This window comes from Streptomyces sp. NPDC093097 (genome assembly GCF_044754325.1).
GTDB lineage: Bacteria > Actinomycetota > Actinomycetes > Streptomycetales > Streptomycetaceae > Streptomyces.
Map to the genome: position 1 here is coordinate 1 of NZ_JBIVOW010000024.1, position 57,671 is coordinate 57,671.

A 57,671-nucleotide genomic window follows, 5' to 3' on the forward strand; every position below is an offset into this window, starting at 1 on the left:
AGCGAGTACTTTCTGGGGGCGGCCATGGTCAAAGGTCCTCTCATGAGTCCCATCTGACCCTCTGTCAACATCCTCCGCATCTCGGGGGAACCTCAATTCGACGGCCTTACGTGTGCCAGCAAAGGTGATCCGAGAGAAGGCAGCCCTGTACTTCAGCCGCGGAAAACCCGCGCACCGGCCCCTACTCCTCAACGACGACGACTACACCATCGTCAACGTCTACGGGGCCGAATACCGGGGCATCGTCCAGTACTACCTCCTGGCCGGCAACGTATGTCGATTGCATCGGCTGCGTTGGGCCATGGAAACCTCGTTGCTCAAGACACTGGCAGCGAAGCATCGCTCGACGGTGTCCAAGATGGCGGCCCGCTACAAGGCCAAGATCGAGACACCGTATGGGCTCCGCACATGCTTCGAAGCCAGCGTCCCCCGCAGCGCAGGCAGGAAGCCACTGGTCGCACGATTCGGCGGAATCTCATTGACGCGACAGAAGGCAGCGGTCCTCACGGACCGTCAAGTGGCCAACCCCCACCCCAGAAGAGAGCTGATTACCCGGCTTTTGAAGGGGAAGTGCGAGCTATGCGGGATTTCGGAAGACGTGCGAGTGCACCACATCCGAAAACTCGCTGACCTCGATAGGGGAGAGCCACCTACTGAATGGCGTCAGGTCATGGCGAAGAAACGGCGCAAGACTCTTGTTGTCTGCGACCCTTGTCATGACACGATCCACTCAGGACAGCCAACCAGCAGTGTCACGAAATAGGTCACTGGAGAGCCCGTTACGGGGAAACTCGTACGGCGGGTTCGGAGGGGGGCCGTGCGGAAAAGGGCCTGCACATGGCAGGCACCTCGTCGCACGGCCTACCCAACCAACAGGATGAAGGCATGGCGAGGCATCGCCACACGCTATGACAAGACCCCGAAAAGCTACCTCGCCGGACTCCACCTCCGCGCCATGATGATCTGGCTCAAGGACCTCACACGAACCGCCAATTGATCACAACCAAATACGCGCCCTAGCCATCGAGCGCCGACGCGAGCACTATTCGCGGCATCTGCTGCGGCCATTCCACATTCTGCCACTGAGCTGCACCGTGGCTTCGGCTATTTCCCGTCTACACCGGCAGGAACGGGCTTGCGGTCCCATGCCACGAGACCCGCAACGCGTCGCGGGCACGTGTAGCCGCGACGAATAGCTGGTTGCGGCACTTCTTGAGTTCGCGTTCATAGCGCTTCGGGTCGGTCGTCGCGTACTTCTCGATCAGTCCCGTGCGCGGCAGGATTCCGTCGCTCGCGCCCACGACAGCGAGCTTCTGATACTCAAGGCCCTTGAAACGGTGCATGGTGCCGACGTGGACCTCCCCACCACCCTGCGGACCCTCCTTGGCGAGGATGGCGGTGGTGATCCCGTGCTTGATCTGCAGGTCTGCGGCGACGCGACCGGCCATCTCGCCGTCGGCGACACACACGGCCATGGTGCCGCTGGGATCGCGCACGGTGCCTTCGTCGGTCGGTCGGGTGATCTCGGCACGCCACTGCTTCAGAGCCGAGGCGAGCTGACTGATCTCGTCCTCCCAATCCATGCAGGCGACAAACTCGGGCGTCGGGCCGCGCAGCAGAGAGTGGTAGCCCTTGAGGTTCTCGGTGCCATCGTCGAGGTCGTCGTACGACTCCGCACGGACGACCTTGGCAGCCTGGTCGAGGATCTCCTGGGTGGTGCGGTAACTCAGCGTCAACTTTGACGACCGGCCACGGATGTTGATACCGACAGTGGACAGGGTCACTTGCCGGTCGTAGATCCGCTGATGGGTGTCTCCGGCAATGAACATGTCGTTGTCACCGGCCGCGACCATCGCCCGCAGCATCCTCCAGTGCGCGGAGCTGAGGTCCTGCGCTTCGTCGACGACGACGTGCTGATAGCGGTGGCGGAGGTAGCGTACGGCGGAGCTGTGGTCGTCGAGGTGGATCAGGTCGCCGCCTCCGACTTTGTCCTTGCGCTCGGCTCGCAGATGGATCTTGCGGTCGCGTTCCATCTCGTAGCGGGCGGCGCGCTCGGCGGCCTGGGCCCAGGTCTCACGGCCAATGCCGTTCAGGCGCAGGGTGAACTGGTCAAGCAGTTTCCACACGGCGGCGCGTTCGGGGCGACTCAGCGGCCGGCCCATACCGGCGCGGCGGGCCTTGAAATAGTCCTGACGGGAGGTGACGGACTGGCCGAGGACGATCTGTTCCCACTCGTCGAAGAGAAACTCGGCGTCCCAGCGCTGCTCGTCGTGTTCGAAGAGGACTTCGCGCAGCGTATCCAGGGCTTGGTCGTCGTTGATCAGGCTGCGCTGTGCGCCGGCGGCCTTGTTCTCGTTGAGGATGTTCTGGGCGAGCTGGTCGATGTGCTTGATGTCGACCCGGGCGATCAGCTCCGGTGGGATGAGCGAGCTGAGCCGGGACCTCAGGTCGGCCGTGAGGTTCTTGGTGTACGTGGTCAGCAGGATCGGCTTGTTGTGGCCGTGCGGGAGTTCAGCGGCGAGACGCGCGGCGCGGTGCAGGGCGACGATGGTTTTGCCGGTGCCGGGGCCGCCGCTGACGCGGGCGGGCCCCTTGTAGCCACGCTCGACGATCTTGCGCTGAGCGGGATGGAGGTAGACCTTCCAGGCACGGAAGTCGCCTTCGGCGAGGACATGACGGACGTCGTCATCGACCGTCGTGACTGCGGTGCGGGTCAGCGCCGCGGCCATGTCGTCCTCGAAGCCGGGTTCGAGTTCGGCGGCAGCAGGTCGGGTGATCTCGCGTTCGACTTCCTCGACGCTCATACCGGCCCCGAGCCCGGTGAGGATCTCGGCTGTCAACGGTGGTGCGCCCGCGATGAGTTGGTCAAGTTCCTCGTCGGTGGTCACTTGGAGGGCGAGGTCGATAAGGGCCTCGACGACTCCGAGGTTGCGCAGGTTCTCCGCAGTGCAGGAGGCGAGCAGCGGCCCTGGTGCCGGTTCCAGCATCGGTTCGGGTGCTGCCGAGGGCTCTGGCTTGGACTGTGCGTGCGCATCCTGCTCCGCGGGATCGAGCGTGAGAGCAATCCCGGCCCGCTTCAGGACGCTCTGGCCGACGACGCCCAGGTCGACGAACTCGATTTCACCGGTGATCCGGTTGATGGCGACGCTGAGCTCTTCGTAGACATGCTTGCGGTGCCGGACCGCGACGATCAGCCATTGCTGTACGCCGTCCGGGCCGACACCGGCGCGTGCGAGGAGCGCCCGGTACGAGGGGTCGATCTTGGCGCGGAAGATCCGGCCGTCGCCCTTGAGTGGCTTGAGGTCGAGCTTGGGGTGGTCCGGGTCGTTCCGGAAGAGATGGCAGAAGTCGTAGAACTTCGTCTTGACCGACGAGTCCATCTTGTAGACCTCGTTCTCGGCCTTCTGATACAGGCTCAGGCGTGCGGTCATTGTGCGGCACTCTGTTCGTCGGAGTCGGAGTCGGAGTGGGGGCGGGAGCGGGTTGAGGCCAGAGAGTCAGCATCGGGCAGGACCGCGAGGAGACCATCGAGGCCAGCGAGCCATTCGTCGGCCGAACGCACGGTGAAACCGGCATCGCGGTAGGCACGCCAGGTCTTCTCGTTCTCCTCGTCGTCGGGCTCATACTGCTCGGCCATGACGGCGATTCGCTGGTCAGCGGAACGCCAGACGAAGTCGGCGATCCAGCGGCGTTCACCGAGCTCGTACCCGTAGGTGGGGGCCTTCTTGCCGCCGTCGGCCAGCGCGTGGCCGAGGCAGGTGAGAGGGGCATCGGGTTCGTCCTCGTCCAGGAATTCGAGGATCTCCCGGTCCCACAGCATGTCCCGAAGCGCTGCCTCCACAGGGCTGTCGACCAGGGCCCCGCTTCTCGCTGACTGCGGCGCGGGGGCTGTTTCGCCGTACCGCACCACGAGGGATTCGAGTTCGCCAATGCCGCCGAACGCCTTGAGCACGGCCAGGTCGAAGCGGCCGGCGGCTGAGGTGGTGAGCTGGACACCGTCGCCGCCGGCGGCGGCGAGGAACTGCAGGAGGTTGGACCACTGGAGCCAGGAGCGCCACCGCGCCTTGTGCTCAGGGGTACCGAGTTGGTCCATGTCGGTGTCGTCGAGGCAGGCCAGTGCCGACCATCGACCACTTGCACCGTCGACGAGGAACGCGAGCGGAAGGCCCGACTGGTCGCACGTCTGGAACAGGTTGAGCGTGCCGTGCCCCTGAACCGGTGTCGGGTCGATGCCGTCGCTGCGCCCCCACGCATCGAGAAGTCCGCCGAGCGTCCGGCGGGCCTGCTCGGCGGTGCCGTTCCCGACCAGAACATCCCGGTCGGTCCCCAGCAGCCCGCCCACCAGAGCCGATGCCCGTTTTCCCCAGGCGACGTCATTGGGGTTGCGCAAGTAGGCCAGGAGCATGCTCATCGGGTCGAGGAAGACGGTGTCGGTCAGGTCGTCCCCACCGGATTCCGCGTACAGCTGCTTCGCAAAGTCCTGAGCGCTGTGCGCGTACGGCGGCCACACCGGATCGGCTTCACCGCGTTCTGCGGAAACGGTCGTCACACCCGTCTTCTTCTCAAAGGCGTCGAGGTCATCCCAGGTCAGCTGGAAGACCACTCGCCCCTCCGCACGGAGTCGGTCACGCTTGTCCGCGTCGCCTGCGAGCCGGTTGTGGCGGCGGGTGGCGTGGTAGCGATGTCCGTCGAGGTAGACGGTGACTTTTTGCTTGGGTCCGTCGGTGCGCTCGAAGGTGAAGTCGGTGCGGGTGAAGCCCTCGTTGCGCTGGGCGGTCAGGCGCCAGCCGTGGACGGTGCCGGCCTCGTCCAGACGGAGATAGCCGCTGTTGTCCCCGCTCTCGTCCAAGGCCGTGTCGGCACGCCCCTCGGACCAGGCACGCAAGGCCTTGAGGAAACGCGCTTCGAGATCGGATTCCACCTGCCCATCGAGACCGATCTTGTCGGTGTTCCCGATCTGCCGGGTCTCCCAGGCGTCGGTGTCGGTACCCAGGAGTTCGTCGAGGATCTCCAGGGCCGTCTGCCGTGAGACGTCCTCGATGTGCCGTTCGTCGGTGTAGCGGTACAGGCAGCGATGGCAGGCCGCCCGGCCCTCTTCGTTGCAGGGGCACTCGACGAGTATCGTGCGTGCGTCCTCAAGGACTTTCCGGAACGCGGCGGGCGCAGTGAGCCGGTCGAGATAGCCGGTGCCGTGGGGGAGACGGTCGTACAGGACGAGGAAGTGCCGGGTCTCCGCCGTGTCACGGTCGGGCATGGTGGCAAGGGTGGTGTCGAGGTGCTGCGGGTCGCCGCCGAAGGCCCCGTCGACACCGAGGCGCAGCGCGGCCTGGAAGGAGTAGGCCTTCTCCTCGACGAGGACGGTCGCCGCGGGCAGCAGAATCCGCAGGGCCTCGGTCTCCAACTCGTGGGCGAGTAGCACCGGCTCCTGCGGAACATCGTTGCGGCCACGCCGCAGCGGGCACCACGGGGTGTGGTGCTTGAGCTCGCGCTGCCGGTTGGCCGAGTTGTCGACGGCATCGCGGTCGTCGTCGAAGACGGGGCGGCCGTCGGCGCTCGCCGCCCCGCACGCGGTGCAGACATGGAACGGCGCGATACGCACTGCCTGTCCGGCAAGCTCGTCGTTCTCCTGTGCACCGATGCTGAGCGGGCCCGTGTTGATGCGCCGAATCATTGCGCGGCGCGTGTAGTCGACGCCGAAGATCTGGCTGGTGTGCCGCCACGACTTGCCGACGGCGAAGTGGTCGGGGTTGATGTCGACCATGTCGATGACGGTGTAGAAGCGGCGGTCGCGGTCGTCGCTCTCGTCGCCGATGCGGGCGTCCTCGCGTTTGGCGCGGGCGGTGACGGTGGTGGGCTGGACGATCTGCCACAGGCTGCCGGAGTCGGCGATCCCGACGTCGCCGCAGCGCGGGCACGGTGCGATGTCGGACTGGGCGTTCTCGGTGCGGACGTAGCCGCAGGAGGGACAGAATCTCCAGTGCCGCCAGTCCTGCTCCTTGCCACTGACGATGTCGATCCCGGTGACGCGGTGCTTGTATCCCTCGGCGTAGAAGGTGTTGCCCGGGGCGAGTTCGGAGAGTGCGAAGCTGCGCGGACGCTCGTAGGGGTACTGCTTCGACTTGTACGTGTCTCGTCCCTCCGGCGTCTTGCCCTCAGGCCAGTAGAGGGTGGCGTTGAGGATGGTCGTCGAGTCGATCAGCGCATAGTTGGGCAGCAGACCGAGGTCGCACAGAACGGCCTGGGCGGGCTGGCGCTGCCGGGCCGCGCCCTGTTTGGAGACGGCACGCAGCTCGGCCTCCAACTCGGCTTTGGTGCGGGCCTGTTCATCGTCGCCCTCCTTGAGCTCGTCGATCGCGGCCCTGATGGTACGGACACGGGTGCGCAGCTTCTGGTTCTCGCGCTCCCATTCGCGTTCGGCCCTCTCGACGGCGCTGCGAATGCCGCGTACCGCGTATTTCTCCAGCTCCTTCCGGGCGGTCTCGCTGACCCCGGTCGGGAAGAGGGCGAGGAAGGCGGCGACGAGCTCTTCGCCATGCGTGAGGGCAGCCTCAGTGAAGTCGGCGAGGCGGCCGGAGGGGCCGAACAGCTCGTCCACCCGCCGCGGCAGCGCGGCCAGGGGCTTGCCGTCTTCGCGCAGCAGCCGACCGCGCGCGGCAAGGTCGAGGAGGTGGGCGGTGTACTGGCGGCGCAGGATCTCGATGGCCGACAAGTACGAACCGGGCGGCACGATGCGCCCGTCGATCATGTCCCTCGGCCGGTCGAGGAAGTACAGGTCCCGGCGTGAGCGGTCCGGGATGGTCAGCAGGAAGGCGTTTCCGGTGCGCCGCCCTGCCCGGCCGGCCTGCTGCGCGTAGTTGGCGGGGCGGCGCGGCAGGGCACCGAGGACCACGGCCGACAGGTCGCCGATGTCGATGCCCATCTCAAGGGTGGGGGTGCAGGACAGCACGTTGGGGTCGTTGAAGCCTGCTCCACTGCGGAAGGCCTCCTCGACGCGTTCGCGCTTGGCGCGCGAGAGCAGACCGGTGTGTTCGGCCGTGATCACCTGGTACGTGCCCGCACGTCGGTAGAGGCTGCGGTAGTAGTCGTCGCGGTAGTCGCGGTCGCGGTCATGCCGGTCGATGGTCTCCAGCCAGCGATCCCCGGCCACAAGCCGTCCTGACGTGCAGCGGTACGCGGGGCAGGGCTGCCCGTGGTACTGCGCGAGCAGTGAAGGGTGCACGGTCTGCTCCCAGAAGCACTTCGGGCAGCGTACGTACGCCTCGTTGACCTCCGCGTCTGACAGCAACTGAAGACGCACGGCTCCAGGCTGCAGGCCGTAGACGCGGGCCGCCGTGTCGTTCGGGGTGCGCGCGGCGAGAATCCCGGCGTCGGTGAGACGGGGCAGGAGCCGCACCCAGAACTCGTCGGCCTGTTCGCGGGTCATGCCAAGGCAGCGCTGTGCCCATGACTCGTACCAGGAGAGCCGGCCTGCGGCGAAGTCGAACTCGCTGCTCGCCTTGGGCTTTGCCAGAAGGAATGACGGCGCAGAGATCCCCTTGGGGAAGGCTTTCATGCCGCGTGGGCGGCCACCCCAGATGTAGAAACGGCTGGTGCCTGCCTCGTCGAGAAACTTCTCAAGCCAGCGGTGCCCCACCGCGCCGCGTGTACGCAGTCGCTCCAACAAGCCGCGCAGGAAGGCGAGATAGCGGACATCGTCGTGTTCGGTGAGGGGCAGTCCGCGGTGCGTGGCCTCTTCGTGGGCTGCGCGGACGAGCGAGACGGCGGTCTGCTCGTCCGGAATGGACACGTACGCGGCGGCGGTGCGGGTCAGTTCGAGGGTTCGACCGTTGCGGGAGCGGTGGCCGAACTCCATCACGGCCTGGAACGCGAATCGTTCGCCGATCAGGTCCCAGGTCTTCTTGTCTCCGCCCCGCCCCTTGCCCGACAGGAGACGCGCGACGCCGGTGTCGTCGTGCAAGTCGGGCGGCACCACGGCGGCGAGGGTCTCACGGTCGGTGGTGGCCTCGACGACGTTGGCGACCAGATCGTTGAGAGCGGTGGGCTGCTGCTCGCTGAGGTGTTTGGTGAAAAGCGCACGCAGGGAGAACGTGTACGAGCGGGAGGCCACGAAGCCGGCCCGGTGCGCAGCGTCCTGCACCGAGTCGTTGAACATCAGCGTCTTCGTCTCGCGCTGCTCCTCGTCCATCTCCCCGCCGGTGAACAGCTGGGTGACAGAGGCTGCGGCGAGCGCAGCGGCGCCGGTGCCGAGGAAGCGGATCGCGTTGTGCGTACCGCAGGCAGGGCACCAGTCGTCCTGGGCAGCGCGCTCGGCACGCTCGCCGAGCTGGACGAGGACGAACGCCGAGTCGGGGCCGCCGGGTTGGGGGGTACCCTCGTTGTTGTAGTCGCCGACGGGATCGGGTAGCCGGAGGCGGCGGGCAGGTCCGTCGAGGACCATGAGGACGCCCGCACCACCCGTGGCCAGCGACTTCTGCGCTGCACGGTCCATGGCACTGCGACCGTTGCCCTCACGGGCCTCGCTGTCGGTGGCCGCGATCAGCGTTCTGGTCTTGGCCTTGTCGGCGGTGACGGAGGCCCGTCGGATCTTGTGGGACTCGAAGCCGAGTTCCTCCACGTCCGACTCGGGGGAGAGGACGGACCAGCCGGAGCGCCCGCACTCGCGGCAGTACACGGCGGGCAGGAACAGCTTGGTGTCGCGGGAGCTGGTGGTGTTCGGTGTCGTGCGCGGCTGTGCTTGCGGTCCGGCCGCGTCCCAGGCGAACTCGGCCTGCGGCCAGGCCAGTACACCGCGCCGCATCCGCGTGACGGAACGTGCCCACTGGTGCACCTCGACCTGTACCAGAGGCCGGCTGATCCCGGCGGGCCCATCCGGGTCACCGGCCACGGACAGCAGAGCGACGAACCGGGCGAGCGCCAGCGCCGCCACCTCGGGCCGGGTGGTGATCGCCTCGTCCCAGCTCCGCGCGCCATTGCGGCGCATCACGTCCAGAACCTCGTCGTACGTGCGCACTGTGCCGTCGAACGCCGTCAGAACGGCGTACGTGAGCCGGTTGCGCTTGAGCGCGGCACCGAGCGCGAATCGGTCAGCCGCACAGCCACGGTCGCCGGTGACGGCCTCGGCGAGATCGGCAAGCGCGGCAGCCCCCGAAGCCGGGTCTGGCAGAACGGTGATGGCCTCGGGCGGCGGAACCTGGCCGGGCAGAAATTTGGCGTCGGGTATGAACTCGTCGACGGAGAGCCGGTCCTCGCCGACGACGGCGTCCTCGGCGAACTCGGTGCCGAAGACATGCGTGGCCACATCGAGAAGCTGGCGTACGCCGTCCGCATCGGTGCCGGAGGCGAGGGTCGCGGACGTGGCGACGGGCGTGATCGTGCCCAACGGCCGTCCGGGCTCGGTGGCGCCGACCGCCGCGGCGAGGCGGCGCAGCAGCATGGCGACGTCGGTGCCCTGAGCCCCGTCGTAGGTGTGGAACTCGTCCACCACGACGTACCGGATGTCGCTGCCCTCCCACAGCGGTGCGTCGGCGGCACGCTGGAGCAGCAGGTCGAGCATCTTGTAGTTGGTGATCAGGATGTCCGGCGGGGACAGCTGCATGTCCTGACGCCGGGTGTAAACCCGGTCGTAGTGGGTCGCCGCCTTGTCTCCGATGTACAGGCCGGCGCGCACGCCGCGCAGCTCGTCGTACGCGGTGAGCAGGTCGTTGATGCGTCCCGCCTGGTCGGTGGCGAGCGCGTTCATCGGGTAGAGGAAGATCGCCTTGACACCGTTGTTCCCGGCCGCGCGCTCACGGGCGCAGTGATCGAGCACGGGATAGAGGAACGACTCGGTCTTACCGGACCCGGTGCCGGTGGTGACGAGCGTTGGCTGGGGAGTACGACCGTCCTTCGTGCTGAGCCTCGCAAAGGCGCGAGCCTGATGCGCGTACGGCGACCAGCCGTCGCTGCGCCGCCAGTCCAAGTGCTCCTGCCAGCCTTCCTCGGCACGTGTGAACGGGGTACGCAGGCGTAAGTACGGCCCGCGGAACATGCCCGTCGTCTCGTTCCCGAGGAAGGCGTGGAGCGCCTTGCGGGCCCCTTCGTCGGCCAGGCCGTAGGTGGTGGACAGGTACTGGAGCAGACTCTCTTTCAGCCCCTGTGCTTCGAGCGTCGGCCTCACGGCTTGGGGACCTCCATCGTCTCGGGGTCCCACAGACCCTTGGCAATGGCCTCGTTGAGGCGCTTGGTGAAGTAGGCGTGAGCTTCGCGCATTTCGCGTTCGCGGTCGGCCTTGTAGAAGGGGGCGGTGTAGCCGTCGGGGACGGGGGCGGTCTCGGGGTCCTTCTGGTAGGCCTCGAACTGGGACCAGTGTTCCTTGGTCTGGTCGAAACCGTACGTGTGGTGTTTCCCTGCGATCTTCCGCTCGCTGGCGTCGAACCAGATGACACGGTCGAAGTCCTGCATAATCGAGAATCGCGCCCGGTACATGGCGACAAGTGTGTCCGCATCAATGCCCAACCAGACGGCGGCAAGCGCGTCGATCTCGACGAGCGCGGCACGACGGGCGTACTCAGTGCGCAAGGGGGTGTCGCGCTGCCATGTGGGGGTGACCTGGTGCAACTCCGTCTTCATCTGGGGCCAGTGAACTGCCCAGGGCTCGTACCCAGACCACTTGGGGTCGTAGAGCTGCGCCCAGAGGTCAGCGTAGGCCGTGGTCAGGGCGTTTAGCCGCAGAGTACGAAGTAGGAGTGCGGCGGCGAGGGGGTGATCCTCATGAGGGGCTGGCATGCCCGCTGCATGCGCTGCATTCAGGTGGTCGACTCCGCTGGTACGCAGGAGATAGTCGCAGGGGATCCCCGACCACAGGCCCGAAGTGAGCACATCCAAACGTGTATCGCCAAACGAGGCAGAACGGATGACCAAGGTGTGCGCCACACCTCGGGGCAGGATTGCCGTATACAGACTCCTCTCTGTGTCGGGGGCAATCATTTCACGCCAAGCCAGGCGATAGAACTCCGTATAGGGTTCGCTCACCTTGCTACGCAGGCACTTGCGGATCATCGCATCTGTAACTTCACCAGGTTCCATTCCCCTTGCCACTGAAAGCTCGGACCGCACCGCAGCTGCTTCTCCCTCCAAAGACAACAGCTCGGCGAACTTTTGACGATCTGGCCACCTTTCCTGCGCCCCCACGAAGACCGGGCGAGGCACCACACGTCGATATTCAGTTTCCGGCACAGCATCATCAGCCATGGCCATGGGATCGAGACCACGCACCTCACCGCTCCCCTGGCTCGGCTGCTTGAATAGAGGATTAGCAAGCCCCATCTGTGGACCCTTGAGAACTACCTCCTCCCATGACTCAGCGAAATAGTCGCTCTGATCATCCACTCCAGTGTTGTACTCGATCAGAGCAATATTTCTACCTGGCCCGAAATTCTCCTTTTTTGACGCACTTTCATCGTATCCCAAAGCGATGTCAGGGTCGTAGTGTCCCAGACGTAGCGAGTATGTTCCAAGGGAGTTGATTGCAGCATCTTCCGCCGTGCTCACAGGAGTCAGTAGCCGTGTGAATTCCAGTGGCCCTGACTCACCGACGAAGCGCTGCCAGCGAGCGAGGGTCTCTGGTGTCACACGAATTACCCGCTTGGGGTGTGGACGTTCATCCCAGTCGCCCTGAAACTTCACCCCGGGGGCCTCGTCATCGTCGATCGCAGTGAAGGACGAGTGGAGGGTGTCCGGCGAGTACAGCGCCGACAGACTCACAAAGTCGATGTCCCCTGGTTCCCCGTAGATATGGACTCCGAACTCAGCAGAGTGACCGACCGGCTCGGGGAACAGCCGACGCTGATTGACGAATCCGCCGTGCACGTACAGTCGCTGGTAGGCCGCTGCCCGCAGCCGAGCCTCTTTCTCGCCCGCAAAGTGGGTGCCAGGGTGCACCATTCCAGCAGTTGCACTCCGGCCAATGTGATCCCAAACCACACACATGAAAGCTCGGTACAGATCCGGCTTCGTGCCCGCGATAAGCGGGTAGGTAGCCGGCACTGACAAGTAGCTAGCCATCGACACCATACTCGTCAATTCGTCCAGCAGGTACTCCCGCACCTCCGCACGCCCGAGTTCCGCCTCCCGCCGACGGTTCTTCTCCTCCGCCTTCGGCTTCTCCGCAAGTACGAACCATGGCTCGTACTCCGCGAGAACGGGGTCTTCCTTCCAATGCGGCCGCACCCACGGCGGGTTACCGACCTGGAGGTCGAACCCCCCAGCCTCACCCGCGAAGACACCCGCGAAATCCAACTCCCAGTGCAGAAAGCCCTGTTGTTGGGCGATGTCCCGCACGACGCGCATCCACGGGTAGCGTGTCTCGACCGCGTGCCGGGCGTCGTCCATGAACATCTCGCGCTCGATGAGCCCTTCGAGCTTCTTGAGATCCGGCAGTGAGTCGACGGACGCGGCCAGAGTGCCCTCCTCCGGGACCGGTCCGGTACCCAGTATGGACTCCAGGAACGCCAGCCAGTCGTCCAGGTTGGCGGGCGGGATGACGTCGCGGCGGCCTGCGGGACCGGCGGGCTTCTTCGGGGCCGTCGTCGTGCCGGCCTTCTTGATCTCCTGCTTCTCGACAAGATCGCTCTCGTCCGCTTCCTCACCGAACGTCATCTGGTCGCCGTCCAGCGCGAACAGCAGCCCGTTCTCCACGAACCGCGGTTCCGGCGCGCTCGTGGCAGGCTCGGGACTCGCCATCTGGGCGACGCCAGACGACAGCAACGCGTCGACCGTCACGACGGGCGCGGTCGCGTACTCGGGGTCCGAGCCGTCGAGGAGACCCACCTTCTCCAGCGGCCAGAACCACAGCGCGCACCACGCGTCCATGACCTGCTTCAGCCGCCAGTACGGGGACCCCTCCGCCTCGAAGAGGTCCCTAAAGACCTGCTCCTTGCTCAGCGGCAGCGACCGGTCGGCGTTCTCCTTGTCGTGGCGCAGGAACGCAAACTCCTCGACGTCCTCGCCCGCCGCCCGATCGACACCCCAGACATCGATCGTGCGGGCGATCTCCTGCTCGCTCAGCTCCATCCGCTTGGCGACCAGCTGCCACAGGAACTCGACCCGGCGGGCCGCGGCCTGGAGCCGGTTGAGCTGGCTGCCCTTTCCGCCGGTGGTCTTCGGCTTCGTACCGACGGCGCCTTTCCACGCCTTCAGGGCGTTGACCTGCTCCTTGGCGAGCTGCTCAACCAGCTTCTTCGCGTCCCCGCCGGCGCCCGCGACCGCGCCCCACCCCGGCGACGGCAGCAGGAACTGGTGTACCGCCCCCTCCGGTAGCGGCTGCTCCGTACCGTCCTCCGGCGACCGGAACGGCAGCTTGGTCGGCGTCTGCGCGCCGATCTTCCGCTCCTTCTTGAGGCGCTCGGCCTCGTACACCCACCGCCGCGCCCCGATCAGCGAGTTGCCGCGCCGCAAGTGCAGTCCGAACCAGGGGGCGCGCATGCCGGGGTGCATGGTGTTGAGCCACAGCGACACCTCCGCGAGTTCGACACCGGTGGCGTTGAGGTCGACGCCGTACGCGTTGTGCAGGGCGATGTACGCCTTGACCTTCTGCTTGGCGTCCAGCGTGCGCGACGTGTCCAGGCTGACGCCCAGCTCCTCCTGACGGCGTTTGAGGTACTCGTCGGCGACCTCGCTGATCGCCTCGTTGAGGAACGCGCCCGAGCCGAGCGCCGGCTCGCAGATCGTGTACTTCAGCAGCTCGCTCGCCCGGGTGCGGACCGGGTTACCGTCGGCGTCCTTCCCCTGGTCGAGGCGGTGCTTGAGGGCCAGTTCGACCGTGACCTTCGTCAGCGACTCCGGGGTGTAGTACGAGGCGGAGGTCTCCCGGTCGCGGCCCGCCAGGCGGTAGACGAACGTGCCGGCCGGGTACTTCTTGGGGCCGCGCAGGCCGTACTGTTCGGCGTCCTGGGCGGAGTAGACGACGTGCGTGTTCTCCGGGTAGTCGTTCAGACGGTCGGCGGGGATGAGCCAGGAGCCCTTCTCCGGGTCGCCGTACTGCTTGTTGCCCTTCTTCGCGCCAGGTTTGGCAACCTCCGCCAGCTCCTCCTCGGCGATGATGCCGGTGTACGACATCAGCCCCTCGTAGACGGCGCCGAGCTGGTTGATGCCGAGATTGCGGTACGAGATGAAGCCGCCCTGGCGGCCCTTGGCACCGGCTTCCTTCATGGTGAGCAGGCGCAGCACCTCGTGCAGGGCCTCGTTGCGGAGCCGCAGGTCGAGCCATACGGGTTGCTCGTCGCCATCCCCGTCCGCTTCACTGCGCGGGTCGCGGACGCGGCTTCCGATGAGGGTGATGGCCTTCGGGTCGAAGAGCTCGCTGCGCAGCGGTTCGAAGCGCAACCCGCGCTGCTCGCTGCGTTCGTCGGTGGCCTTGTGGTCGTCGGGCTCGGTGCCCTGAGGTCGGTGACCGTAGTTGACCTTGTTGAAGAGGACGTCGAGGGAGGCGTACAGGTGGAAGCTGCTGCGACTCTCCTCGTCGACCAACTTGCGTTCGCGGGAGACGAGTTCACGCAGTCGTGCGACCGAGTATCCGGCTTCGTACGTCGAGTCGTCGGCCGGCAGGATGCCCAGCTCGGGGCGTGCCTCCGCGTAAAGGAGGAAGAGGATGCGGTACAGGTAGCGCAGGGATTCCCGAGTGAGCTGCTTGGCGAACGGGCCCTTGTTCTCCGGGTCCTCGATTTGACGCGGGGTGACACCGGTCTTGCGCAGCTGGGCGAGGACCTCGTTCGCAATGATCTCGACTGAGCGCTGAAGTCCCTTGCGTAGCTCGGAGTTAACGCCGACGGCGTTGTCGCGGGACGCCTTCAGGAGATCGTCCATGCGGCGGCCCTTGCCGTCGGGGCGGGGCGCGAGCATGTCGTGTGAGAAGAGTGCGGCAAGGAGGGCGAGTTCGCCTGACTTCTTGGTGTCGTTGCGCAGCAGCGCGGCGTCGAGGTTGGCCGCGAGGTAGCGGCCTTCGGACCAGGTGGTGCGGTCGGCGAGGACGATCACACCCCCGCACAGCAGCAGGACGAAGCGCGGTGCGTCACCATCGGGTTCGTGCAGTTCACTCTGGAAGAGCCAGGCGGACAACTTCTCCCCGGAGCTGATGAGCCCTTCACTCGTCTTGACGGGGTGGACGAGCCGACCAGCCCCGTCGGCTTCCAGCGCGCCGTCGAGCTTGCCGGTCCAGCCACAGTCCAGGGCGACGATGCCGTCGCCATGCCAGGCGACGGTGAGTTCGTGCTCCTTGCCGGCGTTGTACACGGTGAGCCGCGTGTCCCTTGTGCCGTACCCGAGAGCGGCCAGGACTGTGCCGTGCCAGGCGGTCAGGCGTTCGTCCCACTCGCCGGAAAGGTCGTCGTAGGTGGCACCGGCCCCGTTCCCTTCAGTCTGGGCAGCGAGGTAGGGGCGGACAGTGGAGGCATATTCGGTGTGGAGTCTGGGCAGGCGTTCGCGCGGGGTGGGTCGGGTGTCGTGCAGGTCCGTCTCGCGATCGGTCCAGACGGTGAACACCCCCTCGTCGCCGGCCGACTTCTTCTTGAGAGTGTTCTCCAGCTCCTCGCTGAAATAGTGGGCGGAGAGGTACTCGCCACGGTTGGCGAAGGAGTCGTAGACGTAGCTCATCGTGCGGACTCCTCAATGCGTACGGCAGGGTGGAGGGGTTCGAGGACACCGAGAACGCGCAGCATCGGATCGCCGGACGTACGCAGGCGCCGCACGAGCTTGCGGCGGCGGTCGGCGGTCTCCTGCACTTCCTCGCGGCGGCGGTGCTGATTGCCGACGGCGATCAGCGCGCCCTGTTCCCAGACCTCGACCCGGTCCTCGTACGGGGCGAGATAGGCGTCGATCTGCCGGTCGTAGACGGCGCGGCGTGCGCCAAGATATTCCTCGGCGGCGTCGACGGCCGCGGGGATCAAGTTCTGCAGGAGGTCCTTGTCGAGGATCTGGTCGCGTCCGGGCATCTCCGGGCCAACGCCGCAGGCGGCGAGGAAGGCCGAATCCATTGGCCACACGCGAGGGTCGGTGTCGGCGAGGCCGGTGACGGCCATCCATTCCACGACCGTCGGCCGGCCCGCCGCGTTGGAGTAGACGCCCTGCACGAGGTAAACCGGGCCACTGAGCGCGGCGGACAGTTCGGCGTCGATGCGACGTGCTTTTGCCGCGTCGGGGCGATAGGCGAGGACGAACGCCTCGTCGTACTTGAGCTTGGCGAGGACCTTGTCCGTGACCCAGTCCAACACCGGGTGAATGTCGGAGACGTAACTGACGTTCGGCCACTGGGACTTGTTCTGCTGGGTCTTGCCCTGCTTGGCGTTGCGGGCGGCTTCAAGCCGGTCGGCGGCGTACTTCGCGTTGAACGTGATGCTCAGCGTGCCGTCGTGCTTGGACGTGGTGAGGATCTTTTCCTGGTCGAGGTAGGAGGCAGGCAGCTCCCGGAACCGGTACTGCAGGTCGTCGGGTGGGGTGAACTCGATACGTCCACCTGCCGTCTCGGGACGCCAGTTAAGAGCTTCGCGCTCGGCCTGGGGATAGATGAGGTCCATCGCAGCGTGGAAATACGCCTTGGTGTCGGCGAAGACGTACGGAACGTCGGCCTGGCGGACCGGGGCGGCTCCGATGGCGGCCGGGGTCGCCGTCGGGTCGGCGATCGCGGCGTTGATGTTGCCGAGGATCCCTGCGAGGACGCCGCCCGCCTCCTGCCGGGACTCCTTGATGGACCGGTCGACCGTGCTGCCCTTGATGAGGTCGCGAGTGAGGCGGTCCTCTTCCTTCTTGTCGTCGTACAGGCCGGTGACGGCCTCGGCACTGCCCTCACCCGTTGCGATCTCGTGAGCCTGGGCCTCGCGCCGCAGCAGGCGCGCGCCGACGAGTCGGTCGTCGAGCGTGAGCATCTCGCCGGTCTCCTCGTCACGTCGCCAGGGCACATCGGCGGTGAGGGTCAAAGCACGGAATTCAGGGCTGATCGCCTGCCCGTAGCGGTCTATTCGCCCGTTGCGCTGCTCGATGCGGATGAGGGACCACGGCAGGTCGTAGTGGAAGAGGTCGTGGCACTGGTGGTGCAGGTTTACGCCCTCGGAGGCGATGTCGCCGGTGAACAGCAGTCGTACGGGCTCGTCGGCCCGGCCGAAGCGATCGACGATCTCGCGCTGCTGTTCGTCGTTGGTCGCCTCGCCGTGCATGACCTCCACGGCTCCGTCGTACGCCTTCCACGGGCTGGTCTCATCGCCCTTGCCCGGCTTCTTTTTGAAACCGAGGCGGCCCGGGACCTCCTCGGCGAGCCACGTCAGGGTCGCGATGCGCTCCGAGAAGATCACCACTCGGCGGTCGGAGCGTGGGCCGACGCCAAGCCCCTCAAGGGCGGTGACGAGAGCGTCGAGCTTGGACGAGTCCTCGTCCGTGAAGTCGGCGATTAACTCCTCAAGTTCGGTGAGCGACTTGCTCTCGGCGGCCAGGGCGTCGCGGCGTTCGGGGGTGAGTTCGCGGCGCTTGCCACTCGCGCTGTAGGTCTTGGGGTTGTCCAGGTAGGCGCGGCGGTTGGTGAGGGACTGCGACAGCGCCTTGTGGGAGGAGAGGAACGCTTTGAGGAAGTTGTAGGCCACCAGCGGGTCTGCACACACCGACGCGCGGTCAGGGTCGCCAGGGGTCCACTGGCTTGCGAGCTTCTCCAGGACGGCGACCTCCTTCGGTGTGGCCGGCGCCGGGATCGGGTTGGAGTCGCCTCGCTCGGCCCACGGCTTGTCCTTGAGGCCGTCACGAACCTCACGGTCGGTCTTCGTACGCCTGATGTAGAGGTGTTCGAGATCGGCGACCTTGTAGTTCTTCGGGTCCGCGATCGCCGCGGGATCGAGCATGCGGATCAGCTCGGCGAAGGACTCGGCGTCACCGTTGTGAGGAGTGGCGGAAGCCAGGATCAGCGCGTCGGTGTGTTCCGCGAGACGGCGAGCGAGCCGGTTGTTGCGGGTGCCCTTGTTGACCAGGTTGTGTGACTCATCGATGACCACCGCGTCCCAGGTGATGCTCTCCAGATGGTGGGCGTACGTGGCGGACTTGAGCGTGTCGACGGAGACGATGACCCGCTTGAAATGAGCGAAGGGGTTGCGGCCCGCGGGGATCTCCTGCTGGATGCGCTGGATGCCGGTGGAGTCCAGACGGACGAGCGGCAGCGAGAAACGCGTCCACAGCTCCCGTTGGAACTGCTCCAGCACGTGAGCGGGAGTGACGACGAGGATCCGCTCGCCACGTCCGCGGCGAATCAGCTCGGCGAGCGTGACGCCGATCTCCACTGTCTTCCCGAGGCCGACCACATCAGCGATCAGGAGCCGCGGCTGCGGATTGCGCATCGACAAGGCCAGTTCAGCCGGGCGCAGTTGGTGCTCCTGCCGGTCCATGAGAAAGGAGTCGGCGAGCGCGAGCCCGTGCTCCGTCTGCGGCAGTGCGGTCTTGCGGATGACGGCTTCGAGGTAGAGGCGGGCCTTGGAGTGCTTGGAGGTGTCGTCAGCCATGAGCTGGGTCTTGCGCGGATCGAGTACGTCGATCGGGTCGAGCCCCGAGTAGAAGACGGCGTCGGTCCCCCGCACGAAAGGGGAGACCCCGCTGACCTCGACCAAGAGCCCGTCGCGGCTCTCCGAGACCGACTTGACGAGCCACTGCTCATGACGGATGCGCACCTGGGCTCCGGGGGCGAAGGCCGGCTTCGCGCCGACCGGGTGCGTCGTGGCGGTGTCGCCCGGCTCGGATATCTCGGGCTGCCTCGCCGTGGTCACGTGATGCTCCTCTATGGACGGTGTGCTCGTGGTGAACCTGCTGTACGGGGAGCGTGGGGGAAGTCCGTACTCGTATCTGCCCCAGGGGCAACGGGATCAGGGGAACGTCTTGAAACCTTCAACGCTTGGACCAAGCAAGCTGCGATCCCCTCGCATAGCGCTCGCGAAGTTCTCCGGCGACCCGGCGGGAAGCAGGCGGACGGCCTGGCTTGGCCGCCGGAGACGGTGCCTTGACCGGCTCCCGCTCAGAAACGAGCGCCTTTGGAACTGAGCGCTCGTCATCAGCATCAGTGGGAGCGGGACCGCCTCTGCGCTCGGAGTCCGCATGTTCGCGGAGCAGCTGCTCCAGTGAGTCGATCCGGTCCAGCATCCGGGCGTCCGGCTGTGGGAACACCAGCGTCGCGTGGTCGGCTGGTGCGGTGCTCTGGATCAACGCACGCCGCGCCCTGGCCGGGCTCATGCCCAGTGACCGCAGGAGGTCGGCGCACTGGCGGGTGACCTGTTCCAACGACGGGCGGTCACCCGGCTCGAACGCGAGCATCGACGCCACGACGGGGGCGAGCTCCGCGGGCAGTCCGGACAGATCAGGCTCCATGTCCGGACTGACCACCTGTATCGCAATGGCCTCCCACCGGGAGCCGTCGTACGGGTAGTGGCCCGTCGCGGCGTACAGCAGCGCCGTCCCCAAGCCGTACACGTCCGCCGCCGCTGTCACGTCGGTCTCGCCTCGTGCCTGCTCGGGCGGCATACAGCGCACCGTGCCCAGAACCGTCCCGGCCCGGCTGAGCGAGCCCTTCGACGCGTCGAGAAAGGCCCCAAGACCGAAGTCGATGATCACCGGGCCGAAGTCGCCGAGGATGATATTCGAGGCCTTGAGGTCGCGGTGCACCAGGCCTGTCGCATGGACCGCCGCTAGCCCCTCGGCAAGCAGTGCCCCCAGGCTCGCCACCAGCGAAGCTGCCAGCACTCCCTGGTTCTTGACCACGTCGACAAGTGTGCGGCCGGGGATGTAGTCCATGGCCAGCCACGGCAGCTCGGCGAACGGATCCGCGTTGAGGAAACGAGCGACACGGCCGGTACCTGAGATGGTGCGCGCGATGGTCGCCTCGCGCTCGAAACGGGCGCGTGTATGGGGATCCGTGCGGTCGGGACGGATCACCTTGACCGCAACCGGCTCTCCCGCAACGGAGTAGGCGAGGTACACCTCGCCCATCCCGCCGGCCCCGAGGCTCCGCTCGACGACATACGGACCGATGTACTGCGGCAGTGCACTGCTGCCTGTCACGTGAGTCCCCCCGACTTCCCCGACAGAGTTGGTGCGTGCGTCCGTTCGGCCGCCAAGAACACGCCTGAGCAGCATAGACGCTGACAATTCACTGATACAGGGTACTGATCCACATTCGTGCGCACGCAGCGCATCCCAGAGACCGGGGCGAAGGTGCGGGACCTGTGACCCGGTATGGAGCAGTGGCCGGATTCGACATGCCGCTGAGAAGAGCGGCGAACCAGTGCCGAATCCGAGTTCGTCATCCCTGTCCGTCCAGCTTCCGCAACAAGTCCAGCAGACCGTTGAGGAACTGGATGTCGCCCTCACTCACCGGGTCGGGGCTGAAGTGCATGAGGTCATTACGCAAGTCGGCGCAACGCTTCAGCGCCTCGGTGAAGTGGTGCTGGTCGACGGGTAGTCCCGCTTCCTTCCAAGCCGCGGGCAAGAGGAACAGGTGACGGTAGTTGCCCAGAGTCAGCTCCGAAGCGTCCTCGGCCTCGGCGGCTTTCTTCTTGTTCGTCGCGGTGATGCACTCTCGGATGTGGTCGAGCGAGACGCGCTGGTCGACGATCCTGCGCAGCCGCTGCTCGACCTCCTCAATGAGGACGAACGGGCTGACACGGCTGCGGAACTCCACGGCCACGTCGGAAGGAGTCACGATCCCGCAGACTCGGTGGGCGTCGTCGCGGACGAGTACGTAGCCGTGCTTCTCGATGTGGCGGAGACAGTCGAGAAGGTGCTCGCTGGCTGCCGCCTCAGGGGCTGGGACCACCGCGTCGGACAGTCGTGCATCGGGGTGGACGAGAAGTGCCTGACCGATCGAAAGCCAGCTCACGACGCCCAGGAGACGTCCGTGGTCGTCAAGTACCGGCAGTTGGCTGAACTGCTTCAGCATCATGATCGTCGTGGCGCTCTTGAGCGTCGCAGTCACAGGTATGGATTCGGGTCGTCTACGCGCCGAGGGAAGGTTGCCGACGAGATAGGCAACGGAAGCGAGATCGTCGTCCGCCGCGGTTTCGCCTCCCCTGCCGTACGCTTCGTCGCCGTGATCAGTCGGCTGACCGCCAGTCACCGGGTGAAGCGCATGACCACGGCGAGCAGCCATGGATACGCGTTCCACCACACCGGACATCTCGGCGGAATCCACTTCGTCGTCCTCTGACGATGATGCCGTGAGATTGGTCGGGTCAACCGCGGCGCTACGCGCGATCCGGGTGATCTGACTCGATCCGTCCTCGGCCGGCTCGGCACCGGCGACGAGGACGGTGACGATGCTGTCGAGCGTGCCCTCGGTGAAGAGAGGTACGCACAGAAGGCCGGCCTCGTCCAGATCTCGCTGGATACGTGCCACGCTCGGCGCATCGCGCCGCTCCGCACTCCACAACTCCAGGAGCTTGCGGATGGTGAGTTTGGCGGGCCTTCCCGTGCCTCCTTCGTGGGCACGCGCCTGGTCGAAGAGCTGTCGTCGCCCCTCGAAGGAAGCACCCGGCTCGCCGTCTTCCGGCCGACCGGGATCACCGCTTCCCTCCATCACCTGAGCGAGACGCCGCGCCGCGTCGAAGCGACGCAGTTCGAACACGGTGAGTAGTGAACCGAGAGATTGCAGAAGGTCAGGGCGGAATGTGTCACGCGGCAGGTCCTTCGCCGCCCACTTGACACGCCGGATGTGCCGCATACCGTCATCGGCATCGGACCGATACGCGTAACCACCGATCACACGGCCGATCGCGTACTGGCCGTTCATCCGGGGTAGCGCGATCAGATCATCGAGGGCTATCTCGTGCCGGAAGCGGAGCAGTTGACCGGTCCAGTTCCGGAGGGTGTAGTCGTTCTCGTCCGGGTACGCGATCTGCACGATGCGTCGTATGTCGGCGCGCGCTGCACTCGAGGAGAGGTCCGGGGTACCCGGCCAGCCAGCGATGACTAACTCTTGCTGAAGGGCCTCTGCCTCACGTTCGCCTTGACGCCCCGCTCTGACCACCCACGCACGCATGACTCCACCCCTGACCCATTACTTAGACTGAGGCAAATCTTGGCAATTCCCACCCTGAGTCAGCAAGTTGACGCACTTGTTCATCCAGGTGCCAGCCCTTGCCCACACCCGCGACCATGGCTCACGCGATGTCAGCCGATCCTCCCGCATGAAGCTACAGCTGAGTCTCGTCGGCCTACTGCTGCAACCGAACGACGTCCTCGACTTCTAATCCCCCACCCGGACCTGCGACTTGCCCCCACTCTCATCCCCCGGGCCCCACCAAGGCCATTCACCTGTGGGGCTACGAAAGGCGATACATGCCCTCGACGGCGACGATGGCCGGAGAGCCGCACGTCATACCCGTTCCCGTCTGCGGCAGGCCTTGTCCATCACCTGGCTGCTGAAGCAGGCCACCGCGAGGTCAGGTCTCTCGATCACTCCTTCAACAACGGAGAGCCCCACTACCGCTGTCGCTACACCGCCGAGTACGCCAAGAACACCGCCTTCGACCACCCGCTCACCGTCTACGTACGGGAGGAAGCCATGCTCCCCGCACTCGACAAGTGGATGACCGCGACCTTCGCCCCCGGACACCTAACCACCGCGCTCCGCGCAATGCAGCAATCGCAGGGCGCGCCAGCCCCTGCCACGACGGCCGTCACAGCAGCGCGGCGCACGATCACCGAATGCGACAAGCCCATCACCCAGTGCCGGGGGGCACTCGACGCCGGAGCCGACCCTCAGATTGCCATGGAATGGATCAACCAAACCCAGAGCGAGAAGGCCGCGACACAACCAGAGCTCCTCGCCGCCACAGCAGTCGAACCCGAAGTCCTCCCGCAGGGCAGATCGACCACATGGTCTCGGAGCTCGGCACGATGACCGACCGACTCCTCGAAGCCACCCGTGAACGTAAGCAGCCTCTCTACGAAGAGGTCGGACTTACGCTGACCCTCGACATGCAAAAGAGGGTCATGACCGTAGAGTCACGACCCTCTGAAACATGCACATCTCAAGAGTGTCCGAGGGGGGACTTGAACCCCCACGCCCGATAAAGGGCACTAGCACCTCAAGCTAGCGCGTCTGCCATTCCGCCACCCGGACTTAGGTGGTCTTCGCGGGGCGTTCCCCGCGGCGACATGGATAACAATACCAAGGTTTCGGAGTGGGTTTCACCTGCGTATCCGTGCTGGGCATAAGGCGCGTTTATGAGCCGCCCGGGCGCCCGCGGGGCTTGGCGCGGCGCCCCTGGCGACGCCGGGACAGAGGGGGCCGCGAGCCTGGTGCGGCGCCAGTCGAGGGAGACGCCCCGACGACCCGGGGGGGGCACGCAGCACTCGGGGCGGGCGGAGGGATCTTTCGGCCAGCCGCGGACGGACTGGCGACCACCCCGGCAGCTGGCCGCCAGTAGCCGACAGCGAGTAGCGGGTAGCCAGTGGTCGGCGGCCGCGGCCGAGGGGCAGTGGCCGATACCCCGCAGCCTGGTGGCTTGATCGCGACGTCTCCCCCTGGACAACCGTGGAGCGGTGAGGGATAACGGTTCCATACAGTATTTGTCGACTGGCGACTGTATACAGTCTTCAGTCGACTGCAGGGAGGGCGGTCGTCGGCTGAAGAAGCGGCGCCGCACACGGCTAAGGAAGTGACTGACGTGACTGAAGTGGCTAAGGAAGACGCTCAGGACTGCCAGGAATCCCAGGCCCCCCAGGGCACCCAAGACACCCAGCAAGCCCAGGACACTCGCGATACTCGCGACACCCACCACTCCCGCGACACCCAAGGCGCCCAAGGCACCCACACCACCCACGCCGCCCATCACACCCAAGCCCCCCAACCCCCCATCTCCGGCGGTCACTTGGTAGCTAAAGCGCTCAAAGCGGAGGGTGTGGAGGTGATCTACACGCTCTGTGGGGGGCACATCATCGACATCTATGACGGGTGTGTCGATGAGGGCATCAAGGTGGTGGACGTCCGGCACGAGCAGGTCGCCGCGCATGCCGCGGACGGGTATGCGCGGCTGACCGGGCGGCCGGGGTGTGCGGTGGTCACCGCGGGGCCCGGGACCACGGATGCGGTGACCGGGGTCGCCAACGCCTTTCGGGCCGAGTCGCCGATGTTGCTGATCGGGGGGCAAGGGGCGCGTACGCAGCACAAGATGGGGTCGCTCCAGGACCTGCCGCACGTCGAGATGATGACGCCGATCACCAAGTTCGCGGCCACCGTGCCGGACACCGCGCGGGCCGCGGACATGGTCTCGATGGCGTTCCGGGAGTGCTTCCACGGTGCGCCCGGGCCCTCGTTCCTGGAGATCCCGCGCGATGTGCTGGACGCCGAGGTGCCGGCCGAGGCGGCGCGGGTGCCGCGGGCCGGGCACTATCGGGCCTCGACCCGCTCCCCCGGCGACCCCGAGGACGTGCAGCGGCTGGCCGATCTGCTGGTGCGGGCGGAGAAGCCGGCGATCCTGCTGGGCAGCCAGGTGTGGACGACGCGCGGGACCGAGGCCGCGGTGGAGCTCGTCCGGGCGCTGGACATCCCGGCGTACATGAACGGCGCCGGGCGGGGGACGCTGCCGCCCGGCGATCCGCACCACTTCCAGTTGTCCCGGCGGTACGCGTTCGCCAACGCCGACGTCATCGTGATCGTCGGGACGCCGTTCGACTTCCGGATGGGGTACGGCAAGCGCTTGTCACCGGACGCCACGGTGGTGCAGATCGATCTGGACTACCGGACGGTGGGGCGGAACCGGGACGTCGATCTGGGGATTGTGGGGGACGCGGGCCTCGTGATGAAGGCGGTCGGCGAGGCCGCGTCGGGGCGGATCAACGGGGGTGGCGCCAAGCGCAAGGAGTGGCTGGACGAGCTGCGGGCCGTCGAACAGGCCGCGTTGGACAAGCGGTTGCCGCAGTTGCGGTCCGACGCCTCCCCCATTCACCCCTATCGGTTGGTGAGTGAGATCAATGAGTTTCTGACGGAGGACTCGATCTATGTGGGGGACGGCGGGGACGTCGTCACCTTCTCCGGGCAGGTCGTGCAGCCCAAGTCGCCCGGTCACTGGATGGACCCGGGGCCGCTCGGCACGCTCGGTGTCGGGATCCCCTTCGTGCTCGCGGCCAAGCAGGCGCGGCCGGAGAAGGAGGTGGTCGCGCTCTTCGGCGACGGCGCGTTCAGCCTGACGGGGTGGGACTTCGAGACGTTGGTCCGCTACGACCTGCCGTTCGTCGGCGTGATCGGCAACAACTCGTCGATGAACCAGATCCGTTACGGGCAGCGGGCCAAGTACGGCGCCGAGCGGGAGCGGGTCGGCAACACGCTCGGCGATGTCCGCTACGACGAGTTCGCGCGGATGCTGGGCGGCTACGGCGAGGAGGTCCGGGATCCGGCGGACATCGGGCCGGCGCTGCGGCGGGCCCGGGAGTCCGGGAAGCCCTCGCTGATCAACGTGTGGATCGATCCGGACGCCTACGCCCCCGGAACGATGAACCAGACCATGTACAAGTAGGAGGGAGTCGGGCATGGACAGGGCACTTGACGGCATTCGTGTGCTGGATATGACGCACGTTCAGTCCGGGCCTTCCGCCACGCAGTTGCTGGCCTGGCTCGGGGCCGATGTGGTCAAACTGGAGGCGGTGACGGGGGACATCACGCGGCGGCAGCTGCGGGACGTCCCGGACGCCGACTCGCTCTACTTCACGATGCTCAACTGCAACAAGCGCAGCATCACCCTCAACACTAAGACCCCGCGGGGCAAGGAGCTGCTGACGGAGTTGATCCGGCGCAGTGATGTGCTGGTGGAGAACTTCGGGCCGGGCGCGGTCGATCGGATGGGATTCCCGTGGGAGCGCATCCGGGAGATCAATCCGCGGATCGTCTACGCCAGCATCAAGGGGTTCGGGGACGGCCCGTACACCGGTTTCAAGGCGTACGAAGTGGTGGCCCAGGCCATGGGCGGTTCGATGGCGACCACCGGCTTCGAGGACGGACCGCCGCTGGCGACCGGGGCGCAGATCGGCGACTCCGGCACGGGGGTGCACTGCGTCGCCGGCATCCTCGCCGCGCTCCTCCAGCGCACCCGCACCGGCCGCGGCCAGCGGGTCAACGTCGCCATGCAGCATGCGGTGCTCAATCTGTGCCGGGTCAAGCTGCGCGATCAACAGCGGCTGACGCACGGGCCGTTGGCGGAGTATCCGAACGAGGACTTCGGCGACGAGGTGCCGCGCAGCGGCAACGCCAGCGGTGGCGGGCAGCCGGGCTGGGCGGTGAAGTGCGCGCCCGGCGGGCCCAACGACTACGTCTATGTGATCGTGCAGCCGGTCGGTTGGCGGCCGCTCACCGAGCTGATCGGGCGGCCGGAGCTGGCGCAGGACCCGGAGTGGGCGACGCCGGAGGCGCGGCTTCCCAGGCTGTCGAAGATGTTCCAGCTGATCGAGGAGTGGAGCACCACGCTCCCCAAGTGGGAGGTGCTGGCGCAGCTGACCGCCCATGACATCCCTTGCGGGCCGATCCTGTCGACCAAGGAGATCATCGAGGACGCGTCGCTGGCGGCCAACGGGATGGTGGTCGAGGTCGAGCATCCGCAGCGCGGCACCTTCACCACGGTCGGCTCGCCGCTGAAGCTCTCCGACTCCCCCGTCGACGTCCATCGCTCACCGCTGCTGGGCGAGCACAACGCCGAGGTCTACGGCGACGAGCTGGGGCTGGACGGAGCGGAACTGGAGCGCTTGACGGCGGAGGGAGTGATCTGATGATGCGTGAGAGTCAGAAGAGCGTGGTGGATGGGGTGTTGGCGGCGGCGCGGGCCGAGGGGCGGATCGTGCTCACCGCGCCCGAGGGGAAGCTGATCGCCGAGGCGTACGGGATTGCGGTGCCGGCGGAGGGGTTGGCGGAGGACGCCGAGGCCGCGGTGGCGCTCGCCGACCGGATCGGGTTCCCGGTGGCGATGAAGATCGTCTCGCCGGGCATCCCGCACAAGACCGAAGCGGGCGGAGTGCGGACGGGCCTGGGTTCGGCGGCCGAGGTGCGCGGCGCGTTCACCGCGATCGTGGCGAACGCGCGGGCGTACGCCCCGCAGGCGCGGATCGACGGCGTACTGGTGCAGCAGATGGTGCCGGCGGGGCAGGAGGTGATCGTCGGGACGGTCACTGACCCGACGTTCGGGAAGGTCGTGGCGTTCGGACTGGGCGGGGTCCTGGTCGAGGTGCTCAAGGACGTCACCTTCCGGCTCGCGCCGGCGACGGCCGAGGACGCCGCGTCGATGCTGGACGGCATCCGGGCGGCAAAGGCGCTGCGCGGGGTGCGCGGCGGGCCCGCGGTGGACCGTGCCGCGCTGACCGAACTGATCGTCCGCACCTCCCAACTGGCCACGGACTTCCCGGAGATCGCGGAGGTGGACCTCAATCCGGTGTTCGCCTCGGCGGACGGGGTGACGGCCGCGGACGTGCGGATCCTGCTGAGCACCGGGGCTCCGCCGCAGCGCCCGCGGCACGGCCGGGAGGAGATCCTCGCCGCGATGGGGCGGCTGATGCGGCCGCGCTCGGTGGCGGTCATCGGGGCCTCCAACACCCCGGGGAAGATCGGCCACTCGGTGCTGCGCAATCTGCTCGACGGCGGCTTCTCCGGCGAGATCCATCCGGTGCACCCCACGGCCGACGACATCCAGGGCCGCAAGGCGTACCGGTCGGTGCTGGACGTCCCGGGCGAGGTGGACGTGGCGGTGTTCGCGATCCCCGCGCCGCTGGTGCCGGCCGCGCTGGAGGAGGTGGGCCGCAAGGGCATCCCGAACGCCGTGCTGATCCCGTCCGGCTTCGCCGAGGCCGGTGAACCCGCCCTCCAGGAACGGATCGTGGCGATCGGCGCCGAGTGGGGCGTCCGGCTGCTCGGCCCGAACATCTACGGCTACTACTCCACCTGGCAGGACCTGTGCGCCACGTTCTGCACCCCGTACGACGTCAAGGGCGGGGTGGCGCTGACCTCGCAGTCCGGCGGCATCGGGATGGCGATCCTGGGGTTCGCGCGGACGACCCGGACCGGCGTCTCGGCGATCGTCGGTCTTGGCAACAAGGCGGACGTGGACGAGGACGATCTGCTCACCTACTTCGGCGAGGATCCGCACACCGACTGCATCGCGATGCACCTCGAAGACCTCAAGGACGGCCGGGCGTTCGTCGAGGCGGCCCGGGAGACCGTACCGAAGAAGCCGGTGGTGGTGCTGAAGGCGGGCCGTACCGGGGCCGGCGCGCGGGCCGCCGGCTCCCACACCGGTGCGCTGGCCGGCGATGACGCGGTCTATGACGACATCCTGCGGCAGGCCGGGGTGATCCGGGCGCCGGGCCTTGCCGACCTGCTGGAGTACGCCCGGGCGCTGCCCGTCCTGCCGGTCCCGAAGGGCGACAACGTGGTGGTGATCACCGGCGCCGGCGGTTCCGGGGTGCTGCTGTCGGACGCGCTCGTCGACAACGGGCTGCGGCTGATGGACATTCCGGCCGACCTCGACGCGGCGTTCCGGCGCCTGATCCCGCCGTTCGGCTCGGCCGGCAACCCGGTGGACATCACCGGCGGCGAGCCACCGGCCACCTATGAGGCGGCCCTCCGGCTGGGCCTGTCGGATCCGCGCATCCACGCCCTGGTGCTGGGCTACTGGCACACCATCGTCACCCCGCCGGCGGTCTTCGCGGAGCTGACCGCGCGGGTCGTCGAGGAGTTCCGGGCGCGCGGCGTCGAGAAGCCGGTGGTGGCGTCGCTGGCCGGGGACACCGAGGTCGAGGAGGCCGCCGCCGAGCTGTTCGCGCGCGGGGTGGTCGCCTACCCGTACACGACCGAGAAGCCGGTGGCCGTGCTCGGCGCCAAGTACCGCTGGGCGCGGGCGGCGGGACTGCTCGGCCCCTGAGTTCCTCCCTCGAACCCCTGAGAGATCGGACAGAGGCGCGCTGACCGGGTTCTTTCGATTCCGAGGTGAACGATATGGAGCACAGCAGGCGGGACAGCAGGGGCACGACGGGTACAACGGGGACGACGGGGACGACGGGAACGGCAAGAACGCCAGGCACGGCGGGCACGACAGTCACGATGGGCACCGCCTATCGGGAAGTCACCGACGGCAAGGGCCGGGTCTACCGGATCGGCGAGACCGACCGGGAGCTACTGGGCGGCCATTCACGGCAGTTGATGGTGTATCTGCCGTGGCTCTCGATGATCGCCATCAGCGTCTCCGAATACGCCTACGGGTCGGCCGAGGGCACTCTCTCGCACGCCCACGGCTGGTCGCAGAGCGACACCTTCTGGATTCTGAGCGTCTGGGTGTTCTGCCAGGCGGGCATCGCCTTCCCGGCCGGTTGGTTACGGGAGCGCGGCAGGCTTACCGCGCGCCGGGCGATGTACATCGGAGCGGCGCTGAGCCTGCTGGGCTTCGTCGCCCTGGGGCATCTGGACAACGTACCGGCGGCGCTCTGCGGTTTCGGGGTCGTCGGCGGTGTCGGCTCCGGGCTCGTCTACGCCACCTGCATCAACATGGTCGGCAAGTGGTTCCCGGAGCGGCGCGGGACGAAGACCGGGTTCGTCAACGGCGGCTTCGCCTACGGCGCCCTGCCGTTCATCTTCGTCTTCAACTACGCCTTCACCACACATGACTTCGACGAGGTGCTGGATCTGATCGGGGTCTATGTGCTGATCGTGGTGGCGGGGTGTGCCTGGTTCTTCAAGGACCCGCCGAAGAACTGGTGGCCCGCGGACGTCGCTCCGCCGCTCGCCGACGGCGGGCCGCAGAAGAGCACCGCGCATCTGACCAAGAACCCTCCTGCGGTGCACCAGTTCACGCCCAAGGAGGCGCTCCGCAGCGGGATGCTCCCGGTGATGTGGGTGAGTGTGGTGCTGACCGCCGGCGTCTCGATCTTCGGGATCTCCTTCCAGGTCGACTTCGCGAAGGACGTGGGCTTCGGCCCGCTGGTCGCGGCCTCGTCGATGGGGGTGATGTCGGTCGTCAACGGCGTCGGGCGGACGGTGGTCGGCTGGCTGTCGGACCTGTGGGGCCGCAAGACGACCCTGGTCTTCGTGATCGTCGTGCTGGGGCTGGCCCAGTTCGGGGTGCTCTGGGCCGGGGACCTGCACAGCCAGTGGCTGTTCCTGTTCTTCGCCTTCCTCTCCGGATTCGGCGGCGGCGCCTTCTATCCGCTCTTCGCGGCCCTGACCCCCGACTACTTCGGGGAGAACTACAACGCCAGCAACTACGGCCTGGTCTACAGCGGCAAGCTCATCAGCGGCCTGTTCGGCGGCGGACTGGGCTCGATGGTGGTCAGCGCCTGGGGCTACCGCGGCGCCTATCTGCTGGCCGGCGGCATCTCGCTGATCGCGGCGGCCTTCACGCTGCTGCTCCACCAGCCGGGACGGCCGCGGCTGCGCGAGGTGACGCCCAACCCGCGGCCGATCAGCCGGGAGGTGAGCTGAGGGGGCGGGCAGCCCGGCGGGCGTGCGGGGGCGTACCGAATTCTGGTACGCCCCCGCACGCCTGCGCCGCGGTCAGCTCACCGGGGACAGTCCCAGTCCCTTCCGGACCGCCTGCTCCACCGGGCTGTACGCCCCGTCCGGCCGCTCGGTCCGTACCAGTTCGAGCGGTTCCACCGACGCCTGAGCCATGAACTTCGGCCGCCCGTGCCGATTCGCCTGGGCGGCGTGCACGAGGAACGGGTGGACCAGGAACACATCGCCGGCCTCGCCGGTGGCCAGCACCTCCGGCCGGTGCGCCGTCTTCTCGTCGAGGTAGTCGTCATCGATCAGACCGCAGCCCTCTTCCCCGTAGGGGGCGATGAGCGGGGGCACGTCGAGATGCGAGCCGACGCGGATCACGGTCGGCGCGTCGTCCGGCCCGACGTCGGAGTAGAGCAACAGAAGCAGCAGGGCGCGGCCGCGCGACTGGATGTTGACGCGGAATCCGTGCGGGTCCACCTTGGCCAGGTCGCCGCCGTCCTCCAGCGCCTCGAACCACTGCTCATCGACGTGCCAGCCAGCGTCGAAGTGCCACGCCGTGTCCATCGGCGCGGAGGGGTGGGGAAAGCGCACCGGGAAGGTGCCGGGCCATTCCGGCGGGGTCCACCGGCCGTCGCCGAAAAGCTGGTCGTACGCGCGGTGCAGCCGGGGCGTGTTGCACGACTCCAAGAACGGCGGGTCGTTGATCGGAGGAACCCGGATCACCGGCTCCGTCCACGTGGTCGGATCCTCCGGATCCTTGCCGGTCTCCCGCCAGAGCCGCTCCCGGCACTCCTCGGCCGTCTCCTTCGAGAAGGCCCCGCTTAACTTCACAAAGCCGTCCCTGACGAAGCCTTCGACTTCCGCCTCGCTGAGATTCAGCGCATTCACAGTAAACCTCCCTCTCCTTGCCGACGAAAGCCTAGGCAGCGGGGAAAGAACGGCGACAAGTCCCCGTGGAAGAAAGGGAGTTCGCGCCGATGCCGCTCGACGCCATCGCGGAATTCCGATGGGGGGTAATGGACATCAGCGCGGGAGAGGCGTGTCAAGCCTTCGGCGTGGTTGGGGTGAAATGCCTACGGGTGTCCCGCCACGCGGGACACCCTCTCAATGGACTGCGGTGCGAACCATGGTGAACGGCCTGCCCGTGCCGGTACGTTGAGGAACCCACCGGCGCGGGCAGCAGATGACGGACGTGCCGGCCGGCCCACCCAAAGGCGCTGCGAACGTGCTCGGCGAAAGCGCTCAGCCGGCCGTCGGCCGCGGTCCGTCCGGGTGCGGCGGCTGCTCCTCGCCGTCGGCCACCGCCCGGTCCGCGATAGCCCGGTGGTGGCGGACGACCTCGCCGATGATGAAGTTCAGGAACTTCTCCGCGAACGCCGGGTCCAGGCGGGCCTCTTCGGCCAGGCGGCGCAGGCGGGCGATCTGGGCGGCCTCGCGGGCCGGGTCGGCGGGCGGCAGGCTGTGCCGGGCCTTGAGTTCGCCGACCTGCTGGGTGCACTTGAAGCGCTCGGCGAGCAGGTGCACCAGCGCGGCGTCGAGGTTGTCGATGCTGCCGCGCAGGTAGAGCAGCCGCTCGCGGGCCGCCTCGTCGGCGACGGAGGCCGCCTCGCCGGCTTCCGGTGCTGTCCCTTCGCTCATGTGCGTCTCGCCGTTTCTGGTCGGGTTCGGAGTGGTTTGTCAGTGATCAGCCGGGGCGTAATCGCCTGCACCCTACCCGGCGGCGGGCCGCTCCTCGCCCCTGGTCTCGCCCCTCGGACGGGACGCGGGCCGGCAGGGGCGAGGACCGGCCACCCCGGTCCCGACCGGCTCAGGCGTCCTCGCCGTCACGTTCGTGGTAGGTGCGCCGGGTGTGCTCGGTGTGTGCGCGCATCACGGCGGTGGCGCGGGCCTCGTCGCCGTCGGCGATCGCGGCGATCAGCTCGCGGTGTTCGACCCACGACTGCATGCCGCGCTTGCGGGCGACCGGGGTGTAGTACCAGCGCACCCGGCGCCCGACCTGTCCGGCCAGCTCCGCGAGGACCGCGTTGTCGGCGAGTGCGGTCACCTTGGCGTGGAAGGCGGCGTTGAGCGCGACGGCGGTCTCGACGTCGTCGCCCTGGACGGCGCGCTCGCCCTCGTCGCAGAGCCGCTCCAACTCGGCGATGCCGGACGGTTCGGCGTGCACCGCGGCGAGCCGGGCGGCCTCCGCCTCCAGCAGCGTGCGGACCGTCAGCAGCTGGTCGGCCTCCTCCTCGGTGGGGTCGTGGACGAAGGCGCCCTGGGCGGGGCGCAGATCGACCCAGCCGTCGGTGCTGAGCCGCTGGAGGGCCTCGCGGACCGGCTGGCGGGAGACGCCGAGGTGGCCCGCCAGTTCGCTCTCGACGAGGTGTTGGCCGGGCCGCAGCGCGCGCGTGGTGATCAGTTCGAGCAGCGCCTCGTAGACGCGCTCGCGCAGCGGACCGGGGCGTTCGAGCTTGGGTACGGTGCCCTGCGGCAGCCCTCGGGACAGCATCGGGGTCCCCCTCCATAATTGGCTATCGTCTACAGTCTACCGAGCGTTGCCGCTCCCCCACAGGTCGCCGAGGTGGTCCGCGGCGCATCCGGGCCGGGCGATCGCCGCCGCGGGCGCCGGGTGAACGCCCGTGCCGGACAGGGGACATCGACGAGCACGGCCAACACCGCAGACAGAACCGGGGCTGATCAGACATGGGACGGGTCACCGAGCGACGCCGCGTCATCCGGATCCGCGGGGGTGCGGTGAGCAGCCGGCCGGACACCCTGGTCGCCGAGGAGCCGCTGGAGATCCGGCTGAACGGCCGGCCGCTGACGATCACCATGCGCACCCCCGGTGACGACTTCGCGCTGGCCGCGGGCTTCCTGGTCAGCGAGGGGGTGCTGGCGGCCGCGGACGAGGTGGCGAACATCGTGTACTGCGCGGGGGCCACGGGTGGGGGCACCTCCCGGTCGAGCGAAGCCGAGACCGGGGGAGGCGGCAACACCTACAACGTCGTCGACGTCCGGCTCGCCGACGGGGTCACCGTCCCGGACATCTCCCTGGAGCGGAACGTCTACACCACGTCGTCCTGCGGGCTGTGCGGCAAGGCGAGCCTGGACGCGGTGCGCACCACCGCCCGCTGGCAGCTGTCCGCCGACCCGGACAGCACGCCCCGGATCACGCCGGAGACGCTGGCGGCGCTGCCCGACCGGCTGCGGGCCGCCCAGCGGGTCTTCGAGCGGACCGGCGGTCTGCACGCGGCGGCGCTGTTCACCGCGGACGGTGAACTGCTCGACGTCCGCGAGGACGTGGGGCGGCACAACGCGGTGGACAAGGTCGTCGGGCGGGCGCTCCGGGAGGACCGGCTGCCGCTGTCGTCGAGCGTGCTGATGGTGTCCGGGCGGGCCTCGTTCGAGCTGGCGCAGAAGGCCGTGATGGCCGGTATACCGGTGCTGGCCGCGGTCTCCGCGCCGTCCTCGCTCGCCGTCGACCTCGCCGTCGAGACGGGGCTGACGCTGGTGGGTTTCCTGCGAGGGACGTCGATGAACGTCTACGCGGGCGAGCACCGGTTGGCGCTGGACGCGGCGACCGCCACCGACTGAGGCGGCGCGGCCGCCCGGTTCACTCCCCGGGGGCCACGATCCGGGTCAGCAGCGCGACCAGTTGTGCGCGCTCCTCCTCGCTGAGCGCGGCGGTGAGTTCGGCGTTGGCCGCGTCGCCGAGCCGCTGGGTGCGGCGCAGTCGCCGCTCGCCCTCCGTCGAGATCTCGATGGCGTTCTTCCGGCGGTCCTCGGGGTCGGGGGTGCGGGTGACCAGGCCGTCCTTCTGGAGGTCGTTGACGACCGCGACGATGTCCTTGGGGTCGATGCCGACCCGTCGGCCGAGCTCCGCCTGGGAGACCGGGCCGAGTTCGGCGACCGCGCTGAGCACGGCGTGGTGCATCATCCGCATGCCCTCGGCGGCGAGCGCCTCGGCGACGAGCCGGTGGCCGCGGGCGGCGGCGCGGCCCAGCAGCCAACTGGGCAGGGCGCGGATCCGGCTGGGGGCGTAGGGGGCGGGGTCGGCGGTCATGGAGTCAGCGTATCCGGAGACCGTGGGTGGCACCAATGTTGGGAGAACCCATGAAAACCGTTGGCAGCCCCAATGGTTTCTGTTTATCGTTGGGGCTCCCCATGAATCCGGCCGCCGTCGTCATCGTGCGGCCCGTTCTCCCGGAGGTGATGGCCCATGCGTCGGGTCCGATTCCATGCCTATGGCGGCCCGGAGGTCCTACGTCTTGAGGAGGCCGAGGACCCGGTGCCCGGTCCCGGTGAACTCCTCGTCCGCACCGAGGCGATCGGCGTCACCCTGCCGTCGGTGCGGCGGGTGCGCGGCGACGGCAGGGGCGGCGGCGATCCGCTGCCCGGCGTGCTCGGCGGCGAGATCGCCGGCGAGGTCATCGCCCTGGGGCCGGAGGTCACCGGCTTCGCCGTCGGCGACCGGGTCACCTCGCTCACCCTCACCGGCTCGTACGGCGAACTCGCCCTCGCCCCCGCCGTCCTGGCCAGTCACGTCCCCGACGGCGCGAGCGCGGTGCAGGCGGTGGCGCTGGTGCGCGGCGGGCATGTGGCGCTGGCCGCGCTCGGCACCGCCGCCCCGTCCGGCACCGAGTCGGTGCTGATCACCGGCGCGGCCAGCGGCACCGGGCACCTCGCCGTCCAACTGGCCAAGCTCCGGGGCGTACCGCGGGTGGTGGCCGCGGTCGGCTCGGCGGCCAAGGCGGAGTTCCTGTACGGGCTGGGCGCCGACGGGGTGGTGACGTACGACCGGGAGTCCTGGGGCGAGCCGGTCGACGTGGTGCTCGACGGTGTGGGCGGGGAGCTGCTGCCGCGGGCGCTGGCCGCCCTGGCGCCCGGTGGGCGGCTGATCTTCTTCAACTCCGGTGGCGGCACCCTCCCGGCGTACGAGCTGCTGGCCGGCGCGAAGACCATCACGGGGCTGACCATGCGGCACTTCGCCTCCGCCCACCGGGAGCAGTACGCGCGGGACCACGCCGAGCTGTGGGAGCTGGCCGGGGCGGGCCGGCTGGTGGCCGCGGTCCATGCCGAACTGCCGCTGGCCGAGGCCGCGAAGGCCCACGAGATCATCGAGGCGCGGGCGAATCTGGGGAAGGTGGTGCTGCGGCCGTGAGGCCGCCCCGGGGGCCAGGCACCGTCCACCCCACCGGCCCCGGGTGGCGCACACGGCGCAGTACGCCCGGCCCTGGAGGGTGAATTCGGGGCCGGGCGCAGAGAACCGACGCGGGCTCCTTGTCGCGCCTGGCGCACGGCAGTAGCTTCCGTCGCATCTGCACATAGAACGTTGGATGTCCTGATGACCCGACCCGATGCCTCGAAGGGCAGGCCGGACCATGACGTCAGATCTCCGCGCGCACCCCCGCCTCCGCCGCAGACCCCGGCACCGCCGCGCCCCGGCCGCCGTCGCCGCACTGGCCGCCACCGTGCTGGCCGTGCCGGCGACCGCCCCCGCCCGGGCCGCCGCCGACGCCCCCTCGGGCGGCTTCGACCAGCGGGTCCTGTTCAAGGCGGCGCAGGAGAAGGGGTACTTCTGCTTCCGTATACCCGCCATCGTGCGGACCGTCCGCGGCACCCTCCTCGCCTTCGCCGAGGGCCGGGTGCACGACTGCGGGGACGCCGGCGACATCGACCTCGTCCTCAAGCGCTCCACCGACGGCGGCCGGACCTGGGGCCCCCTCCAGGTCGTCAACCACGGCGACGGGGACACCCACGGCAACCCGGCGCCCATGGTGGACCGCCGCACCGGCCGGATCGTCCTGGCCGAGACCTACAACAACGGCCGTACCGACGGCCTCAGTTGCGACATACCGTGCGACCGTACCCCGCACCTCCAGTACAGCGACGACGACGGCGCCACCTGGTCCGCGCCCCGCGATCTGACCCGCAGCGTCCGCCCCCGGCGGTGGAACTCCTGGTACGCCACCGGCCCGGTGCACGGCGTCCAGCTCACCCGCGGGCGGCATGCGGGCCGGCTGGTCTTCGGGGTCAACGCCGAGAGCTACGCGGGCGGTCGGATCACCGCCAACCACGCCGCCCTGATCCACAGCGACGACGGCGGCACCACCTGGAAGGTCGGCGCGGTCGACACCTGGCCGATCGCACCCAGCGGCCTCTTCCGCCAGAAACCGTCCGAGATGACCCTCCTGGAGCGGACCGACGGCTCGCTCTACGTCAACGGCCGCGAGCAGGACGGCACCGACCTGGGCAACCGCACCGCCGCCGTCAGCCGGGACGGCGGCGACTCCTTCACCGGCCCGTTCCGCGCCCTGCCCGACTTCCCCGCGCCGATGGTGCAGGCCTCGGCGCTGCTGCTGCCGCGCTCGTCGGCGGCCGGCGGCCGCACCCGCACCCTGCTCGCCGCGCCCGCCGACCCCGACCGCCGCCGGACCATGACCATCCGCTCCTCCTACGACGAGGGCCGCACCTGGGAGGGCGTGGAGCGGGGCGCCCGGGTCACCGTCGACTGGTCGGGCTACTCCGACCTGGTCGCCGTCTCCCCCACCGTCACCGGTCTGCTCTACGAGGGCGGCACCGCCGACGCCCGGGACGAGATCCGCTTCGCCCGCTTCACCGAGGCATGGCTCGGCCCGCGCCGCGGCCCGGACCCCACCACTCCCGATCTGGCCCGCGGTGCCCGGCCGGCGCCGGTGCTCGGCGGCGCCCGGCTCACCGACGGCCCCTTCGGCCGCGCGCTGTCCTTCGACGGCACCGACGACGCGGTGCGCCTCCCCTACCGGGACTCGCTCCCCCTGGGCGGCCGGGACTTCACCTGCACCCTGTGGTTCCGCTACCGCGCCACCGGAGGCGAACAGCCGCTGCTGTGGATGGGCGGGGTGGGCAGCCTCTCCCCGCAGGTCGCGGTGAGCGGCGATCCCGCGCACGACCGGATCACCGCGCATCTCACGGCCGTTGACGGCGCCCGGTCCCCGGCAACCGTCCAGGTCGCCACCGCCGGCGCCTACAACGACGGCCGCTGGCACCACCTGGCGCTGCGCCGCACCGGCGGCCGGCTGCTGCTGACCGTGGACGGCACCGCGACCGCCTCCGCGGCGGACGTGCCCGGATCGGTCAGCCGCACCTCGGTGTTCGCCGTCCACCTGGGCCAGAAGCCGGACCGCCGGGCGCAGTTCACCGGCGCGCTGGCCCAGGTCCGCGTCTACCGCCGGGCCCTGACCGACGCCGAACTCGCGCGCGTGCGCGAGGACAACGCCTATGTGGCCGCCCCGTTGGTGCTCGGGCTCCCGCTGGACAGGGTGGACAGCGGCCGCTGACCGCGGGGGCGGGGTCCGGCGTCGTCGGGCCCCGCCGCCGGCGGCTCCTCGGCGTCCGCCTGCGCCGCGTACCGCTTGGCGAGCACCGCGCACACCATCAGCTGCATCTGGTGGAACACCATCAGCGGCAGCACCGCGAGCCCGGCCTGGGCGCCGAACAGCACACTGGCCATCGGCAGTCCGGCGGCCAGGCTCTTCTTCGAACCGGCGAAGGTGATCGCGATCCGGTCGGCCCGGGAGAAGCCGAGCTTGCGCGACCCGTACGAGGTGAGCGTCAGCATGACCGCCAGCAGCACCGCCTCCACCCCCAGCAGGCACAGCAGCCGCGGCGGGGAGACCTGGTGCCAGATGCCCTGCACCATGCCGGCGCTGAACGCCGCGTAGACGACCAGCAGGATCGAGCCGCGGTCGACGTAGCCGAGGACCTTCTTGTGCCGGGTGAGGAAACCTCCCACCCAGCGGCGCAGCAACTGCCCGGCGAGGAACGGCAGCAGGAGCTGGCAGACGATCGCGACCAGGGAGTGCGCGGAGAAGCCGCCGCCGTCGCCGTGCAGCACCAGTCCGGCCAGCAGCGGGGTGAGGACGATCCCGACGATGCTGGAGAACGAGCCGGCGCAGATCGCCGCCGCCACGTTGCCGCGGGCGATGGAGGTGAAGGCGATCGAGGACTGGACCGTCGACGGCACCAGGCACAGGAACAGCAGACCGGTGTAGAGCGCGGGCGGGAGCACGACCGGAACGAGGGCGCCGGCGGCCAGTCCGAGCACCGGGAAGACCGCGAACGTACAGGCCAGCGTGGTCAGATGGAGGCGCCAGTGGCGCAGTCCGTCCATCGCCTCCCGGGTGGAGAGCCGGGCCCCGTAGAGGAAGAAGAGCAGGGCGACGGCCCCGGTGGAGGCGCCGTCGGCGACGGTGGCGGCGGCGCCGCGGGCCGGCAGCAGGGCGGCCAGGCCGACGGTGCCGAGCAAGGCGAGGATGTAACCGTCCACGGGGAGCCAGGGGGGCAGGCGGAACACAGGGCGGCGCATGGTCTCTCTTCGGGGTCGGCGGCTCACGGACGCGGCATGGACGGTGCCCTCTCCAGCCTGCCGGGTGCGGCGGTGATCGGGAACCCCTCTTACCGTGGTGACTGTCATCATGAAACGCGATCGCCGCCGCCCGCGACTTCGCACCCGGCCGCCGGGCTGCGCGCGCGTCCCGAGCGGCAGGAGGCCCCCGTGTTCGAGCCCGCGCAGCTGCGCACCTTCCTGGCCGTGGCGCAGACGCTGAGCTTCACCCAGGCCGCGCACCGCCTGGGGCTGCGCCAGTCCACGGTGAGCCAGCACGTGCGGAAGCTGGAGGAGGCGGCCGGGCGGCGGTTGTTCGTACGGGACACCCACGCCGTGGAACTCACCGAGGACGGCGAGGCGATGCTGGGCTTCGCGCGCACCATCTTGGAGGCCAACGAGCGGGCGGCGAGCTTCTTCGCCGGGACGCGGCTGCGCGGGCGGCTGCGCTTCGGAGCGTCCGAGGACTTCGTGCTGACGCGGATGCCGGAGGTGCTGGAGGGCTTCCGGCGCGACCATCCGGAGGTCGACCTGGAGCTGACCGTGGAGCTGTCCGGCACCCTGCACGAGCTGCTGGCGGCCGGCCGGCTCGACCTCGTGCTGGCCAAGCGGCGCCCGGAGGGGCCGCGGGGGCAGCTGGTGTGGCGGGACCGGTTGGTGTGGGTGGGTGGCGAGCGGCTGCGGCTGGACCCCCAACGGCCGGTCCCGCTGGTCGTTTTCCCGCCACCGGCGGTGACCAGGGCGCGGGCGCTGGAGGCGTTGGAGCGGGAGGGCCGGCAGTGGCGGATCACCTGCACCAGCGGGAGCCTGAACGGGCTGATCGCGGCGACCCGGGCGGGGCTCGGGGTGATGGCGCACACCCGCGGGCTGATCCCGCCGGGGCTGGTGCGGATACCGTCCCGGGCCGGGCTGCCGGAGCTGGGCGAGGTGGACTTCGTCCTGCTGCACGGGCGGCGGGCGGGGGCGGCGCGCGGCCCCGCGGAGGCGTTGGCCGAGGCGATCCTGGCGGGCGGCGACCGGCTCCAGCTCCCGTAGCGCCCGCGGTCCGGCGCCCCGGGGGCCGCCCGGAATGCGTCGCACCGCCCGGGCCCGCCACCCTCCTGCGGGCGGGGCGGGCGGCGCTCCCCCAGGAATCTCCCGCCGGCCTCCCGCAGATCCCCGCAGTCCGCCGGAATACGCCCCCGACATGCTCCAACGGCACAAAGGATGCAGAGATTCGGTGCAGATCCCGTCCCGGCATCGTGTTCGTCCGGCAGCGGAACGGCCGGAGAATGCCCCCAGTTACCCGAAGTAACCCGGTTTCCCCGCCTGGCCTGTTCCCGTTGCCCCACCGTTACACCGTGATACCGGACTCCCACGCAGCGTCCCCGTGGGGTACGGTCGCGGCCTTGCGAGAAGCACCACGAGGAGCTGAGTCATTGCGCGAGTTCACCATCCCGCCTTTGGCGACCGCGCCCCAGGTCGGCGGGCTGGCAGACCCGGTCTACGACCACGCGGAAGCCGACCCCGGACGGGCCGCGCTCGCGCGCAAGGACGCCACCGGGCAGTGGCAGGACGTCTCCGCCGGGCAGTTCCGGGACGAGGTCATGGGGCTCGCCAAGGGCCTGCTCGCGCAGGGCATCCGGTTCGGCGACCGGGTCGGCATCATGTCCCGCACCCGCTATGAGTGGACGCTGTTCGACTACGCCCTGTGGTCCATCGGCGCCCAGTCCGTGCCGCTGTACCCGACCTCGTCGGCCGAGCAGGTCTTCTGGATGCTGCACAACGCGGACGTCGCGGCCTGCCTGGTGGAGCACGAGGACCACGCGATGACCATCGGTTCGGTCATCGGCAGACTCCCCCAGCTGCGGAAGCTGTGGCAGCTGGACGCCGACCCGGTCGCGGAGCTGACCGCGGCCGGTGCGCACCTCGACGACGAGGTGGTGCACCGGCACCGGATGGCGATCACCCCGGAGGCCGTCGCGACGATCATCTACACCTCCGGCACCACCGGCCGCCCCAAGGGCTGCGTGATCACGCACGCCAACTTCATGGCCGAGGCCGACAACATCGTGCTGCGGTACGACAGGGTCTTCCGCGCCAAGTCCGCCGACGAGGCGGCGACCCTGCTCTTCCTGCCGCTGGCCCATGTCTTCGGCCGGATGGTGCAGGTCGCGGCGGTCCGCGGCCGGGTCAAGCTCGGCCACCAGCCGGAACTGTCGGCCCGCGCCCTCCTGCCGGACCTCCAGACCTTCCGCCCCACCTTCGTCCTGGCGGTGCCGTACATCTTCGAGAAGGTCTTCGCCGCGGCCCGCCGCAAGGCGGAGGCCGAGGGCAAGGAGGGTCCGTTCGACAAGGCCGTCGAGGTCGCGGTCCGCTACGCGGAGGCACTGGAGCACAAGGCGTTCGACACCGGCCCGGGCCCCGGCGCCGCCCTGCGGATGCAGCACCAGGTCTTCGACAAGCTGGTCTACAGCAAGGTCCGCGAGGCGCTCGGCGGCCGGGTGCGGCACGCGATGTCCGGCGGCTCGGCCATGGAGCGCCGGCTGGGCCTGTTCTTCGCCGGCGCGGGCGTGCGGATCTTCGAGGGCTACGGCCTGACCGAGAGCACCGCGGCGGCCACCGCCAACCCGCCCGAGCGGACCCGCTTCGGCACCGTCGGCACCCCCGTGCCCGGCACCACCGTCCACATCGCCGAGGACGGCGAGATCTGGCTCTACGGGGGCCAGGTCTTCCAGGGCTACCACAACGACACCAAGGCGACCGATGCGGTGCTGCACGACGGCTGGTTCGCCACCGGGGACCTCGGCTCCCTGGACGAGGACGGCTATCTGACGATCACCGGCCGGAAGAAGGAAATCCTGGTCACCTCCGGCGGCAAGTCGGTCTCGCCGGTGCCGCTGGAGGAGCGGGTGCGGGCCCATCCGCTGGTCGCCCAGTGCATCGTCCTCGGCAACGACCGGCCGTTCATCTCGGCACTGGTCACCCTGGACCCGGAGGCCGTCGCGCACTGGCTGACGATGCGCGACAAGCCCGAGATGACCGCGCGCGACCTGGTGCGCGACCCCGATCTGGAGACCGAGATCCGGCGGGCCGTGGTCGCCGCGAACACCCTGGTCTCCCAGGCCGAGTCGATCCGCACGTTCCGGATACTGGCCAACCAGTTCAGCGAGGAACACGGCCTGCTCACGCCCTCGCTGAAGCTCAAGCGCAAGGCGATCGAGGCCGCGTACGCGGCGGAGGTGGACGCGCTGTACCGGGCGTGAGGGACGGGCGGAGCCGGATCGGCTGCGAGCGAACACCTCCGCCGGCGTGCGCGGGAATGTCCGGAGACGGATGATCGTTGTCGACGGAGAACAGCAAGTCGACGTAAGGATCGAATCCCCGTGAGCACGGTTCCCTCCATCCCGCTCAACAACGACGTCACGATGCCCCAGCTCGGATACGGCGTCTGGCAGATCCCCGACGAGGAGGCGTTCACCGCCGTCGGCCACGCCCTGGAGGCCGGCTACCGCAGCGTCGACACCGCCGCGATCTACGGCAACGAGGAGGGCACCGGCAGGGCGCTCGCCGCCTCCGGCATCGCCCGCGAGGAGCTCTTCGTCACCACCAAGCTGTGGAACGCCGAGCAGGGCTACGACGCCACCCTCCGCGCCTTCGACGCCTCGCTCGCCAAGCTCGGGCTGGAGTACGTCGACCTGTACCTGATCCACTGGCCGCTGCCGGCCCGTGACACGTACGTCGACACCTACAAGGCGTTGGAGAAGATCTACGCCGAGGGCCGCGCCAAGGCCATCGGCGTCTCCAACTTCCTCCCCGCCCACCTGGAGCGGCTGCTCGGCGAGACCTCCATCGTCCCGGCGGTCAACCAGATCGAGCTGCACCCCCAGCTCCAGCAGGCCGAGTCCCGCGCCTTCCACGCCAAGCACGGCATCGCGACCGAGGCCTGGTCGCCGCTGGGCCAGGGCAAGGGGCTGCTGACGGACCCGACGATCACCAAGATCGCCGAGAAGCACGGCAAGACCCCGGCCCAGGTGGTCCTGCGCTGGCACCTCCAGGTCGGCAACGTGGTCATCCCCAAGTCCGCCACCCCCTCGCGGATCCGGGAGAACTTCGACGTCTTCGGCTTCGAGCTGGACGGCGAGGACCTGTCGGCCGTGGCCGGCCTGGACTCCGGCACCCGCCTCGGCCCCGACCCGGCCACCTTCGACGTGGCCTGAGCCTTCGGGCAGGCACCGGCCCGGGAGCCGGTGCACGCCGCGGCCCCGCTGCCGCGCGGCGCCGTCCGCCCCGCCCTGGGGCGGGCGGCGCCGTCGCGTACCGCGGATGTCGCCGTGGGCGTCCGGCCGGAGGCGGAGCGGCGGCGCGGCCCCGAGTGGCGGGGTCGGCGGGCGCCGGGAAACGTGGAAGGGGAGCCGCTCGCGGCCGCGACGGCCGCTGGGCAGCCACCACTTCCGTTCCGAGGAGGCCACCGATGCCCGACGTCACCTCTCCCTACCCGCCCGGGACGCCCTGCTGGGTCGACCTCGCGGCCCCCGACCAGAAGGCCGCCATCGACTTCTACGCCGACCTCCTCGGCTGGAGCGGCGAGGTCGGCCCTCCGGAGGCCGGCGGTTACGCGGTCTGCACGCTGAACGGGAAGCCCGTGGCCGGCATCATGGCGGCGGTCGCGATGGGGGACCAGCCGGCCCCGCCGACGGTCTGGACCACCTATCTGGCCAGCGCCGACGCGGAAGCCACCCAGCGGTCGGTGGCCTCCGCCGGCGGCACCGTACTGATGCCGGTGATGGATGTGATGTCGCTGGGCCGGATGTTCATCGCCGCCGATCCGACCGGGGCGGTCTTCGGTGTCTGGCAGCCGGTCGACTTCCCGGGCGCCGGCATCGTCAACGAGCCCGGCGCACTGATCTGGAACGAGCTCAACACCACCGAGCGGTCCGCCGCCTCCGCCTTCTACAAGGCGGCCTTCGGCATCGAGTCCGCCGCGGCGGAGGGCATCGAGCACTACAACACGTTGCAGGTGGCGGGCCACCCCGTGGGCGGTGTGCAGCCGATGCCGGAGCATCTGCCGGCCGACACGCCCTCGCACTGGCTGACGTACTTCGCGGTGCCGGACACCGATGCGGCGGTCGCCAAGGTCCTCAAGGCCGGCGGCAGCACGATCGTGGAGCCGTTCGACATGGTCGTCGGCCGGATCGCCGTGCTGACCGATCCGCAGGGCGCCGTCTTCGCGCTGATCCACCCCAAGTCCGGGGAATGAGGCCCGAGTCGGGAGCGCGCCCCGTCAACTGCACCGCGAACGGATCCCGTTGGACACACAAGGCGTCGCGCTGCCCGCCGGCCCTGCGCCGCGACCAGAACGCAGGGCCGGCGGGCGGCCGGCCACCGGGCGGGCTATTGCTCCGGTGCACGGGCGGTGTGCACCGTCTGCGCGGAGAGCAGGAAGACGTCCGGGCGCCGGGTGACGCCTGCGGGGTCGTAGGGGTCGGTGAGGCGGGTGAGGGTGATGAGGTCGTCCGGATCCAGCCGGTCGCCGTACGTCTCGACGGCGCGGCCCAGGGTGGCCTGGAGGTGCCGGCGGGCGTCGTCGGGAAGCGGGGCCGGCAGGTCCAGCAGGAAGCTGCGGGTGCGCGGGGTGCGCAGCCCGGCGTTGGCCAGGAAGGCGGGCCAGTCCTCCAGGGTGTCGGCGGTGTCGGGCAGCACCGCCCGCATCTCGGTGAAGCAGTCCTCGGCGGCCGCGTCCAGCCGGGACTGGAGCCCCGGGCGGCCGATGCCGAGGTCGCGCGGCAGGAAGCGCGGGGTCAGGCCGCCCTCGGAGATCGCCAGCAGGCCGCCGGGCCGCAGATGGCCGGCGAGGGCGGCGACCGCGGCGCGCTGGTCCCCGACGTGGTGCAGCGCCTTGCTGGACCAGATGAGATCGGCGCCGCCGAGCGGATCGAGGCCGTGCGGGACCTCGGCGCAGTGGGTGTGGATCCGGTCGGCCAGGCCGAGCCGGTCGGCGCGGTCGCGGGCGCGTTCCAGCAGCGCTTCGGTGGCGTCCACCGCGCACACCTCGGCGTTCGGAAAGGCCCGGGCCAGCAGGCAGCTGACCACCCCCGGGCCGCTGCCGACGTCGAGGACGCGACGCACGTCCACGGCACCGGCCGGGCCCTCAGGGCGAGTTGACGCTGTGTCAGGTTCGTTCACGGAGAGCAGTTCGCGCAGCCAGGCGGCGGCCTGCTCGTACAGCGGGGTCTGGATCTCGGCGCCCCGTTCGAGGTATGGGCCGAGCTCCTCCCAGTCGACGGCGGCGCCCTCCTGGTCACTGTGGTCGTGCCCGGGCGCGGGGCGGTCATGACTGCTCATGGCATCGAGCCTCCGGTACGGGGTGGGCTCCGGCAAGCGGCGGGCCGGGCGGCGGTCCCTCCCGCGGCCCCTGGTGACGGCCGGGGTCGGGACCACCGTAGGGTCTGGCCTGTGGTTACTCCGGGATGGATGCCGCCGACGGAGACCGAACGGCGGCTGTACGAGGCAACGGCACGTGGGGACGAGGACGGACAGGTCGCGGCGATCGCCGGTGAGGATCTGTATCTGGCGGTGCCGCAGCAGGGTCAGGACCCGCTGCCCGTCTATGACGATCCGGTGGCGGGCGGTAAGTGCATTCCCGTGCTGACGCGCGGCATGCTGCCGCCGTGGCAGCCGCAGCAGCTTTTCGACCGGGTCACGGTCGAGGACTTCGCCCAGGACTGGCCCAACGACAAGTGGCGGCTGGCGGTCAATCCGGGCACCCCGTTCGCCGCGTACCTGCGCACGACGCCCGCCCACCGGGGCCGCTGGATGCAGCTGCGGATGCAGTTCGGGGTGCGGCCGGGCGGGCTGCTGGTGACCCACTACGGCGGGCCGCTCCAGGGCCCGGTGGCGCAGGGACTGGCCTGCGGGGCGCCGCTCGCGGTGCACCACAGCGTGCCGTGGAACGAGCTGGGGACGGCGTTCCTGGACTACTCGGCGGACGCGGAGACGCTGCGCGGGCAGTGGTCGGTGACGGACCCGGTGAGCTGGCAGCAGCGGTTCGACCAGATGCTCGGCGGCGCGTTCGTGCCGGCGGACGCGGAGGCGGCGCTGCGCGCCCGGGCCGCCAGGGCCGAAGAGGCCAAGGGTGCCGAAGGGGCCGAGGAGTCCGACGGGTCCGCTGAGAAAGCGTCGGCGGACGGCGGTGACGCGCCCGCGGTGCCGGAGCTGGTGGACCGTTACGAGGAGCGGTTCCGGACGGAGGGGCTGCTGCCGGCCGAGGGCCGGGTGGTGTCGCTGGTCGCGCTGGACCTGGTGCACGCGATCGGCCTGGTCCGCTGGGGCCTGGGCGCGCGGCTGTGCGGGCCGCCGCAGGCCGAGCAGGCGGTGGCCCGGGTGCTGGCCCGGGCCAGGGAGGTCTACGGCTCGTGGGAGGAGTTCGCCGCCGGGTACGCGCTCGGGCGGGTGCTGGCGTTCGACAACGGCTGGTTCGGGCAGGCGTACGCCGAGACGGCGCATCACCACCGGGTGCTGATGCAGGATCCGGCGTCCCCGTGGCGGGCCCTGCCGTTCGGCTGACGCCGCGGCGTCCCTCCGTCCGCCGGACGGCGGGAGTTTGACGGCCGGACCCCGGCCCGGGACGATGCCGGACCAGTACGGCACACAGGACGGAAACGACATGGGCGGGAGCGGTATGCGGGACCTCGCGCGGCGGTGGGCCGGGACGGCGGGGGTCCGGCATGGAGGCTGAGACCGCGCCGCCCGAGGCGCCGGCGCGGACCGGGCCGGCGCGTCCGGCCCGCCGGCCGGCCTGGAAGCGGTACCGCACGGCGCTGCGCCGCACCCCGCTGTCGGTCTGGCACGGCGATCTGACGGACTATGCGGCGAGCCTGACGTACTACGCGGTGCTGGCGCTGCTGCCGTCGGCGATCGTCACCATCTCGCTGATCGGGCTCGCCGATCCGGCCGGCACCGAGCAGTTGATCAACCGGCTGAGCTCGATCGCCCCGGCCGAGTCGGGCGCGACGGTGCGGCACGCGCTGGTGGTGATGGCGCAGCAGCGGACCGCCGCCTGGGTGGTGGTGGGCGGCGCCGCGGTCAGCGCGCTGTGGTCGTCGTGCAGTTATCTGGCGGTGTTCCGGCGGGCGCTGCACGCCATGCACCGGACGAAGGACGACCGGCCGCCGTGGCGGAAGGCGCCGCGGATCCTGGTGACCGCGCTGCTGCTGATGGCGCTGCTGATCAGCAGTGCGGTGGCGCTGCTGGTGAGCGGGCCGATCGCGACCGCGGTGGGCCGGGCGTCGGGGTTCGGCGAGACGAGCGAGACGCTGTGGAACGTGGTGCAGTGGCCGCTGCTGCTGGCACTGGCGACGGTGCTCGCGATGGTGCTGTTCCGGTCCGGTCCGCCGAGCTCCCGCGGGGTGCGGCGGGCCGGCCCCGGGGGCGTCCTGGCGGTGCTGCTCTGGTTGGTGTCGTCGGCGGGCTTCACGTTCTACGCCTCGTACGTGGGCACCTTCAACCGGCTGTACGGGTCGCTGGCCGGGTCGGTGGTGTTCCTGATCTGGCTGTGGTTCTCGAACCTGTCGCTGCTGTCCGGCGCGCAGTTCAACGTGGAGCTGGCGCGCGCCGGGCGGGTGGTCCGGCCGCGCGGCCCGAGCTGACGGGGCGGCCGGTCAGCGGGCGCCGTGCCCGGCGGCGATCTCCTCGATGCGGCGGGCCAGCCCGAAGTCGAGGTAGCTGATCCGTCCGCCGATGCTGTGGGTGGTGATCGCGACGACCAGTCGGTTGTAGCCCAGGGTCAGATCGGCGTGGTGGCCCAACTCCTCCTGGATCTGGGCGATGTGGATGACCATCGCGGCGGCCTGGAAGTGCCGGTCGAAGCGGTAGCCGCGGTGCAGTTGGTTGTCGTCGACGGTCCAGTCGGGGAGGTCCAGGAGGCGGTCCTGGATCTCCGGGTCGCCGAGTGGTTCCACCTGTGCGCTCATGACGCTCGCCTCCCGCCGGGGTACTGGTCGCCGCCGTGGGGGCGGCGGTTCCAGCCTGTCACGCCTGCCGCGGTTCCGCGTCCGCCGGAGGTGGGCGCACAGGGCCATCGGTGCGCGCCAGGGGCCGCCCGCCCACCCCGATCCTCGAAGTTACCGCAAGTAACACCTTCCGTTCGGCTACCGTCCCCGTCATGACGACTGCCACGGTCTCCACACCGGGAACCACGGGAGTGGGCACCCTGCTGCGGGAATGGCGCGACCGGCGCCGGATCAGCCAGCTGGAACTGGCGCTGCGCGCCGACTCCTCCGCCCGCCACATCAGCTTCATCGAGACCGGCCGCGCCCGCCCCAGCCAGGAGATGGTGCTGCGACTGGCCGAACACCTCGACGTCCCGGTCCGGGAGCGCAACGCCCTGCTGATCGCGGCCGGTTACGCCCCCGACTTCCCGGAGACCCCCTTGGACGATCCGTCGATGTCCGCGCTCCGGACCGGCATGGAGCAGCTGCTGGCCGGCTACGAGCCGTACCCGGCCCTGGTGTGCGACGGGATGTACCACGTCCAGGCGGCCAACCGCGGCATGGAGATCCTCATGGACGGCGTCGATCCGGAACTGCTCCGGCCGCCGATGAACGCCATGCGGATCACGCTCCACCCGCGCGGTATGGCCCTGCGCATCCGCAACTTCCTGGAGTGGCGGGAGCACCTCTTCTCCCAACTGGACCGGCAGTTGGCGCTGATGCGGTCCGCTCCGCTACGCGCGCTGTACGACGAGATCAGCGCCTATCCCCTGCCGGACGGCGGGCGGATGTCCGCCGCCCAGGGCGAGCACCCGCCGTTCGCGCTGCCGCTGGTGATCGAGCACCGCGGCACGACGCTGTCCTTCCTCTCCACCATCGCCACCTTCAACACCCCGATGGACGTGACCGTTTCGGAGCTGGCGCTGGAGGCGTTCCTGCCTGCCGACCCCGAAACGGCCGCGTACCTGCGGAAGATGGCGGAGTGAGGGCGGCTCACACCGCCGGGACGCGGTCCAGGAAGCCGAGCACCACGCGGATCCGGCCGTCCTCGGCCAGCCGCACCACGTCGAATCCGGCGACCGGCGCCGACCCGTCCGGCGCGACCAGCTCCCAGCCGAACCGCGCGATGTCGTGGTGACCGTCCCCCGCGCCCAGCGGCCGGAACACAAAACCCGGGAACTGCTGGTGCGCCCCGGCGATCGCCGCCGCGAGCCCGTCGTGGCCGGCGACCTCGACCAGCGGGTCGGTGTAGGTGGCCCCCTCCTCGAACGCCGCGGCGACGGCCTTGGCCCGCTCGCCCTCGTCGGTGGCGTTCCACGCCGCGAAGTACCGCTCGACGGCGGCCGCGTGGTCGATGGCCCGCCCGCCGGTGCCCTGCTGCGTCTGCTGCGACATCTCGATCTCCTCGTGTCTGCGTTGGTGTCCGTCGTGACGTCCGGTACGGCTCCGGCTCGGGTCGAAACCCGGTTCCGGCCGACCGGCGCCCGACGGGACGTCGGCACCGGCCCACGGACCGGAGTGCGCCGGCCCGTGAACCGATGCCCCGACTCTGCCGGAGCGGGGCGCGAGGGTCGATTACGTGCAAGGTAATGCCCCTGGTCGCAGCGGTGCGGCCAGGGGCAGGGGGCGGGTGAGCGGCCAGGAAGGCTAGTTCGCCGCCGGCCCGGTGGTCGCGACGACCGGCTCCGCCGGGGCGTCCGCGGCCTCGGTCGCCGCCTCGGTCGCGGCCTCCGAGCGGCGCCCGCGGCCCGACCGGCGGGCCGCCAGCAGCGCGTACACCAGGATCCCGGCGAAGAGGAACAGCACGCCCTGGTAGATCGCCTGGTAGCCGGCGCCGGCCACCAGCCAGAAGGTGAAGCCGAAGGCCGCCAGGGCGATGGTCAGGTCGCGGGCCAGGCGGCCGGGACGGACCCGGTCGCGGCGGTCGGTGAGCAGGAAGTAGATCTGCGCGGCGGCCGCGAGGAGGTAGGGGACGGTGGCCGAGAAGGTCGTGATGAGCACCAGGGTCTCGAAGACGCCGCCGCTGCCGCCGCCGAGGTAGTTGTTCACCGTGAGGGCGGAGGCCAGCACCGCGGCGGCCAGCACGCCGAAGGTGGGCACCCCGCGCCGCTTCTTGAGGAACACGGCCGGGAAGAGGCCGTCCTTGGCCGCGGCGTACGGTGACTGAGCGCTCATCAGCGTCCACCCGTTGAGCGCGCCGAGGATGGAGATCACCGCGGCGGCCGCGATGACCGCACCGCCCCAGTGGCCGCCGAACATCGCGTTCACCGCGTCCGAGAACGGCGCCTTGGAGTGGACCAGCTTGTCGTGCGGGACGGTGCCGAAGACCGAGAGGGTGCCCAACAGGTAGACGACGGCGGCGCCGATGGTGCCGAGGACGGTGGCCCGGCCGACGTTGCGCTCGGGGTTGCGGACCTCGCCGGCGCTCATCGTGGCCGACTCCACGCCCAGGTAGCTGTAGAGGAGCATCGCCGCGGACGCGGACAGCCCGCCCAGCATGCTGCCGCTGCCCGCGTGGAACGCCCCGATGTTCTTCGGGTCGAAGAAGAACAGCCCGGCGACGGCGATGAGCAGCAGCGGCACGAACTTCAGGACCGCGGAGACCAGTTGGACCGCGCCGACGTACCGGCTGCCCGCGAAGTTGGCCAGGGCCGGCAGCCACAGCGCGGCCAGCGCCACGAGGAGGTCGGTGCCCAGCGACTCATGGCCGGGGAAGAGCACGTGCACATAGCCGACGGCGGCCACCGCCAGCGCGGCGTTGCTGACCCAGGACATCGTCCAGTACGACCAGGCCGAGAGGAAGCCGGCGAAGTCGCCGAACGCCTCACGCGCGTAGATATAGGGCCCGCCGGTGTCCGGATGGCGGCTCGCGAGCCGGCCGAAGACCAGGGCGAGGCAGAGCGCGCCCAGGGTGAGGACGCCGAAGGCGACCAGGCTGATGGTGCCGAACGGGGCGACCGAGGCCGGCAGCAGGAAGATCCCGCCGCCGATGATGTTCCCGATCACCAGGGCGGTAGCGGTTCCCAACCCGAAGCGGCGGGTATGCCGGTCGTTCATGGCGTGGTGGGCCTCTCGTCGTGCGCTGTGCACCCGGGATTGCCGGGCCACGCCATGTTCGGTGACCGGAGGGCCCCGGCAAAATCACCGGTTTTTGTCCCGCCTGGGGCAGCTGTGACGAGAAAAACCTTCCGGTGATCCGGTCTATCGCCGCAGGTCGTCCGCCTCCTCTTCGAACGGCCCGGACGGCCGGCCGGCCTCCTCGGCGCCCGCGCCGACGACCGCTCGCACCTCCTGCGCCTCCCGCAACCAGCGGCGCAGCACCTGGTGGACCCCTTCGGCGCCGGTCAGCAGCGACCCGTCCGGGACCGGCGGGGTCAGGTCCGCGGGCCACAGCAGGAACGGCCGGCTCTGCGGGCCGCCCAGGCCGCCGTGCGAGCCGATCTGCTCCTCGAAGGCGTGCACCGCGCCGGTCGCCGGATCGCAGGCGGAGTTGACCATCAGGTCGGCGACGTGCGGGAAGCGGTCGGTGCGGCGGACCGCGTCGGCCGCGCCGGGGCCGAAGGGCGCCAACGGGTCGGCGCCGACGACCCGCCCGGTGTCCAGATGGTGCTCGCCGCCGCCCGGGCCCAGCACCACCGCGCCGTGCGCGGCCGAGCGGACGAGCACGAAGCCGATGCCCGGGTGGCCGGCGAGCGTGGCGAGCAGCGCCGGGTGGCGGCGGTCCAGTTCCTCCCGGGTGATCCGGCCGGGGACATCCGGGAAGGAGACCAGGCCGAGGTTGCCGGAGGCCAGGACCACGGGCTGCGCCCCGCGCCGGTCCCCGTCCCCGGTCCCCTCGGGCCGGCCCAGCGCCGCCCGCGCCGCCTCCCGCGCTTCGGCGCCGCTGGGGGTGCGGCCGGCCCGTCCTCGCACCGGCAGCCCGCACCCGGCGCGCACCAGGTCGCCCAGGGTCAGCCCGTAGCGGTCCCGGAAGGTCGCGCCGGGGCTCTGGCCGTGGTCGGAGAGCAGCACGATCCGGTACGGGCGGGGCGCGTGCCGGGCGGCCTCGGCGATCAGCGCGAGGCTCCGGTCCAGGCGGCGCAGCACCTGGTGGGTGTCGCGGTGCCCGGGCCCGGAGTGGTGGGCCACCTCGTCGTAGGCGACCAGGTCGGCGTAGACCGCGGTGCGCCCGGCCAGCATGTCGCCGACGACGGCCGCGACCACCACATCGCGTTCGACGACGGTGGCGAAGGCCCGGATGACCGGGTACAGCCCGCCGCGCTTGACCCGCGGGCGCTCGCGGCGGCAGCGGCTGCGCAGCCCCTGCCCGATCTCGCGGAGGACCTCGGCGGCAAAGGAGACCGCGGTGCGGGTGGCGTTGGCCGGGTCGGAGAAGTAGGCGAAGTAGCCGGCCCGGGAGCGGTTGTTCCGGTCCCTCCGGGCGGCCACCGACATCACCAGGGCGACCTGGTCGGCGCCGCCGCTGAAGAGGTTGCCGCGGCTGGCGCCGTCCCGGGCGAGCAGCCCGGCGTCGCCGGTGCGGGCGACGGCCCGGCGCTGGAGTTCCGCGGCGCTGCTGGGCCGGTTGCTGACGACGAGGCCGCCGGTCTCCTTCTCGTACCACCGGAACGCGGGCAGGTCCTCGTTGCTGCCGTGCAGGATCGCGAGCTGGCTGGCGCCGGTCTGGCTGGACCAGTCGGTGCGCCACTCGGTGAGCCGGTGGCTGGTGCGCAGCCACCGGGCGACGGTCGCCATCAGCGGCCGCTCGCCGGCGGTCGCCTCTTGGAGGACGTCATGGCCGACCCCGTCGAGCTGGAGGAAGAGCGTCCCGGGCGTGCCCGGCCCGCGGCCGGCGGCGGCCCGCCTGCCCTGCCGGCCGGCCAGCCGTACCAGCCGGCGCCGGTACGCCTCGTCGTTGCGCACCGCCAGGAAGGTGGAGGTCGCCGAGGACGCAGCCGACATCGCGGCGGCGACGATCATCGCGGTCTCCGTGCTGGTCCGCCCGCCCCCGTCCGCTATCAGGTCCAGCGCCACCAGCAGCAGCGAACCGTTGAGGAAGAACACCAACAACCCGAGCACCAGCGCCGGCACCAGCAGCAACGCCCGCACCAGCAGCGGCCACACCAGCGCGCTGAGCAGGCCGAACGCGCCGGCGCCCAGCGCGGCGGCGACGGCGGTACGGGTCAGGCTCTGCCCGCCCCCGGCCTGGAGCCGGAAGTCGGGCAGCACGACGGCCAGCACGAGCAGGGTCAAAGTGGAGGCCGCCCAGACGGCCAGCACCCTCAGGAGCGCGCCACCGAGCGCCTTCCACCGCGGGGTCCGCACGCCGTCCCGTCCTCTGCGCTCCGGCCCACCGCACCGGCCGGGCGGGCATTCCGGCCAAGCGTGTCATCAAAGCCGCCGGGTGTCACAAGGCGGGCGGTGGGCAGTGGCCCCTCAGGCGGTGCGCCCCGGAAAGGCGGCACGGGACGGGCCCCGGCACCGGACTTCCCGACGGATGGGAGAGGATCGGACGGCAGAGGCAGACCGAGGGGCCCGGCCGGGACCAGTGGCCAACCGGGCGGCGCACGGCACCACTTGACCACAAGGCGGAGGCAGCATGTCGGTGGAGATCACCTGGTGGGGACATGCCACGGTGACGGTCCAGGACGCGGGCGTGCGGGTGCTGACCGACCCGCTGTTCGTGGCCCGGCTCGCCCACCTGCGGCGCCGCCGCGGCGCGCTGCCGCCGCCCGAGGCGGCCCGCGCCGACGCGGTCCTGATCTCCCATCTGCACGCCGACCATCTGCACCCCGCCTCGCTGGCCCGGCTCGCCCCCGGGACCCGGCTGATCGTGCCGCGCGGCGCACCGGCCGCCGTACCGGCCCTGCGCCGGGTCGCCGCGGCCCGCGGCCTCCCGCTCACCGAACTGCGGCCGGGCGAGGAGTGCCGCCTCGGCCCGGCCACCCCCGCCCTGACGGTCCGCGCGGTGCGGGCGGCGCACGACGGCCGCCGGCTCCCCTACGGCCCGCACCGCGTCCCCGCCCTCGGCTACGTCCTCCACGGCACGGCCCGCACCTACTTCGCCGGCGACACCGGACTCTTCCCCGAGCTTCCGGACGAGGTCGGGCCGTGCGAGGTGGCGCTGCTGCCGGTGGGCGGCTGGGGGCCGTTCCTCGGCCACGGCCACCTGGACGCCCGCCGGGCAGCAGAGGCGGCGGCCCGACTGGCGCCGTGCAGCGCCGTTCCGATCCACTACGGCACGTACTGGCCGATCGGCCTGGACGCCGTCCGGCCGCACGAGTTCCACGCGCCCGGCCAGGAATTCGAGCGGCAGGCCGCGCTGATCGCGCCGAAGGTGACCGTCCACCGCCTCGGCCACGGCGAGTCGGTCCGCCCGAGGACGACCCGATGACCCCCGTCGCCACCGCCCTGGCCGCCGCGCCCCTGGTCGGCAGCACCCCGCTGACGGCCACGACGACATCGCCGGCCGGGACACCGCTGACCGGATCGGTGCTGGCCGACGGCCTGCACCACATGCTCGCCCACACCCCGCCGGAATCCACCCAGCAGGCCGTCGGCTACCCCTCGCTGTTCCTGCTGGTGGTGCTGGGCTCACTGGTGCCCGTCGTCCCCACGGGCGCGGCGGTCAGCTCGGCCGCCGCGGTCGCCTTCCACCACAGCTCCCCGCTCGCCCTGCTCTTCGTCTTCGTGGTCGCGTCCTGCGCCGCCTTCCTCGGGGACGCGGGCCTGTACTGGCTCGGCCGCCGCGGCCTGCACTCCCGCAACGGCTCGCGCTGGCTGGCCCGTCTGCGGGACCGCGCCGCACCGGAGCGCCTGGCGCAGGCGCAGCAGCGGCTGCGGGAACACGGCGTCCTGGTGCTGGTGCTCTCCCGGCTGGTGCCGGCCGGCCGGATCCCGGTGATGCTGGCCTGCCTGCTCGCCGAGATGCCGCCCCGCCGGTTCCTCCGCGGCGACCTCCCGGCCTGCCTGGCCTGGGCGGCGACGTACCAACTGCTCGGCCTGCTCGGCGGCTCGCTCTTCCGCGAGCCCTGGCAGGGTGTGGCCGCGGCGATCGGACTCACGGTCCTCTTCGGCGCCGCCCCGGCCGTCTGGCGCCGCCTCCGCCCGTCCCCGGCCGGGGACGACGAGGGGCGGACGGCGCACGAGCGGACCTGACGGGGAGCCGCACTCCGTGACGCGCGGTCAGCTCCCCTCCAGCACCCGGGACGCCCCCACCGCAAGGTCCCACAGGTCCGACCGCGGGCGCCCGGTGGCCGCCCAGGCGGCCCGGATCCGGTGCAGCGGCTCCAGCGGCGGTTCGGCGGAGAGCAGGAACGTCGACCAGTGCATCGGCGCCAGCGCCCGCGCGCCCAGGTCCTGGCAGGCCCGGACGGCCTCCTCCGGGTCGGTGTGCACCGGGCGCAGCATCCAGCGCGGGTCGTACGCCCCGATGGGCAGCAGCGTCAGGTCGATGTCCCGGTAGCGGCGGCCGATCTCCTCGAACCAGTGGCCGTAGCCGGTGTCTCCCGCGAAGTGGATCCGCCGTCCGTCGGGGGCGGTGAGCATCCACCCGCCCCACAGGGACCGACAGGTGTCGATCAGGGTCCGCTTGCTCCAGTGGTGCGCGGGCACGAAGTCGAACCGCACCGGGCCGCCGGTCCCCGGCAGCTCCACCGCCTCCCACCAGTCCAGGTCGGTGACCTGCGTGAACCCGCGCCGACGGGCCCAGGGCGCCAGCCCCGCGGGAAGCAGCAACGGGGTGTCGCGCGGCAGCCTCTTCAGCGTCGGCGCATCCAGGTGGTCGTAGTGGTTGTGGCTGATGACGACGGCGTCCACCGGCGGCAGGTCCTCCCAGCGGACCCCGACGGGGGTGACCCGGGCCGGCGTACCGAGGATCCTGCGGGACCAGACCGGGTCGGTGAGGACGGTCAGTCCACCGATCCGGACGACCCAACTGGCGTGCCCCACCCAGGTCAACGCGATGGTCGAGGGGCCGGCGTCCGGCAACGATCCGGGTTCGAAGGGGAGTTGCTGGATCTGCTGAAGCGACTCGGGCGCCGGGCGGAGCTTGCCCTCCCGCGCGATCCGGGCCAGCGCGCGGACGCCGGGCAGCGGCGCGGTCAGCCGGTCGGTGAAGTCACGGGGCCAGGTGCGCGGCTCCGCCAGGGGGCGCGGCTCGGCGAGCGGGGGCGGGGGCGGGGCGGTGTCCGGAAGCGCGGCGGTCGCGGTGCGGCCGCCGCGACCCGTCTCCGCGATAACGGCGTTGCGGTCATCGGTCGTCACGGCCGTGACGACACCACGGCCGTCCTGGCTGCCGTCGTCTCCCGCGTCCCCGTCGCCGTCCCCGCGGCCGCCTCCGCGGCCCTCCTTGCGGCCGCCCTCATGGCCGTCGCCGTCCGGGCGCGGCTCGGCGGGGGACGGCTGGGCGGGGGACGGCTTGGTGCGGGACGGTTCGTCGAGGGAGCGCCCGGCAAGAGCGCGCTCGGTCTGTTCGGTCATCCAGGGGCTCCATTCGCTGGCCGGGCGGAACCGGAATCGCGAGGCGGGCGGGTCTTGGCGGAAGCGGAGAAGGGGCGGGGAGGGGGATCGAAGCGGAAGGGAGAGACGGGACCTCACACGGAGTCGGACACAGATGGCACGGCGGGCACGGGCCACCGGCGGCGACGACCGGACGGGCCGGCGCAGCACCGGTGCCGCCCCTCCGCCCACGACACCACTCCCCCGGTCACCGCCCCCTCGGCCACCGCTGCCTCGACATCCCTGCACCCGGCCACTCAGCTGTCCTCGCCCCCCTCCACGCACGAACCCCCACGCTGCCCCCGGCCCCCGCCTGCGCCGCCCCCGGCCCCGTCCTCGACCCTCGCCGAGGGCCCGTCTTCCGCCTCCGCTCCCCACCGGCCGGCATCGCTGCCCGACGCACCGCCCAGTTCGAACAACTTCCTCTCCAGCCCCCTCAACCCCGCCCGCACATGCGGCAGTTGCAGGGGATCCGCCGCGTCCAGTACCCGTCGCCGCACCTCCATGTCGACGCCGAGCAGGGCATCCGCCCCCAACCGCACCCGCAGCGCGTCCGGGTCGTCCTCGAAACGGTGCCCGCCACGGGCCGTCCATGGCGCCAACTCCCTCTCCAGGTCGGCCGATCCGGCAATGCCGCGGGCGGCAAGCGGACGGCCCAATGCTTCGAAGTCGGCGTAGAGGGAGCTGCCCGCATGCGGCGGACGGCACAGCGCACCGGCCTCGGTGAGCACGCCGTGCAGCGCACCGGTGAGCGCCCCGTACACCCGGGCGGCGGCCGCGGTCCGCTCCCGTACGGCGTCGGACTCACCGAGCGCATGGGTCACCGCGCAGGCCAGCGGCCCCGGGAGCACGGCGGGCAGCTCGGCGAGCGTGTGCAGCGCCGCGTCCCGTAGGACGGCGCCCCGCCGGGTGCCCGGAAAACGGGCCAGGGCCGCGGGCCAGGAGGCGGGCAGCAGGGCGGCCCGCAGATCGGTCAGCACCACGACCTCACCGGGCAGCATCTCGGCGGGGCTGAGCACCACGGTGTCGTGCGGATCGTGCAGCAGATCCCGGCGCGACTCGTCGCTGATGACCCACAGTCCCTCCTCGGCCGCCGCCTCGCACACCTCGTGCAGCTGCTCCGGGGGCGGACAGGTGCCGGTCGGGTCGTCGGCGACCGACAGGACCAGGACGCGCGGGGTGTCGCCGTGCATCCGGGCCCGCCGCACGGTCTCCAGCAGCGCGAACGGGTCCGGCACCCCACCCGACTCGACCGGCACCGGCGCCATGTGGACCGGCCGCCCGAGCAACCGGGCGGGCGGCGCGTACCACGGGGAACAGGGCCGCGGGAGCAGCACCGCGCCATCGGCTGCGGCGTAGAGGGCGAGCAGCAGGGCGGGCAGACCGGGGCCGGCGAGCACCCGGTCGGCGG

General features: G+C 70.2%; 35 protein-coding genes and 1 tRNA gene (1 of these 36 running past the window's edge). 17 read left to right on the plus strand and 19 right to left on the minus strand.

The features are described 5' to 3' along the window. Positions 1-124 precede the first annotated feature (124 nt). Positions 125-763 (plus strand): group II intron reverse transcriptase/maturase, encoded by a 639-nt coding sequence (locus ACIQE0_RS31565; RefSeq protein WP_402338680.1) that lies wholly within the window; start codon positions 125-127, stop codon positions 761-763. 352 nt (positions 764-1,115) lie between these two features. On the opposite strand, the gene ACIQE0_RS31570 is transcribed toward ACIQE0_RS31565, so the two are convergent. From ACIQE0_RS31570 to ACIQE0_RS31600, 7 genes are all read right to left on the minus strand, one after another. After that, positions 1,116-3,431, minus strand: a complete 2,316-nt coding sequence (locus ACIQE0_RS31570) for a UvrD-helicase domain-containing protein (protein WP_402338681.1) — start codon at positions 3,429-3,431, stop codon at positions 1,116-1,118. Next, positions 3,428-10,156 (minus strand): DEAD/DEAH box helicase, encoded by a 6,729-nt coding sequence (locus ACIQE0_RS31575; RefSeq protein ID WP_402338682.1) that lies wholly within the window; start codon positions 10,154-10,156, stop codon positions 3,428-3,430. The genes ACIQE0_RS31570 and ACIQE0_RS31575 overlap by 4 nt, the downstream gene beginning before the upstream one ends. Then, complete coding sequence (locus tag ACIQE0_RS31580; protein ID WP_402338683.1) at positions 10,153-15,627, minus strand: hypothetical protein; 5,475 nt, start codon at positions 15,625-15,627, stop codon at positions 10,153-10,155. Before ACIQE0_RS31580 ends, ACIQE0_RS31575 begins: the two co-directional genes overlap by 4 nt. Then, positions 15,624-18,767 carry a DEAD/DEAH box helicase gene (locus ACIQE0_RS31585; protein ID WP_402338684.1) on the minus strand — a complete coding sequence of 1,048 codons (3,144 nt, stop codon included), beginning with the start codon at positions 18,765-18,767 and terminating at the stop codon, positions 15,624-15,626. Before ACIQE0_RS31585 ends, ACIQE0_RS31580 begins: the two co-directional genes overlap by 4 nt. Before the next feature lie 118 nt (positions 18,768-18,885). Further along, on the minus strand, positions 18,886-20,052 hold the full coding sequence (locus tag ACIQE0_RS31590; RefSeq protein WP_402338685.1) for a serine/threonine-protein kinase: 1,167 nt from the start codon (positions 20,050-20,052) through the stop codon (positions 18,886-18,888). A 241-nt stretch (positions 20,053-20,293) separates the two neighbouring features. Next, positions 20,294-21,889 carry a CBS domain-containing protein gene (locus ACIQE0_RS31595; protein ID WP_402338686.1) on the minus strand — a complete coding sequence of 532 codons (1,596 nt, stop codon included), beginning with the start codon at positions 21,887-21,889 and terminating at the stop codon, positions 20,294-20,296. A 1,139-nt stretch (positions 21,890-23,028) separates the two neighbouring features. Beyond that, a tRNA-Leu gene (locus ACIQE0_RS31600) sits at positions 23,029-23,113 on the minus strand. A 736-nt stretch (positions 23,114-23,849) separates the two neighbouring features. On the opposite strand from ACIQE0_RS31600, the gene ACIQE0_RS31605 reads away from it, so the two are divergent. The 4 genes from ACIQE0_RS31605 to ACIQE0_RS31620 all read left to right on the plus strand — a co-directional run bounded on the left by ACIQE0_RS31605 (position 23,850) and on the right by ACIQE0_RS31620 (position 30,445). Continuing rightward, entirely contained in the window at positions 23,850-25,508 is a 1,659-nt protein-coding gene (locus tag ACIQE0_RS31605; protein WP_402338762.1) for a thiamine pyrophosphate-binding protein, read from the plus strand. 13 nt (positions 25,509-25,521) lie between these two features. Continuing rightward, a complete protein-coding gene (frc, locus tag ACIQE0_RS31610; protein WP_402338687.1) occupies positions 25,522-26,751 on the plus strand; it encodes a formyl-CoA transferase in 1,230 nt (409 codons plus the stop codon). A 2-nt stretch (positions 26,752-26,753) separates the two neighbouring features. Beyond that, positions 26,754-28,892 carry an acetate--CoA ligase family protein gene (locus tag ACIQE0_RS31615; protein ID WP_402338763.1) on the plus strand — a complete coding sequence of 713 codons (2,139 nt, stop codon included), beginning with the start codon at positions 26,754-26,756 and terminating at the stop codon, positions 28,890-28,892. A 179-nt stretch (positions 28,893-29,071) separates the two neighbouring features. Next, a complete protein-coding gene (locus tag ACIQE0_RS31620; RefSeq protein WP_402338688.1) occupies positions 29,072-30,445 on the plus strand; it encodes an OFA family MFS transporter in 1,374 nt (457 codons plus the stop codon). Between the two features lie 72 nt (positions 30,446-30,517). Here the strand turns inward: ACIQE0_RS31620 and ACIQE0_RS31625 are convergent, their stop codons facing one another. The 3 genes from ACIQE0_RS31625 to ACIQE0_RS31635 form a co-directional block, all read right to left on the minus strand. Continuing rightward, positions 30,518-31,354, minus strand: coding sequence for a phytanoyl-CoA dioxygenase family protein (locus ACIQE0_RS31625; RefSeq protein ID WP_402338689.1), 837 nt, complete (start codon positions 31,352-31,354; stop codon positions 30,518-30,520). A gap of 354 nt (positions 31,355-31,708) precedes the next feature. Further along, positions 31,709-32,104 (minus strand): chorismate mutase, encoded by a 396-nt coding sequence (locus ACIQE0_RS31630; protein ID WP_366333208.1) that lies wholly within the window; start codon positions 32,102-32,104, stop codon positions 31,709-31,711. Positions 32,105-32,273: 169 nt separating this feature from the next. Beyond that, positions 32,274-32,957: a GntR family transcriptional regulator gene (locus ACIQE0_RS31635; protein ID WP_366333206.1), complete on the minus strand. Its 684-nt coding sequence runs from the start codon at positions 32,955-32,957 to the stop codon at positions 32,274-32,276. Positions 32,958-33,151: 194 nt separating this feature from the next. Between ACIQE0_RS31635 and fdhD the strand changes: the two genes are divergently transcribed. Then, complete coding sequence (fdhD, locus tag ACIQE0_RS31640) at positions 33,152-34,042, plus strand: formate dehydrogenase accessory sulfurtransferase FdhD (protein WP_402338690.1); 891 nt, start codon at positions 33,152-33,154, stop codon at positions 34,040-34,042. A 19-nt stretch (positions 34,043-34,061) separates the two neighbouring features. Here fdhD and ACIQE0_RS31645 read toward each other — a convergent pair whose 3' ends face one another. Further along, a complete protein-coding gene (locus tag ACIQE0_RS31645) occupies positions 34,062-34,511 on the minus strand; it encodes a MarR family winged helix-turn-helix transcriptional regulator (protein ID WP_402338691.1) in 450 nt (149 codons plus the stop codon). A 156-nt stretch (positions 34,512-34,667) separates the two neighbouring features. Here ACIQE0_RS31645 and ACIQE0_RS31650 point away from each other — a divergent pair, with 156 nt between their 5' ends. Next, a complete protein-coding gene (locus ACIQE0_RS31650) occupies positions 34,668-35,609 on the plus strand; it encodes a zinc-binding alcohol dehydrogenase family protein (RefSeq protein WP_402338692.1) in 942 nt (313 codons plus the stop codon). Between the two features lie 220 nt (positions 35,610-35,829). Next, the gene (locus ACIQE0_RS31655; RefSeq protein WP_402338693.1) at positions 35,830-37,767 is read left to right on the plus strand and encodes an exo-alpha-sialidase; all 1,938 of its coding nucleotides are present in this window, start codon (positions 35,830-35,832) and stop codon (positions 37,765-37,767) included. Here the strand turns inward: ACIQE0_RS31655 and ACIQE0_RS31660 are convergent. After that, entirely contained in the window at positions 37,707-38,795 is a 1,089-nt protein-coding gene (locus tag ACIQE0_RS31660) for a bile acid:sodium symporter family protein (protein ID WP_402338694.1), read from the minus strand. The two genes, ACIQE0_RS31655 and ACIQE0_RS31660, sit on opposite strands and share 61 nt — an antisense overlap. 189 nt (positions 38,796-38,984) lie before the next feature. Between ACIQE0_RS31660 and ACIQE0_RS31665 the strand changes: the two genes are divergently transcribed. The 4 genes from ACIQE0_RS31665 (at position 38,985) to ACIQE0_RS31680 (ending at position 44,052) form a co-directional block, all read left to right on the plus strand. Further along, entirely contained in the window at positions 38,985-39,848 is an 864-nt protein-coding gene (locus ACIQE0_RS31665) for a LysR family transcriptional regulator (RefSeq protein ID WP_402338695.1), read from the plus strand. Between the two features lie 383 nt (positions 39,849-40,231). Next, positions 40,232-42,058, plus strand: a complete 1,827-nt coding sequence (locus ACIQE0_RS31670; RefSeq protein ID WP_402338696.1) for an AMP-dependent synthetase/ligase — start codon at positions 40,232-40,234, stop codon at positions 42,056-42,058. 120 nt (positions 42,059-42,178) lie between these two features. Next, positions 42,179-43,012 (plus strand): aldo/keto reductase, encoded by an 834-nt coding sequence (locus tag ACIQE0_RS31675; RefSeq protein WP_402338697.1) that lies wholly within the window; start codon positions 42,179-42,181, stop codon positions 43,010-43,012. 254 nt (positions 43,013-43,266) lie between these two features. Next, complete coding sequence (locus tag ACIQE0_RS31680) at positions 43,267-44,052, plus strand: VOC family protein (RefSeq protein WP_366333188.1); 786 nt, start codon at positions 43,267-43,269, stop codon at positions 44,050-44,052. A 134-nt stretch (positions 44,053-44,186) separates the two neighbouring features. Here the strand turns inward: ACIQE0_RS31680 and ACIQE0_RS31685 are convergent, their stop codons facing one another. Continuing rightward, the gene (locus tag ACIQE0_RS31685; protein ID WP_402338698.1) at positions 44,187-45,137 is read right to left on the minus strand and encodes a class I SAM-dependent methyltransferase; all 951 of its coding nucleotides are present in this window, start codon (positions 45,135-45,137) and stop codon (positions 44,187-44,189) included. A 129-nt stretch (positions 45,138-45,266) separates the two neighbouring features. Between ACIQE0_RS31685 and ACIQE0_RS31690 the strand changes: the two genes are divergently transcribed. Both ACIQE0_RS31690 and ACIQE0_RS31695 read left to right on the plus strand, forming a co-directional pair. Then, entirely contained in the window at positions 45,267-46,358 is a 1,092-nt protein-coding gene (locus ACIQE0_RS31690) for a DUF1266 domain-containing protein (RefSeq protein ID WP_402338699.1), read from the plus strand. Positions 46,359-46,519: 161 nt separating this feature from the next. After that, positions 46,520-47,440, plus strand: a complete 921-nt coding sequence (locus tag ACIQE0_RS31695; protein WP_402338700.1) for a YihY/virulence factor BrkB family protein — start codon at positions 46,520-46,522, stop codon at positions 47,438-47,440. 12 nt (positions 47,441-47,452) lie between these two features. Here the strand turns inward: ACIQE0_RS31695 and ACIQE0_RS31700 are convergent, their stop codons facing one another. Beyond that, a complete protein-coding gene (locus tag ACIQE0_RS31700) occupies positions 47,453-47,764 on the minus strand; it encodes a 4a-hydroxytetrahydrobiopterin dehydratase (RefSeq protein ID WP_366333180.1) in 312 nt (103 codons plus the stop codon). 191 nt (positions 47,765-47,955) lie between these two features. On the opposite strand from ACIQE0_RS31700, the gene ACIQE0_RS31705 reads away from it, so the two are divergent. Next, positions 47,956-48,768, plus strand: coding sequence for a helix-turn-helix domain-containing protein (locus ACIQE0_RS31705; protein ID WP_402338701.1), 813 nt, complete (start codon positions 47,956-47,958; stop codon positions 48,766-48,768). Positions 48,769-48,775: 7 nt separating this feature from the next. On the opposite strand, the gene ACIQE0_RS31710 is transcribed toward ACIQE0_RS31705, so the two are convergent. From ACIQE0_RS31710 to ACIQE0_RS31720, 3 genes are all read right to left on the minus strand, one after another. Then, positions 48,776-49,177 (minus strand): nuclear transport factor 2 family protein, encoded by a 402-nt coding sequence (locus tag ACIQE0_RS31710; RefSeq protein WP_402338702.1) that lies wholly within the window; start codon positions 49,175-49,177, stop codon positions 48,776-48,778. A gap of 252 nt (positions 49,178-49,429) precedes the next feature. Beyond that, complete coding sequence (locus tag ACIQE0_RS31715; RefSeq protein ID WP_402338703.1) at positions 49,430-50,839, minus strand: amino acid permease; 1,410 nt, start codon at positions 50,837-50,839, stop codon at positions 49,430-49,432. 144 nt (positions 50,840-50,983) lie between these two features. Then, positions 50,984-53,086, minus strand: coding sequence for a phage holin family protein (locus ACIQE0_RS31720; RefSeq protein ID WP_366333172.1), 2,103 nt, complete (start codon positions 53,084-53,086; stop codon positions 50,984-50,986). Positions 53,087-53,360: 274 nt separating this feature from the next. Here ACIQE0_RS31720 and ACIQE0_RS31725 point away from each other — a divergent pair, with 274 nt between their 5' ends. Further along, positions 53,361-54,155, plus strand: coding sequence for an MBL fold metallo-hydrolase (locus ACIQE0_RS31725; RefSeq protein ID WP_366333170.1), 795 nt, complete (start codon positions 53,361-53,363; stop codon positions 54,153-54,155). Positions 54,156-54,277: 122 nt separating this feature from the next. Beyond that, positions 54,278-54,919: a VTT domain-containing protein gene (locus ACIQE0_RS31730; RefSeq protein WP_366333237.1), complete on the plus strand. Its 642-nt coding sequence runs from the start codon at positions 54,278-54,280 to the stop codon at positions 54,917-54,919. Positions 54,920-54,946: 27 nt separating this feature from the next. On the opposite strand, the gene ACIQE0_RS31735 is transcribed toward ACIQE0_RS31730, so the two are convergent. Together ACIQE0_RS31735 and ACIQE0_RS31740 are read right to left on the minus strand one after the other, a co-directional pair. After that, positions 54,947-56,242: an MBL fold metallo-hydrolase gene (locus ACIQE0_RS31735; RefSeq protein ID WP_402338704.1), complete on the minus strand. Its 1,296-nt coding sequence runs from the start codon at positions 56,240-56,242 to the stop codon at positions 54,947-54,949. 275 nt (positions 56,243-56,517) lie between these two features. Further along, positions 56,518-57,671, minus strand: the 3' portion of a protein-coding gene (locus ACIQE0_RS31740) for an aminotransferase class I/II-fold pyridoxal phosphate-dependent enzyme (RefSeq protein WP_402338705.1). It continues 190 nt past the right edge of the window; only the last 1,154 of its 1,344 coding nucleotides appear in the window; its start codon lies off the right edge, out of view; it ends in the stop codon at positions 56,518-56,520.

Coding starts and splice junctions, on each gene's coding strand:
- ACIQE0_RS31635 (WP_366333206.1), bottom strand. CDS start 32,957: ATGCTGTCCCGAGGGCTGCCGCAGGGCACCGTACCCAAGCTCGAACGC.
- ACIQE0_RS31645 (WP_402338691.1), bottom strand. CDS start 34,511: ATGACCGCCGACCCCGCCCCCTACGCCCCCAGCCGGATCCGCGCCCTG.
- ACIQE0_RS31690 (WP_402338699.1), top strand. CDS start 45,267: ATGCCGCCGACGGAGACCGAACGGCGGCTGTACGAGGCAACGGCACGT.
- ACIQE0_RS31705 (WP_402338701.1), top strand. CDS start 47,956: ATGACGACTGCCACGGTCTCCACACCGGGAACCACGGGAGTGGGCACC.
- ACIQE0_RS31680 (WP_366333188.1), top strand. CDS start 43,267: ATGCCCGACGTCACCTCTCCCTACCCGCCCGGGACGCCCTGCTGGGTC.
- frc (WP_402338687.1), top strand. CDS start 25,522: ATGGACAGGGCACTTGACGGCATTCGTGTGCTGGATATGACGCACGTT.
- fdhD (WP_402338690.1), top strand. CDS start 33,152: ATGGGACGGGTCACCGAGCGACGCCGCGTCATCCGGATCCGCGGGGGT.
- ACIQE0_RS31730 (WP_366333237.1), top strand. CDS start 54,278: ATGCTCGCCCACACCCCGCCGGAATCCACCCAGCAGGCCGTCGGCTAC.
- ACIQE0_RS31710 (WP_402338702.1), bottom strand. CDS start 49,177: ATGTCGCAGCAGACGCAGCAGGGCACCGGCGGGCGGGCCATCGACCAC.
- ACIQE0_RS31650 (WP_402338692.1), top strand. CDS start 34,668: ATGCGTCGGGTCCGATTCCATGCCTATGGCGGCCCGGAGGTCCTACGT.
- ACIQE0_RS31735 (WP_402338704.1), bottom strand. CDS start 56,242: ATGACCGAACAGACCGAGCGCGCTCTTGCCGGGCGCTCCCTCGACGAA.
- ACIQE0_RS31660 (WP_402338694.1), bottom strand. CDS start 38,795: ATGCGCCGCCCTGTGTTCCGCCTGCCCCCCTGGCTCCCCGTGGACGGT.
- ACIQE0_RS31685 (WP_402338698.1), bottom strand. CDS start 45,137: ATGAGCAGTCATGACCGCCCCGCGCCCGGGCACGACCACAGTGACCAG.
- ACIQE0_RS31655 (WP_402338693.1), top strand. CDS start 35,830: ATGACGTCAGATCTCCGCGCGCACCCCCGCCTCCGCCGCAGACCCCGG.
- ACIQE0_RS31615 (WP_402338763.1), top strand. CDS start 26,754: ATGCGTGAGAGTCAGAAGAGCGTGGTGGATGGGGTGTTGGCGGCGGCG.
- ACIQE0_RS31630 (WP_366333208.1), bottom strand. CDS start 32,104: ATGAGCGAAGGGACAGCACCGGAAGCCGGCGAGGCGGCCTCCGTCGCC.
- ACIQE0_RS31620 (WP_402338688.1), top strand. CDS start 29,072: ATGGGCACCGCCTATCGGGAAGTCACCGACGGCAAGGGCCGGGTCTAC.
- ACIQE0_RS31570 (WP_402338681.1), bottom strand. CDS start 3,431: ATGACCGCACGCCTGAGCCTGTATCAGAAGGCCGAGAACGAGGTCTAC.
- ACIQE0_RS31695 (WP_402338700.1), top strand. CDS start 46,520: ATGGAGGCTGAGACCGCGCCGCCCGAGGCGCCGGCGCGGACCGGGCCG.
- ACIQE0_RS31715 (WP_402338703.1), bottom strand. CDS start 50,839: ATGAACGACCGGCATACCCGCCGCTTCGGGTTGGGAACCGCTACCGCC.
- ACIQE0_RS31725 (WP_366333170.1), top strand. CDS start 53,361: ATGTCGGTGGAGATCACCTGGTGGGGACATGCCACGGTGACGGTCCAG.
- ACIQE0_RS31700 (WP_366333180.1), bottom strand. CDS start 47,764: ATGAGCGCACAGGTGGAACCACTCGGCGACCCGGAGATCCAGGACCGC.
- ACIQE0_RS31580 (WP_402338683.1), bottom strand. CDS start 15,627: ATGAGCTACGTCTACGACTCCTTCGCCAACCGTGGCGAGTACCTCTCC.